Below are 54,612 nucleotides of genomic sequence, written 5' to 3'. Positions count from 1 at the left end.
AAGGCGTTCCACAACATCTGCCGGCACCGCGGCAACAAGCTGGTCTGGAACGACATGCCGCTGGCCGAAACCAGCGGCTTTTGCCGGCAATTCCGGTGCAAGTACCACGCCTGGCGCTACGACCTGGACGGCAACCTGATCCACGTTCCACAGGAAAACGAGTTCTTCAACCTCGACAAGAACCGCTACGGACTGGCCGGCGTGCATTGCGAGGTGTGGGAAGGGTTCATCTTCGTCAACTTCGCCGCCGAGCCCGAGCAGTCACTGCGCGACTTTCTGGGTCCGATGATCTTGGCACTGGAGGGCTATCCGTTCGCATCGATGACCTCACGCTGGAGCTACCGCTCGGAGGTCAAGGCGAACTGGAAGCTGTATTTGGATGCGTTCCAGGAGTTTTATCACGCTCCGGTGTTGCACGCGAACCAGTCGCCGTCCAAGTACTCCAAGGCGGCGGCGGAGGCGGGTTTCGAGGCGCCGCACTACCGGATCGACGGTCCGCACCGGCTGGTCAGCACCTCGGGTGTGCGGGCCTGGGAGCTGGACGCCGACCTGCGCAAGCCGATTGACGAGATCTGTCGCAGTGGGCTTTTCGGCCCGTGGGACAGCCCGGATCTGGGACCGCTGCCGGCCGGTGTCAACCCGGCCAACTGTGACCCGTGGGGGCTGGATTCGTTTCAGCTGTTCCCCAATTTCGTGATCCTGATCTGGGGGCAGGGCTGGTATCTGACCTACCACTACTGGCCGACGTCACACAACAGCCACGTCTTCGAGGGCACCTTGTATTTCCCACCGCCGCGCACCCCGCGTGAGCGGGTCGCCCAGGAGCTTGCGGCGGTCACCTTCAAAGAGTTCGGTCTGCAGGACGCCAACACCCTGGAGGCGACGCAGTCGATGATCGAGTCCGGCGCCGTCGGCGACTTTCTGCTCAACGATCAAGAGGTGCTGATCCGGCATCTGCACCGCGAGACGGCGGCGTGGGTCGACGAGTACCGGCGCAACGCGGTGGGGGTGTCATGACGACTAAATTGCCTCCCGAATTCGCCGATCTGGAGCGGTTTTCCGAGTGGTGTCTGCCGAGTGAACCGCAGCGCTACCACAAGCGGCTCAACAGCACGATGGCACAGATGCAGGAGTTCTACGACGCCGTCACGCCCCGCGCGGAGGATGCCCTGGCCTACTGCGACAAGTTCAGCCTCGACGATCTGCCCGACGACGTGATGAACCTGATGCACCTGCTGTACTCGATGATCATGGTGTCGTTTCCGGTCGAATGCTGGAAGCAGCCTCGCGTCCCGGACTCGGGTGCGTCGACACTGGATTGCGTCAGCGAACCCGTGCCGTGATCGTGCTGCGGGCCGCCCGCTGGGCGGATGTCGACGCGGGGCAGGTGCGTTCCCCGGCGGTGGTCGTCGTTGACGGCGACCGCATCACCGCGGTCAATCCTCGTCAATTGCCGCCGGACTCAGCGACAGAGATCGACCTCGGCGATGTGACGCTGCTGCCTGGGCTGATGGACATGGAACTCAACCTGCTCATCGGCGGACCCGGCGGCCCGGAGGGGCTGCCGTCGCCGATGCACGGTGTGCAGGACGATCCGGCCTACCGCACCCTGCGCGGCGCGGTCAACGCCCGCACCACACTGGACGCCGGGTTCACCACGGTGCGCAACCTCGGGTTGATGGTCAAGACCGGCGGCTATCTGCTGGATGTGGCGCTGCAGCGCGCGATCGAGGCGGGCTGGCACCCCGGTCCCCGGGTGGTGCCGGCCGGGCATGCCGTCACGCCCTACGGCGGACATCTGGATCCGACCGTGTTTCAACGGCTGGCGCCGGGCATCATGCCGCTGTCGGTGGCCGAAGGCATCGCCAACGGCGTACCCGATGTGCGAGCCTGCGTGCGCTACCAGATCCGCCACGGCGCCAAGGTGATCAAGGTGTCGGCCTCCGGCGGTGTGATGTCGCACAGCACCTCGCCGGGCTCGCAGCAGTACTCCGACGAAGAGTTCGCCGCGATCGCCGACGAAGCCCACCGCGCCGGGATCCGGGTCGCCGCTCACGCGATCGGCGACACTGCCATCCGGGCCTGCATCAAGGCCGGAATCGACTGCATCGAACACGGATTTTTGGCCACCGACGAAACCATCCAGATGATGGTCGACCACGGGACCTTCCTGGTGTCGACCACATATCTCACCGAGGCGCTGGCGGTAGACCGCGTCGCACCCGAGCTGCGCAAGAAGGCCGCCGAGGTGTTCCCGCAGGCGAAAGCCATGCTGCCCAAGGCAATCGCCGCCGGCGTGCGGATCGCGTGCGGCACCGATGCGCCGGCGATCCCGCACGGCCAGAACGCCAGGGAACTGTGTGCGCTGGTCGATCGCGGCATGACGCCGATGCAGGCGATTCGGGCGGCCACCGTGACCAGTGCCGAACTCATCGAAGCCGACCATGAGCTCGGCCGGCTGGCGGCCGGCTATCTCGCCGACATCATCGCGGTGCCCGGTGACCCGTCCCGCGACGTCGCCGCCACCTTGAACGTACCGTTCGTGATGAAAGGCGGTCACGTTTACAAACGCGCGTAGGACACTGCATGGAACTCACTGACAACATTCTGTGGCTGCTCAAGCAGGCCTTCCACTTCTCGCTGAAGACCGTCAACGACGCGATCAGCAGCCACAACGTGACCACCGCACAGATCGGTCTGATGCGGCAATTGTCCAATGAGCCAGGCCTTTCCGGCGCCGAGTTGGCCCGTCGGCTGCTGATCAGCCCACAGGGAGTGCAGCTGGCGATCACTGCACTCGAGCGCCGGGGCCTCGTCGAGCGTAAGCAGGATCCGCAACATGGCCGGATCCTGCAGACCTATCTCACCGAACAGGGCCGGGCCGTGGTCTCCGCCGTCCTCGCCGACGCGCTGGCCGCCCATGAGCGGGTGTTCGGCGTCTTGGACCCCGACGAGCAGCAGCTGTTGCATGACCTGTTGGCCCGGGTGGTCGAACAGGGCACCGGCAACAAGCTTTTCACCGATCACCCGGGAGGCATCCAATGACGGCAAGGGTGGCGGTGGTGACCGGCGGGGCGTCTGGCATGGGTGAGGCGACCTGTCATGAGCTCGGCCGCCGGGGCCACAAGGTCGCCGTGCTCGACATCAACGGCACAGCGGCCCAACGGGTTTGCGATGAGCTTCGCGCTGACGGCGTGGCGGCACTCGCGGCTGAGGTGGATGTCACCGACCGGCCGGTGGTCGAAGAGGCGTTCGCCAAGGTCCGCAGCGAACTCGGCCCGGTCGGCATTTTGGTGACCAGCGCCGGTCAGGTGGACTTTTCGCCATTCGGCGAAATAACCGTCGACTCATGGCAGCGGATCATCGACGTCAATCTCACCGGCACATTTCACTGCTGCCAGGTGGCCCTGCCGGACATGGTGGCCGCACGCTGGGGACGCATCGTGATGATCTCGTCGTCCAGCGCGCAACGCGGCTCTCCCGGCATGGCCCACTACGCCGCATCGAAAGGCGCAGTGATCACACTGACGAAATCGCTGGCGCACGAATATGCATCGGCCGGTATCACAGTCAACAACATCCCACCGTCGGGCATCGAAACCCCGATGCAACACCAGTCGCAGGCCGCGGGGCATCTGCCGTCCAGCGAGGCGATGGCACGACGTATCCCTTTGGGTCACCTCGGCACCGGTGCCGATATCGCCGCTGCCGTCGGCTTCTTGTGCTCCGAGGAGGCCGGCTTCATCACCGGGCAGGTGCTCGGCGTCAACGGCGGAGCAGTGATGTGAGAGGAGGTTCGCATGGCGCGATGGCCTAAACCGGAAGAGGGCAGCTGGACCGACCACTATCCCGAGCTTGGCACGGGACCAGTGTCGTTCCGCGACTCCACATCACCGGAGTTCTACGCGGCCGAACGCGAGGCAATCTTCAAACGCGCCTGGCTCAACGTCGGCCGCATCGAAGACGTTCCGCGTGTTGGCAGCTACTTCACCAAGGACATCGCGGCGGCCGGCACTTCGATCATCGTGGTCAAAGGTAAAGACGACACGGTCCGCGCCTTTCACAATATCTGCCGGCACCGCGGAAACAAGCTGGTGTGGAACGACTTTCCGGATCGGGAGACCAAAGGGGTGTGCCGACAGTTCACCTGCAAATATCACGGCTGGCGCTACGACTTGGACGGTGCATTGACGTTCGTGCAGCAGCCCGGCGAGTTCTTCGATCTCGATACCGACTCCTACAGCCTGCGTCCGGTGCACTGCGACATCTGGAACGGCTTCATCTTCGTCAACTTCGACACCGAACCGCGCCAAACCCTCCGGGAGTTTCTCGGGCCGATGATCACCGGGTTGGACGGCTATCCGTTCGACAAGCTCACCGAGCGCTACGAGTGGGTCGCCGACAACAACAGCAACTGGAAGATTTTCGCCGACGCGTTCCAGGAGTATTACCACGTGCCCTCGCTGCATCCCCAGCAGGTCCCGCCCGAGGTGCGCGATCCGGACGCCGGGTTCGAGTGCGCGCACTTCCAGATCGACGGGCCGCATCGCCTGGTGTGCACGGCCGGGACGCGCCGGTGGTTGCTGGCACCTCAGTACATGTATCCGATCGAACGGGCGACGCACAGCGGGCTTGTCGGGCCGTGGCGGACTCCCGATCTGGGTGAGTTGCCGGCCGGGCTCAACCCGGGTGGCATCGAGCCCTGGGGGATCAGCAACTTCCAGGTCTTCCCCAACCTCGAGATCCTCATCTACGGCGGTTGGTACCTGCTGTACCGGTACTGGCCGACCTCACACAACACCCACCGGTTCGAGGCGTATACCTACTTCTCCCCGGCGCGCAGCGTCCGCGAACGCATCGAACACGAGGTCGCCGCGGTGGTGTTGAAGGAATTCGCGCTGCAAGACGCGGGCATGTTGGGCGGCACCCAGGCCGCGCTGGAAACCGGCGTCGTCGACGAGTTCCCGCTGGGCGACCAGGAGATCCTGGTCCGCCATCTGCACAAGGCGGTTGGCGACTGGGTCGCCGAATACCAGCGCGAACACGCACCGCTAGGAGCCGGACATGTCTGAGCCGCTGTTGCCCAGCGCCTTCGCCGAACTCGAGCCCTTCGCGCAAACATGGTGCCTGCCAACCGAAGCCGAGCGCTGGGATCGGCGGATGGCCAGCAGCATGAGCCAGCTGCGCGAGTTTTACGACGCCTTCTTTCCCCGACTGGAAGAGGCCATCGAGTACTGCGACAAGTTCCCGCTGGACGACCTGCCCGACGACGCCCTGCATCTGCTGCACCTCATCTACTCACTGATCATGGTCGCCATGTCGGTGGAGGTCATGCACCAGATAAGACCCACCGACGCGGCCGACGCCGTCATGACGCGAATCAGCGAGCCGGTGCCGTGAGTCTGCTCGCCATCAACAAGCTCACCGCCTCGGTGGGCGCCGAGGTCGACGGTGTCGATCCCGATCTGCTGGCCGCCGACGACACGCTCGGCCAGGCGGTGCTCGATGCGCTGGAAGAACACGGCGTACTCGTCTTTCCCGGGCTACACCTGGATCCCGAAGCGCAGGTGGCCTTTTGCCGTCGACTCGGTGAAGTGGACCACTCTTCCGACGGTCATCATCCGGTGGCGGGTATCTACCCGATCACCCTGGACGTGACCAAGAATGCCTCGGCCGCGTACCTGCGGGCGACCTTCGACTGGCACATCGACGGCTGCACCCCGGTCGGCGACGAGTGCCCGCAGAAGGCCACCGTGCTCTCGGCGGTGCGCGTCGCCGAACGCGGCGGCGAGACCGAATTCGCCAACTCCTATGCCGCCTATGACGCGTTGAGCGACGAGGAAAAGCGGCGCTATGCGACGCTGAAAGTCGTTCACTCGCTGGAAGCTTCGCAGCGGCGCGTCACACCCGATCCCTCTCCCGAACAGGTGGCGAGGTGGCGGGCACGGCGCACCCATGAGCATCCGTTGGTGTGGACCCACACCAACGGCCGCAAGTCGCTGGTGCTCGGTGCGTCGGCCGACCACGTCGTGGGCATGGACCTCGACGAGGGCCGCGCGCTGCTCGCCGAGCTGCTCGACCGCGCCACCACCCCCGACAAGGTCTACCGCCACCACTGGTCCGTCGGCGACACCGTGATCTGGGACAACCGCGGCGTGCTGCATCGCGCTGCGCCCTACGACCTCGACTCGCCGCGAGAAATGCTGCGCACCACTGTACTTGGTGACGAGCCGATCAAGTAGACCGTCAGCCCAGCAGGGACGGCACCATCGCTTCAACGAGATGTGGTCCGGGCTCGGCGAAAGCCGCCTGCAGCGCGTCGGCGAACTCTTCGGCGGTACTCACTCGCCGGGCGGGCACTCCCATTCCCTCGGCGATTTTGACGAAATCCAGTCTCGGAGCGGTCAAGTCAAGCAGCTGCCGGGCTTTGGGCCCTGGCGCGCCCTGGGCGCCGACCCGCTGCAGCTCGATGCGCAGGATGTCATAGGCGCCGTTGTTGTAGATGACGGTGGTGACATCGAGGCTTTCCCGCGCCTGGGTCCACAGCCCCGAGATGGTGTACATCGCCGATCCGTCCGACTCCAGGCAGAGCACCGGTCGATCCGGAGCGGCGACCGCCGCACCCACCGCAGCGGGAATTCCGTAGCCGATCGCCCCGCCGGTCAACGTCAACCAATCGTGTGCCGGCGCGCCGGCGGTGGCGGCCGCCAGCGGCAGACTCGAGGTGTTGGACTCGTCGACGACGATCGCCCGTTGCGGCAGCAGCGCACCGATCACATCGGCCGCGGAGACTGCGGTCAGCGCACCGGTCGGCAGTTGCGGGCGTGACGGCGCGGTAAGTGGCGCAGCGGTATCGGGCGCCGCCAGGTCGGCCAGCGCTGACAGGGCGTCGGCCGCACCGGCGTGACCGGCGAGCACGTGTACCTGGCAGCCGTCGGGAACCAGGTCGCTGGGCTTGCCGGGGTAGGCGAAAAACGAGACCGGCGACGCCGCCCCGGCCAGGATCAGATGTCTGGCGCCTTCCAGCTGCGCGGCGACCGCCTCGGCGAAGTATGCAAGCCGCTCGACGGCGGGCAGGCCGGCGCCGCGCTCCAGCCGGGCCGGGAATGTCTCGCAGAACGTGCGGGCACCGCAGCCGGTTGCGACCCGGGCGGCCGCTGCCAGCCCCTTGGCCCGGGTGGCGTCGCCGCCGACCAGGATCACCGTGGGTTCGCCGGAGCGCAGCAGCTTGGCCGTCAGCTCGACCGCATCCGGGTCGACGGTCGAGGTCGTCGGCTCGGCCGGGGCCGATTGGCCGGGCGGTGCACCGTCGGTCCACGAAATGTCCGCCGGCAGAATCAGTGTGGCGACCTGCCCCCCGCTTCGGCTTGCGGCGATGGCCTCGGCGGCGTCCGCCGCGATATCGCCGTCGGATCGCCGCAACCAGCCCGACACGCTGCCGGCCACCGCCTCGATGTCGGATTCCAGCGGCGCGTCGTACTTCTTGTGATAGGTGGCGTGATCGCCGACGACCACCACCATCGGCACCCGGGCACGCCGCGCGTTGTGCAGGTTGGCCAGTCCGTTGCCCAGCCCCGGGCCGAGGTGCAGCAGCACCGCCGCGGGTCGGTCGGCGATGCGCGCGTAGCCGTCCGCCGCACCGGTGGCGACTCCCTCGAACAGCGCGAGCACGCCACGCATCCCGGGGACGGCGTCCAGTGCCGCCACGAAATGCATCTCGGATGTTCCGGGATTGGCGAAGCACACGTCGACGCCGCCGTCGACCAGGGAGTCGATCAGGGCATGAGCACCATTCATAGGTGCAGTCTTTCAGATGCGTTCCGCGCGAATGGGGGCTGATTGTTGGTCAGCGTCTCAATTTCCGCGCTGGAAGGGCACGACGGGCGGAACGTCAACGCCCTCGGGCATCACCAGCTGGCCGTCGACATTGACGTATCCGGAGCGTTTAGTCGGTAATGGCAGGGCGGGATCCGGGCACGGCTTGTCGGTCCCGTCACCGCAGATGCCGCCGTTGAAATACGAGCGCTTCTGATGGTCTTGCGGCCACGGGTCGGCATGCATGCCGATCCATTGCGCGGGGACCATGTAGAGGAAAAAGAAGCACGCGCTGACCCCGGCGAAGATCGCCAAAAAGCGGATGAACTGCTGCCTCGCGAACCCGCCTCGAACGTGGTTCAGCCCGCGCTCGACGATCGTGCGGCCGCGATCATCGGTGAAGTACCGCAAGCAGCACAGCCCCGTCTGCACTGCGCCCCACATCAGTCCTTCGTAAACGGGCCATTGGTAGTAGGTGCCGGCATTCATTGACACGGACCGGATGGCTCCGGGGTAGGTGTAGAAACCGATCGGCAGCAGAATTAGGCCTTCCATGACGAAGTCGAAAAGGAATGCGATGCCGTAGATAGTGGCGATCAGGCGAAGATTGCTGATGTTGGGCCAGCGCGCCTTGATCTTTCGCATGACCCAACATTCGACGATGGTGATCAGCAGGACTCCGTAGGCGTATCCCGGCACATTTGTCAGCAACGGTTCGGCCACCTGATGACCTGGTGCCTCGGGCGACACCCAATCCGGGATGTGCGATGTCCAAGCGCCCCGGTTGAACAGCCAGGTGTTGTAGGTGCACCAGGTGTTGAAGTAGTTGAGTAGCGGATCTTGGAAGAACATCAGCCCCATCGACAGAACAAGCATGCCGTCCAACGTGATTCGCCGCTCGCGCCGCCAAGGCCTGATGAAGAACCACCAAATGGCGAACGGCAGGCCGACCCAAAGAACGACGGCGTTCGCCACGAGCGGCACTTTCATGTACATCGGCGGTTCACTCGGTCCGCTGGGCACCCTTTCGAAATAGGGTCCGGTGATCCAGCGCATCCACACGTACAGCTGAAGCGCCAATAGGGCGCCGCCTACCGTCGCCCAGATCTTGACCGGACGAACCTGCCCACCCAGGTCGGTGGTTTCACCCGGGGGCTCGGTCACCGACACGGCCTTGTTCCTGCTCGACAGATCGCTCATGACGCGGCAATATACCAATGAGTATCTGCGTAACCAACAGGTTTCTCAGATTCTGTGGAAGACTTGTCGGCATGGTGGAGCGTTGGACGCGCGAGCGACGCCTCGAGCACACCCGTTCACTTCTGCTTGATGCCGCAGAGGACGTGTTCGCCGAAAAGGGCTTTACTACAGCGACTCTCGACGACATCGCTTACGCCGCCGGATATACGAAGGGCGCTATCTACAAGCACTTCGCCACCAAAGAGGACCTTTTCTTGGCGGTGAGTGACCGATATTGGCGCCGTTACTTCGACAATTTCGCCGAGGTGATGTCGAGCGCTAAACAGATCGGGGCGCGAGAGCTCGACGAGATAGCCGAGCGCTGGCGCCAACTGAGCCGGGATCGCGGCGCCGAGCACGCCGCGCTGGGACACGAGTTCACCCTTTACCTACTCCGCAACCCCGACGCCCGGCAGCGGGTGGCCGCCAAGAGATCAGAGGTCGTCGAGGCGCTGAGTAAATTCATCGTCGAGGGCATCGACCGGCTCGGCGGAGCCTTGCTGATCCCCCCATTGACTTTCGCTCAAGTGCTCGTCGCCACCAGTGATTCCGTTGTGCTGGGCAGTCAGCTCGATGACGTCGATCTCTACCGGCCGATGGTGGAGATGTACGTGTCGGCGATCAAACTGCCCTGACGTGGTTGGCGTGCCTGTCGTCGGCCGGCCGGGCCTCGGTCTGCTCCTTGGCCCACCGATAGTCGGGTTTTCCGGCCGGTGAGCGCTTGACCTCGTCGACATACCAAAGCGCCCGGGGCACTTTGTATCCCGCGATCTCACTGCGCACGAACCGGTCGAGCTCGGCAAGCGTAGGACGTGTTCCCGGCCGCGGCTGCACCACGGCGGCCACACACTGGCCGTACCGCTCGTCAGGCACTCCGACAACCAGCGCGTCGAAGACATCGGCGTGCGCCTTGAGCGCGCCCTCGACCTCTTCGGGATAGATCTTTTCCCCGCCGCTGTTGATCGACACCGAACCGCGGCCCAGCATGGTCACCGTGCCGTCGGCTTCGACTTGGGCGTAGTCGCCGGGGATGGCGTAGCGGACACCGTTGATGGTGCGGAAAGTCTCGGCAGTCTTCTTCTCGTCCTTGTAGTAGCCGATCGGGATGTTGCCCTTCTTGGCAATCAGACCGCGCACACCCGAACCGGGCTTGACCTCGTTGCCGTCCTCGTCGAGAACGACGGTGCGATGGTCGATGGTCACTCGCGGGCCCCCGGTGTGCGGAGCGTCCTTGGCAACGATGCTGGTGCCGCCGAAGCCGGTCTCCGACGATCCGATGGAGTCCGTGATGACCCGGTTGGGCAGCAGTTCGAGCAGCTTCTCTTTGATGCTCGGCGAGAACAACGCCGCGGTGCTGGCCAGCAGGAACAGCGACGACAGGTCGTAATCGTTGTTCTTCTGCAGCGCGTCGAGCAGCGGCCGGGCCATCGCATCACCGGTGAAGAACAGCAGGTTCACCTTGTGCTTGTGGACCGTGCGCCACACCTCTTCGGCGTTGAATTCCGGTGCCAGCACGGTGGTTTGACCCGAGAACAGCGACATCCAGGTGGCCGACTGGGTGGCGCCGTGGATCATCGGCGGGATCGGGTAGCGGACCATCGGCGGATTGGCGGCGGCGGCTTTCGCCAAGTCGTACTCGTCCTTGACGAATTCGCCTGTCGCGAAGTCAGTTCCGCCGAACAGCACCCGGTAGATGTCCTCGTGACGCCACATCACACCCTTCGGGAAACCGGTGGTGCCGCCGGTGTAGAGCAGGTAGATGTCGTCGGCGCTGCGTTCACCGAAATCGCGTTCCGGGGACGCCTGTTCCAGCGCGGAGTAGAACTCGACGCCGCCGTAACGTTGGTAGTCGGCATCCGAGCCGTCCTCGACCACCAGGATCGTCTTGACGTCGGGAGTATCGGGCAACACGTTGGCCACACGGTCGGCGTACTGACGTTCGTGCACCAGCGCGACCATGTCGGAGTTGTCGAACAGGTAGCGCAGTTCGCTCTCGACGTAGCGGTAGTTGACGTTGACCAAGATGGCGCCCGCCTTGACGATGCCGAGCATCGCGATGACGATCTCGTTGCGGTTGCGGCAGTACAGGCCGACCTTGTCGTCCTTCTTGACGCCCTGGTCGATCAGGTAGTGCGCAAGGCGGTTGGCCTTGTCTTCCAGTTGCGCGTACGTGAGCTGGTCGTCCCCGCAGATCAGGGCGACGCGGTCCGGCACGGCATCGATGGCATGCTCAGCTAGGTCGGCGATATTCAGGGCCACGGACCCAAATTAGAACGTGTTACATTTCTTGACAAGTTCGGGCCCGACAGTCAGGAAGGCGGACACCGGTGAGCGAATCGGAAAAAGAAGCCGACGCCCTTGTTGAGCAGCGCGGACACACCCTCATCGTCACATTGAACCGTCCGGCCGCCCGCAACGCACTGAGCGGGGAAATGATGCAAATCATGGTCGAGGCCTGGGACCGCGTCGACAACGATCCCGACATCCGGTGCTGCATTCTGACCGGCGCCGGCGGCTACTTCTGCTCGGGCATGGACCTCAAGGCGGCCACCGCCAAGCCGCCGGGTGAGTCGTTCAAGGACGGCAGCTATGACCCGTCGCGCATCGATGCCCTGCTCAAGGGCCGGCGGTTGACCAAGCCGCTGATCGCCGCCGTGGAGGGCCCGGCCATCGCCGGCGGCACCGAGATCCTGCAGGGCACCGACATCCGGGTGGCCGGCCAGAGCGCCAAGTTCGGCATCTCGGAGGCCCGCTGGAGCCTGTACCCGATGGGCGGTTCGGCGGTGCGGCTGGTGCGCCAGATCCCGTACACGGTGGCCTGCGACCTGTTGCTGACCGGCCGGCACATCACCGCGGCCGAGGCCAAAGAGATCGGCCTGATCGGCTACGTCGTTCCCGACGGGCAGGCACTGACCAAAGCGCTGGAGATCGCGGAGGTCATCTCGAACAACGGCCCGCTGGCGGTGCAGGCGATTCTGCGGGCGATCCGCGACACCGAGGGCATGCCCGAGAACGAGGCGTTCAAGGTCGACACCCAGCTCGGCATCAAGGTGTTCCTCTCCGAGGACGCCAAGGAAGGCCCGCTGGCCTTCAAGGAGAAGCGCACACCGGTTTTCCGCGGCCGCTGACGGCCCCGCATCCCGCCGAGCGTGCGGCAGGCCGCACGCTCGAACGCGAGCGTGCGGCTGGTTTCACGCTCGGCCCACCGGAGCCGTGGGCGTGAAGACCACCGGCATCGACTCCAGGCCGCTGACGAAGTTCGCCGGCCGCAACGGCAACGCGCCCTCGGAGGCCAGCCGCAGATCCGGTAGCCGCGCCAAAACCCGCGACGTCATCAGCGAAAGTTCCAGACGCGCCAGCTGGTTGCCCAGACAAAAGTGCGTTCCGAAGCCGAAAGCCAAGTGGCTGTTGGGGTCTCGACGTATGTCGAACTGCTCAGGGTTGTCGAACACCGACTCGTCGAAGTTCGCCGACTCGAACAGCAGCATCATCTTCTCGCCCTGGCGAAGCTTGGTGCCGTGAAATTCGGTGTCGGCGGTCAAGGTGCGGCACATGTTCTTCACCGGCGACGTCCATCGCAGCATCTCCTCGATGGCGCCCGGTAACAGCGACGGGTCGGCCACCAGCTGATCCCACTGGTCGCGATTGCGCAGCAGCTGCTCGGTGCCACCGGACAGCGTGTGACGGGTGGTCTCGTCGCCGCCGATCAGGATCAGCAGCGTCTCGAAGACGATCTCGTCATCCGACATCCGCTGACCCTCGACTTCGGCGTTGACCAGTATCGAAAACAGGTCGTCGGTGGGCTCGGCGCGACGCTTGGTGATGATTCCCATGGTGAACTCGGTGTAGGCGGCGAACGCGTCCATCACCGCCTGGAATTCGGCCGACGTCGGTTCCAGGTGTGAGCTCAGCCCGGTCACCAGGTCGTCGGACCACTTGAGCAGCATCGCGCGGTCTTCGGGCAGCACGCCCAGCATGTCGCCGATCACCGCCATCGGCAGCGGCGCGGCGATGTCCCGGACGAAGTCGCACTCGCCGCGCTCACAGACCGCGTCGATCAGCGTGTCGCACAGTCGCGCGATCGACGGCTCCCGCTCACGGACCCGCTTGCGGGTAAACCCGGCATTGACGAGCTTGCGCCGCACCAGATGCGCGGGATCGTCCATGTCGATCATGTACGGCATGCCGGGCTGATCGGGACGAATCCCGCCGGTGGACGAAAACAGCTCCGGATTACGCTCGGCGTCGATGATGGCCTGGTAAGTCGCCGCGGCGGCCAGACCATTGCGGTCCCGAAACACCGGTTGGTTGGCGCGCATCCAGCGATACGCCGCGCGAGCACGCGGGCCGTCAGCGTAGAAGGTGCCGTCGGTCAAATCGATGTTGACGATCGTCTCGGGGATGGTCGACGTCATGAGATCTCCTGCGCGTCGCCGAATGACATCTGCGCGTTGACCGCAGAACTCGACAGCATCGCCCGCTTGGGCAAGCCGAGCGCCGCCAGCTCCTTGGCATAAGGGTGATCACCGAGTCGCAGCCGCACACCGCCGGGCCGATAGCGCGAACCCGCGGTAGACATCGTGAACGCCGTGTCCAGCGTGTGACCATCACGGTGGGCATACGAGCGCAGCTGCTGCTCGCGGGAGGTCAGCAGCGACGGAACCGGCAGGCCGCGGCGAAACTCCATGTCGACCAGCAGCTGACCGTCGGCGTGCACATCGAAGCCGAAGCGACCCGCCTCTCGAATATTGAACTCAGCCATCACCTTCGGGAAACCCCAAATCGTTCGTCCCGCCTCGAGGGTGAAGGCCTGGTCGACCAGCATGTGATGGACAAAGGCGGACTGCAGGGCGCGAAGACCAGATGCGTTGGAGCCGGGCGGGTTGACCTGCACCACGGTGCTCAGCTCGTGGTAGGTGCCGAGGTCGCAGTCGATGAAGTGGGCAAGTATCAGCGACACCACAGCCCGGCCGGGCAGAACGCGGGCCACCTGCAGGCCGCTGTAGTCGATCATGCGTTGGGCGGCGTCGGCGTCCACCGAGAACATGGCCATGTGCTGGGTCGCTTTGCGAACCTGCACCGGCATGGTCAGCACGGTGCCCGCGATGGTGTACTGCGAGGCTGTCATCCGGTCAATCTAGAACGTGTTCTATCCGTCCGGCAATACCCCGCTACACCCCCGCTAGATCAACCCCGCGAGCTCACGGACCTGCTCTGGGCTGCGCGCGGAGACCACCATCATCGTGACGCCGGCGGCCTCCCAGACCTTGATCTGCTTACGCACGTAGTCGACGTCGCCCACGATCGCGGCGTCGTTGATGACCTCGTCGGGGATGATCTCCGCGGCTTTGTCCTTCTGGTTGCTGCGAAAGAGCTTGGTCACGTCGTCGACCACCTCGGCGTAGCCCATCCGGCGGTAGACGTCGGCGTGGAAGTTGGTGTCCTCGGCGCCCATGCCGCCCATGTAGAGCGCTATGTAGGGCTTCATGGCCGCGAATGCGGCGCTGCGGTCGTCGGTGATCACGATGTTGGCCGTCGCACAGATCTCGAAGTCCTGACGGCTGCGCCGCGCGCCCGGCCGGGCGAACCCCTCATCGAGCCACTCGTTGTAGGTGTCGGCCAGCCGCGGCGTGTAGAAGATCGGCAGCCAGCCGTCACAAATCTCGGCAGCCAACGCGACGTTCTTGGGCCCCTCCGCGCCCAGCAGAATCGGGATGTCAGAGCGCAGCGGGTGGGTGATGGGCTTGAGCGCTTTGCCCAAACCCGTTGTCGCAGCGCCGGTCAGCGGCAGTGGGTAGTGCGGGCCCTCGCTGGTCACCGGCTTCTCGCGGGCCCAGACCTGGCGAACGATGTCGATGTATTCGCGGGTGCGGGCCAACGGCTTGGGAAACGGTTGGCCGTACCAGCCCTCGACGACCTGCGGACCCGATACGCCCAGGCCCAGCATGTGCCGGCCACCGCAGAGATGGTCAAGCGTCAGCGCGGCCATCGCGCAGGCAGTCGGGGTGCGCGCCGAGAGCTGCACAACCGAGGTGCCCAGCCGCACCCGCTGCGTCGACGATCCCCACCAGGCCAGCGGCGTGTAGGCGTCCGATCCCCACGCTTCAGCGGTGAACACCGCGTCGAAGCCGGCCTCCTCGGCCGCGGCCACCAGTTCACCGGCGTTCTCCGGCGGCGCAGCGCCCCAATATCCCAGCTGGAGTCCGAGCTTCATGCGAGCCGCCTTTCTTGCTGGTCCCGACCGTATCTTGAAACCATTCTTAGAACCTGTTCTACTCGATGCTGTGACCACCAGCCAAAGCAGCCCGGTGCAGATCGATACCGATCAGCGACCTCTTTCGGCACCTCTGAAACTGTCGTTCAACTACACCCGTTCAGTCGGACCTATCCTCAGCCAGTTCTTCACCGCCCTGCGTGAGCGACGCATCGTCGGTGTCCGGGGCTCCGATGGCCGGGTTTACGTCCCGCCCGCCGAGTTCGACCCGGTGACCTATGAACGATTGACCGAGATCGTACCGGTGGCAAGTGTCGGGACCGTGCTGTCGTGGAGCTGGCAGCCCGAGCCGCTGGAAGGGCAGCCGCTCGATCGGCCATTTGCCTGGGCGCTGATCAAGCTCGACGGCGCCGACATTCCGCTGCTGCACGCCGTCGACGTCGGATCATCCGACGCGATCAGCACCGGTGCGCGCGTGCACGCCCACTGGGTCGACGAGCCGGCTGGAGCGATCACCGATATCGCCTACTTCGCGCTCGGAGAGCAGGCCGAGCCCGTCGAGGAAACGACCGACGACCGCGACCCGGTGACCATCCAGGAGACGCCGATCAGCGTCGAAATCCAGCACACCGCGTCACTGCCCGAGACCGTGTTCTTGCGGGCTCTCGAGGAGGGCAAGTTGCTCGGCGCCCGCACCGGCAAGGACGGAAAGGTGTATTTCCCGCCCAGGGAAGCGGATCCGGCAACGGGCCTGGAACTCGACAACTTCGTCGAGCTGCCCGACAAGGGGACGGTGACGACGTTCGCAATCATCAACATTCCGTTCGCCGGACAGCGCATCAAACCGCCGTACGTCGCCGCGTACGTCCTCCTCGACGGCGCCGATATCCCGTTCCTGCACCTGATTTCCGAGATCGACGCCTCCGAGGTGCGGATGGGCATGCGGGTGCAGGCGGTGTGGAAGCCCCGCGACCAACGGGGTCTGGGCATCGACAACATCGAATACTTCAAGCCGACCGGCGAACCCGACGCCGATTACGACACCTACAAGCACCACCTGTGAGGAACTCAAGATGACCGAACGCGAGGTAGCTGTCGTCGGATTCGCCCATGCGCCGCATGTGCGCCGCACCGACGGCACCACCAACGGCGTCGAGATGTTGATGCCGTGCTTCCATGCGCTTTACGACGAACTCGGGCTCGAGCAGACCGACATCGGCTTCTGGTGCTCGGGTTCGTCGGATTATCTTGCCGGCAGGGCGTTCTCGTTCATCTCCGCGATCGACTCGATCGGCGCAGTGCCGCCGATCAACGAGTCGCATGTCGAGATGGACGGCGCGTGGGCACTTTACGAGGCCTACATCAAGCTGTTGACCGGTGAGGTCGACACCGCACTTGTCTACGGCTTCGGCAAGTCTTCGGCCGGCACCCTGCGCAGGGTGCTCGCGCTGCAGACCGATCCGTATTCGGTTGCGCCGCTGTGGCCGGACTCGATTTCACTGGCGGGGTTGCAGGCCCGGTTGGGCCTGGACGCCGGCAAGTGGACGGCCGAGCAGATGGCGCAGGTGGCGCTGGACTCGTTCGCCGCCGCCGGGCGCACCGATTCGGAAAAGCCCGCGAAGAGCATCGACGAGCTGCTGGCCCGGCCGTTCTTCGCCGATCCCCTTCGCCGCCACGACATTGCGCCGATCACCGACGGTGCGTCGGCGATCGTGCTGGCCGCCGGCGAGAGGGCCCGCGAGCTGCGGGAGAATCCCGCGTGGATCACCGGGATCGAGCACCGTATCGAGACTCCGGTGTTGGGCGCCCGTGACCTGACCGCGTCTGCGTCGACGCAGGCATCCGCCAAGGCCGCGACGGCCGGCGACACCAGCTCGATCGAGGTGGCCGAGATTCATGCGCCGTTCACCCATCAGCAGCTGATCCTGACCGAGGCTATCGGCCTGCCGTCGTCGACGAAGGTCAACCCGTCGGGCGGCGCACTGGCGGCCAACCCGATGTTCTCGGCCGGGTTGGAGCGCATCGGCTTTGCGGCACAACATATTTTCTCTGGCTCGGCAGGCCGGGTTCTCGCGCACGCGACCAGCGGCCCGGTGTTGCAACAGAATCTCGTCGCCGTGCTGGAAGGAAAATAATCGTGGCGGTGCGCCGGCGACGAAGCAGAGCGAAGCGATGAGGAGGAGTGGCGCCAAATGACTAAACGACTTGCTGCGGTGCTCGGCACCGGCCAGACGAAGTACGTCTCCAAGCGCCACGACGTCTCGATGAACGGCCTGGTCCGCGAGGCGATCGACAAGGCATTGTCCGACTCCGGATCGACCATGGACGACATCGACGCTGTCGTCGTCGGAAAAGCCCCCGACTTCTTCGAGGGCGTGATGATGCCGGAGCTGTTCATGGCCGACGCCGTCGGCGCCACCGGCAAGCCGCTGATCCGGGTGCACACCGCGGGCTCGGTGGGCGGGTCGACCGCCGTGGTGGCAGCGAGCTTGGTGCAGTCGGGCCGCTACCGCCGCGTGCTGGCGATGGCGTGGGAGAAGCAGTCCGAGTCGAATGCCATGTGGGCGTTGAGTATTCCGGTGCCGTTTACCAAGCCTGTGGGTGCGGGTGCCGGTGGCTATTTCGCTCCGCACGTGCGCGCCTACATCCGCCGATCGGGCGCGCCGACACACATCGGTGCCATGGTGGCTGTCAAGGACAGGCGCAACGGCGCCAAGAACCCGTTGGCGCACCTGCATCAACCGGACATCACGCTGGAGAAAGTGATGTCGTCGCAGATGCTGTGGGATCCCATTCGCTTCGACGAGACCTGCCCGTCGTCCGACGGCGCCTGCGCGGTGGTGATCGGCAACGAGGATCTCGCCGACGGGCGGGTCGCCGAAGGTCATCCGGTTGCCTGGATCCACGCCACCGCGCTGCGCACCGAACCGCTGGCCTACGCCGGCCGCGACCAGGTCAACCCGCAGGCCGGCCGTGACGCCGCCAAGGCACTGTGGAAGGCAGCCGGCATCAGCAGCCCGATCGACGAGATCGACGCCGCCGAGATCTACGTGCCGTTCTCATGGTTCGAACCGATGTGGCTGGAGAACCTCGGATTCGCACCCGAGGGTGAGGGCTGGAAACTCACCGAGGCCGGTGAAACCGCGATCGGCGGCCGGATCCCGGTCAACGCCTCTGGTGGTGTGCTGTCGTCGAATCCGATCGGCGCGTCCGGGCTGATCCGCTTCGCCGAAGCGGCCATCCAGGTGATGGGCAAGGCGGGCGACCACCAGGTTCCGGGGGCGCGTAAAGCTTTGGGTCACGCCTACGGCGGCGGCTCCCAGTACTACTCGATGTGGGTGGTCGGCGCCGACAAACCCGGGGCCAAGTGATAGGCCAAGTGATGAAGTACACCTGCAGCATCGCGATGGGCCCGATCGATCAGCTGATCGAGCTGGCCAAGACCGCCGAAGAAGTGGGGTTCGACGCGATCGCGCTGCCCGACTCACTGTTTTATATGGAGAAAGCCGCGGCCGACTATCCCTACACCCCGGACGGGTCGCGGATGTGGGACGAGAACACGCCGTGGGTTGATCCGCTGATCGCCGCCGCCGCGATGGGCGCGGTCACCTCGACACTGCGGTTCTACACCAACGTGATGAAACTCGGCTCCCGCCACCCACTGCTGCTGGCGCGCCAGGTCGGCTCGGTGGCCAACCTGACCAACAACAGGTTCGGCTTCGGTGTCGGAATCGGCTGGGCACCAGAAGAATTCGAGTGGTGTGGGATGCCGTACCGGCGCCGAGGCGCGCGGGTCGACGAGATGATCGAGGTCATCAAACTGGTGCTCGCAGGCGGCATGGTCGAATTCCACGGCGAGTTCTACGATTTCGGCCGACTGCAGATGAGCCCGGCCCCCAGCCAACCCGTACCGATTTACGTCGGCGGCCACACCGACGTCGCATTGCGGCGGGCCGCCCGCATCAGCGACGGCTGGACCAGCGCGATGATGACCGCCGGACAGCTCGCCGAAACCATCGGCAAACTCAGCGCGTTGCGCGCCGAATACGGGCGGGCCGATCAGCCGTTCGAAATCCAGGCGGTGTGCATCGACAAGTTCGGCGTCGACGGCCACCGCGAACTCGCCGAGATCGGGGTGACCGACAACATCGTCATCCCGTGGGTGTTTGACGGGCTGGGCTTCGACGCGCCGCTGGAGGAGAAAAAGGACTCGCTGAAGCGTTTCGCCGACACCTATATCCATTCGGGATGGCAGGACCGCTGAACAAACCATGAACAACTCACCCGCACACTTGGCCGGCAAACGCTCCCGTGAGGCCGTCATCGCCCGCGACAAAGACGCCTGGCTGGCAGTATTCGCCGACGACGCCATCGTCGAAGATCCCATCGGACCGTCGCATTTTGATCCGGAGGGCAAAGGCCACCGCGGCCGCGACGCGATTTCAGCGTTCTGGGACAAAGCGATCGCCCCGACCGACAAAATCGAATTCAACTTCCACGACACCTTCCAGTGCGGCAACGAGGAAGCCAACGTCGGCAACATCGTGATCACCACGGCCGGCTACCAGGTCACCGCCGAAGGGGTGTTCACCTATAAGGCCGACGACGACGGCAAGCTGGCGGCGCTGCGCGCGTATTGGGAAGTCGACCGCGCGAGCGCGACCGCCCGGCCGGTCTAGCTCGGCACCGCGCCGCCCCCGGGGGGCCTGATCGAGCACATTCACCCGCCAGGGGGTTGAACCGCCGCCCCGCTCCTGACGTGATGTAGATGACGCACGTCGTCGAAAGGAGCTCCCATGAGTACTGTCCTTCGGCACCGGGTGGCCATAACTGTCGGCGCTGCGTTGGGCGCCGGATTCATCGGGCTGGCGACCTGCGGCGTGGCCGATGCAGACACCGGTGATGACAACGCGGGCGTGGGCGCGGCCGTCATGAGCGACGCATTGATCAGCGGGCCCGACCTCTCGCCGCTGACGTTGGCCGTTGACGACCCGGACTTTGTCAGCTCCGTCAGGGATTTAGGCCTGTTCACGCTCGTCTCGGCCGGCGACCCCGACGACAATTTTGTCGCGGTGGTCTTCTCGACTCCGCTGTTCATCGACGTGCTGACCTCCGGCGACGACCCGGAAAACAACCTGGCGGACTTCGGAGTGCCCGGGGACATCGGCATCGGGATGGCCGGAGAGACGATCAACACCTTCCAATCGGAGATGTTCCCGTTCCTGAACAGTACGTTCTCGATTCCGTTCGAAGATCCCCTCGCCGACCTGTTCATTCTGCTGATTCAGTTCGGCCTCGTCTGAGGCTGGCTAGATCGGCTCGAGCCCGGTCAGGTAGCGCCGGGCCAGGTCCTGGTAGGCCTGCGGATTGGCGTTCACCCACATCTCGGCGCCGGTCCCGGCGATCGGTCCCTTGATGGTGGCCGGCGCTCCGACCACCAAGACCTCGTCGGGAATCTTGGTCCCGCCGACCACCAGCGCCCCGGCGGCGATCAGACTCCGCGCGCCGATCACGGCACCGTCCAAGACGGTGGCATGGTTGGCGATCAATGCCTCCGCGCCGACGTGAACACCGTGAATGGTGCACATATGCGCCACGGTTGCCCCGGGGCCGATATCGACCGGAATGCCCGGCGGCGCGTGCAACACCGATCCGTCCTGGATGTTGGCGCCCTCGCGCACGATGACCGGAGCGTAGTCACCGCGCAGCACGGCGTTGAACCACACCGACGCCCCCGCTTCGACTGTGACGTCGCCGATCAGAGTGGCGGTAGGGGCGATGAAGGCGGCGGGGTCGACCTTTGGCGATCGGCCCTCGAAAGAGAACAGCGGCATCGTTCAGATATACCCCAAGCCGGGTACGACCCCTCCAGAGCACCGTCGTTGCGCGCTCCCCGGCAAAAACTGTAACGTGTTCTAGTTAGAAGCTCACGGAGTTGGAGGCGTCATGGCTACCGAGACCGCCGGCATTCGGGAGATCGATACCGGCACCCTGCCCGACAGGTATGCCCGCGGCTGGCACTGCCTTGGCCCGGTCAAGAGCTACTTGGACGGGAAACCGCACGGTATCGACGCGTTCGGCACCCATCTCGTGGTATTCGCCGACTCACGCGGCGAGCTGCACGTCCTGGACGGCTATTGCCGGCACATGGGGGGCGACCTGGCCCAGGGCACCATCAAGGGCGACGAGGTCGCTTGCCCGTTCCACGATTGGCGCTGGGGCGGCGACGGCAAGTGCAAACTGGTGCCCTATGCCAAGCGCACCCCGCGACTGGCCCGCACCCGCTCCTGGACCACCGACGTGCGCGGCGGACTGCTGTTCGTGTGGCACGACCACGAGGGCAACCCACCGCAGCCTGAGGTGCGGATCCCGGAGATCCCCGAGGCGGCCAGTGACGAGTGGACCGACTGGAAGTGGAACTCGATTCTGATCGAGGGCAGCAACTGCCGCGACATCATCGACAACGTCACCGACATGGCGCACTTCTTCTACATCCACTTCGGGCTGCCGACGTACTTCAAGAACGTGTTCGAAGGTCACATCGCATCGCAGTACCTGCACAACGTCGGCCGCCCGGACGTCACCGACATGGGCACCTCCTACGGCGAAGCCCACTTGGATTCGGAGGCGTCCTACTTCGGCCCGTCGTTCATGATCAACTGGCTGCACAACACCTACGGCGACTACAAGGCCGAGTCCATCTTGATCAATTGCCACTACCCGGTGACCCAGGACTCGTTCGTGTTGCAGTGGGGCGTCATCGTCGAAAAGCCCAAGGGCTTGGATGAGGAGATGACCGAGAAGCTGGCCAATACCTTCACCGAAGGCGTCAGTAAGGGCTTCCTGCAGGACGTCGAGATCTGGAAGCACAAGACCCGCATCGACAACCCGCTGCTTGTGGAAGAGGACGGCGCGGTCTATCAGATGCGGCGTTGGTATCAGCAGTTCTATGTCGACGTCGCCGACGTCACCCCGGATATGACCGACCGCTTCGAGATCGAGGTGGACACCACCGTCGCCAACGAGAAGTGGCACCGCGAAGTCGAGGAAAACCTCAAGCGGCAAGCCGGCGAGAAGGCGGAGCAGCCGGCGACATGAGCCCACATGAGCAGCCGCCCGACGTCGACCGGCTGGCTCGGTCAATGTTGGCGTTGCTCGGCGACCACGACGATTCACATTCGCCCGCGGCGGATCAAAGCAGCGGATCGTGGTCCAAGGCACCGTCTTTCACGACGGATCCGGACCGCGCCGCGGCGGTTCGCAGGGCCACCGAAGCCGACCGCGAACGCTACCTGACGTCGGGGCTGCAACCGGTGGACTGTCGGTTCTGCCATGTCACCGTCCAGGTCAAGAGCCTGGGGCCGGGCCACACCGCAGTGCAGTGGAACACCGGCGCCTCACAGCGCTGCGCCTATTTCGCCGAGCTCCGAGCGTCCGGTGTCGACAGCGCCCGCGCCAAATCATGCCCGAAATTGACCGACAGCATCAAACATGCCCTCGCCGAAGGGGTTTTGGACCAAGCATCCACCGCCCCGGCACCCGGCGACGGCTGAGTAGCCGTCACAGACCGGCGAAACGTTCCTTGACCTGCTCGGCGGTCAATCCGTAATCGGCCAGCGAATACGTGTGCCTGGGCGCGCGCTCGCCGGATTGGCTTTCGGCGTGGCTCTTTTCCATGGCCTGCCGGGCCTCGTCGGTCAGCGGGATATCGAAGTGACGGTAGATATCGGCCACCGTGCCAAGCGGATCGGCGATGAAGTCGCGATAGTCGACGTCGTAGAACTGGGCCGGGTCGTATTTGGCGCGTGCGGTGTTGAATCTCTCCAGACCGCGCGCCCAGGTTTCCATTGTGTCGGCGCCGATTTGGGCGCCGACGAACGTCGTCGACCATCCCTCGGTGGTGTGCTGAGCCAGCGAACACATCGAGGCCATGATCGTCTCGACCGGCCGATGTGTCTGGATGACGAGTGCGTCGGGGTAGGTCGCCATCAGCGCGTCCAGCGCAAACAGATGGCTGGGATTCTTCAGTACCCACCGTTTGTCGGCGTCGTTGAGTCCGATCAGCTGAAGGTTCTTGCGGTGTCGCCGATATGCCGGCGTCCAGTCCTGCTGCGACAGCCATTTCGAATACGTGGGCAGGTGCGCCAGGGTCTCATAGGACACCGAGTGCAACGACTGCCGCAGCAGCTGCCAGCATTCCTCCAGCTCGTATGCGGCCATGAAATGCAGACCGGTGTAGCCCGGGTTTTCCGCGTGATGCCGGTTGAATTGGGCGTCGAGTTGGCGATACAGCGGATTGGATTCCCAGGTGTCGCGCGGCGGACGCGGCTGCGGGAACTCGGCCAGCCACATGTGCAGACCCTGGTGGGCGGGATCGGCGCCCAGCAGTCGGTGCAAGGCGGTGGTCCCGGTGCGCACCAGCCCGGTGACGAAGATGGGCTGCTCGATAACCACGTCGGCATGTTGCGGGTGTTGCTTCCACGCGGCTTCGGACAGCAGCCTGGCCACCAAGGCGCCGCGCAGAAAGAAGCGGTTCATCTTGCTGCCCAACACGGTGAGTCCGGCTTCTTGCCGGTAAGACTCCAGCAGCACGCTCAGCGCTTCGCGGTAGTTGTCGTCGTCGGCGCCGAAGTCATCGAGCCCGGTCAGCTTGGTGGCCGACGCGTGCAGCTCGTCGACGGTCGCGATGTCCGTGCGTTCGGTCATTACGTGTGGTATTCGCCGCAGTTGACATCGAGCGTCTGGCCGGTGATGCCGCTGGACAGATCACTTGCCATGAAAAGGATTGCCGACGCCACCTCGTCCTCGGTGGGTAGCCGCTTGAGGTCAGAGTTCGCCGCGGTGGCCTGATAGATCTGCTCGGCGGTGGTGCCGTACTTGCCCGCCTGATGGTTGAAGTAGCTCTGCAACGTCTCACCCCAGATATACCCGGGTGCAACGGAATTGACGCGGATACCTTGCTCACCGAGCTCGGTGGCAAGTGACTGCGACATGGCAAGCAGCGCCGACTTGGCCATCTTGTAGGCGCCGTATTTCGCCTGCGAGTGCCGGATCACCATCGAGTTGACGTTGACCACTGCGCCGTGCGATTCGGCCAGCGCGGGCGTAAAGCCCTGGATCAGCCGCAGCGCACCGAGCGCGCTCAGCTCGATAGCGTCGCGGATATGCTGAAATGTCGTGCCGGCCAACGGCTTCATCGATGGCACCCGGAACGCGTTGTTGATCAGCGCATCGACCCTGCCATAGGCCTCCATCGTCGCCTCGACGAGGTTTTTCACCTGATCGTCGTCGGTGATGTCGGTGGGCACGGTCACCGCACGCCCGCCGGCGTCGGCAACCTGTTTGGCGACATTGTCGAGACGTTCGGCGGTGCGTGCCGCCAGCACCAGGTCGGCACCCTCTTGAGTACACCGATGCGCCAGAGTGGTGCCCAGACCCGGCCCCACCCCGCTGATCACCACTACCTTGCCGTCGAGCATCATCGTCATCCCAGCATCCTCGCCGCAATTTGCTGTTGGCGCTGCGCAATTCGCGCACGCCAGCCCTCGTCGGAAATCTTGTTGTGTTCGTAATACGGCAGTACCGAAGGGACTGCGTCGAAGTCGACGAGCTCGACGGTCGGCCCGTCAGCCTCGGTGAGCTCACGCGATACCCGCTGCCAGCGGAACTGCAGAAAGCCGCGCCGATGCCCGAGCGTTTCCACCCAGTTGGTGACGCCCGGGTTCTGGTCAGCCACCACGATGCGAATCTTGTCGTCCGGATCCGCTTGCGCCTGAGTGGCATTCAGCGAAGTTTGGTGATTGATGTAGTCCAGCGAGATGTACCACATGCTGCCCAGCTGAAAGCCGAGATACGGCGCGTCGGTGACCGGTAGCGTGATGACCAGCGCCTGGTCCGGCCGCAGGTCGAAATGTCCCGCCGACGAGTACTGGGTCGACAAACCTCCGGGCGTCAGCCGCGGCGGCACCATCGTGTTGACCGGAATGTTCAGGTAGAACCATTGCGGGAATTGCAGCCAGGTCTTCACCCGGCTGACGAGTTGGCTTGCCGCCACGGCGTAACGCTTTTCGATCGTCGCGCGGGTCAGCGGCGGCGGCGCGGTGCCCGCGGTGTCCAGCCGGGAAATCGTCACCGTGCCGCGTCGCTGTGACCAGTCGCCGTAGACCTCGCGGATCACCAGCTGTCCGGGCCCGGTCGGCCGCACCCGCCATTCGAAGCTGCCGTCCTCGGCGATGTCGAGCTCGCGGTCGTCGAAGGCCACCTGGCTGACCGGCACGTTGTCGTCGGTGTACTCGCCACCGAGCAGCTGGAAACTCAGGTCGGTTGTGGTCCCGCGGGTTCCGCTGACCAGATAGTCGTGGTTGGCGTGTACGCGGCAACCGAAGTACAAGGTGTCGGGGTTGTCCAAGCCCATCTTGGTGAACGGGCCGGTGCCCGACAGCAAAAACGGATGGTCACGCTCGTAGTCGAATGCCAGATGGATGCATGCGGCAACGCAGCCCGCCAGGTACTGCAACCCCTCGAGCAGGTCGGCTTCGGTTTCGATGTGCGGCGCCGAGGTGACGAGTTCCTCGGCTTCGGCGATCGCGGACGCTAGCGGCTCGGAAAAGAGTGGAGAGACCACGCCTCGACGCTAGAACGTGTTCTAATTTTCGTCAATGGGCGAACGTGGGCGCCCGTCTGCCGCCGCGTTCAAAGACGTTTAAAGACGAGACTGACTCACTACGGAACGCACGTGTGGGACAGCTCGATCAGATGCTGGCGTACGTCGGGATGCCGGTTCAGGTAGTCGATGACGCTGCCGTTACCACCCTCGCCCCGTGACTTGGCCTGCAACTGCTGGTGGAGGTCGGGGTGGCGCTGCAGGTACGCGTCGATGGAACTACCGACGTCCTGCTCGCATTGAGCGATCGCCGGGCCGGCTAACGGCAGCGCGATCACCGTCGCGGCGGTCGCGGAGAGTAGCCCGCCGGCAAGCACGCGGCCGAGCCTGCCGATTGTCGTGGATGTGCTCATGCGCGCCAGGCTACTCGCGCTACCTTTGTGTGGCCTGTGCGCCGCTTTCCTGCTCCCGCTTGATCTCCAGCGCGATGTCGATGAGTTGATCTTCCTGGCCGCCGATGAGCTTGCGCTGGCCGGCACGGTGCAACAGCACATGCGCCGGCACTCCGTAGCGCTCGGACTGACGGACCGCGTGCTTGAGGAAGCTGGAGTACACCCCGGAGTACCCCATGATCAGCGCGTTGCGGTCCAGCAGGCATTCCGCGGGCATGGCCGGGGCAACGACGTCCTCGGCCGCGTCGGCGATGTCGAAGAAGTCGATGCCCGTCTTGACGCCGATCTTGTCGAAGACCCCGATGAGGGCTTCCACCGGCGCGTTGCCCGCGCCGGCGCCGAACCGTCGGCAACTGCCGTCGATCTGTTTGGCCCCGGCACGAACCGCCTCCACCGAGTTGGCTACCCCCAGACCGAGGTTCTCGTGGCCGTGGAACCCGACCTGGGCGTCGTCGCCGAGCTCGGCGACCAACGCGGCCACCCGGTCACGCACGCCTTCCAACACCAGGGCGCCGGCGGAGTCGACCACGTAGACACATTGGCAGCCGGCGTCGGCCATGATGCGGGCCTGGGCGGCCAGCTTCTCCGGCGGAATGGTGTGCGCCATCATCAGAAAGCCGACGGTTTCCAGCCCCAGCTCGCGGGCCAACCCGAAGTGCTGAATCGACACGTCGGCCTCGGTGCAGTGGGTGGCGATCCGGCAGATCGAGCCGCCGTTGTTCTGAGCCTCTTTGATGTCTTCTTTGGTGCCCACGCCCGGCAGCATCAAGAACGCGATCTTGGCCTCTTTCGCGGTGTCGGCGGCCAGCTTGATCAGCTCTTGCTCGGGTGTCTTGGAGAAGCCGTAGTTGAAGCTCGACCCGCCCAGGCCGTCGCCGTGGGTCACTTCGATCACCGGCACCCCGGCGGTGTCCAGAGCGGCGACGATCGCGTGCACTTCGTCTTTGGTGAATTGGTGGCGTTTGTGGTGCGACCCGTCCCGCAGCGAGGTGTCCGTGATGCGCACGTCCCACACGGGGTTGAAGAAGATATCGGTAGTCATTTGCGCCGCTCCTCCTCATCGCTGCGCTCTGCATCGTCGAGGGCGCGAGTCATCGCGCGCCTCCCGCGACGCTGAGGGTTTCCTTGGCGATCTCCTCGCCGACCTTGGTGGCCGACGCGGTCATGATGTCGAGATTTCCCGCATACGGCGGCAGGTAATCGCCCGCGCCCTCTACCTCGATGAACGTGGTGACCAACGCCTGGCCGCCGGAGTTCATCGACGGCTCGTCGAACTGCGGCTCGTTGAGCAGCCGATAACCGGGCACGTAGGTCTGCACTTCGGCCACCACGTCGTGGATGGACTTTGCGATCGCATCGCGGTCGGCGTTCTCGGGAATGGCGCAGAAGATGGTGTCGCGCATGATCATCGGCGGTTCAGCCGGGTTCAAGATGATGATCGCTTTGCCGCGATGCGCGCCGCCGATGGTTTCCACACCCTTAGCGGTCGTTTTGGTGAATTCGTCGATGTTGGCGCGGGTGCCCGGGCCGGCCGACACCGACGCCACCGACGCCACAATTTCGGCGTACGGCACCTGCACGACCCTGGAGACCGCATACACGATCGGGATCGTCGCCTGACCGCCGCAGGTGATCATGTTGACGTTCGGGGCGTCGAGGTGTTCGCGCAGATTCGCCGGCGGGATGACCGCAGGCCCGACGGCGGCCGGCGTCAGGTCGATCGCCCGGATGCCGGCGTCGGCGTACCTCGGGGCGGCTTCCCGGTGCACGTAGGCGCTGGTCGCCTCGAAGAGCAGGTCGGGCTTTTCGGGCTGAGCCAGCAGCCAGTCGACTCCCTCGTGGCTGGTCTGAAGGCCGAGTTTGCGCGCCCTCGCCAGGCCCTCGCTTTCCGGGTCGATGCCGACCATCCAGCGCGGCTCGAGCCATTCCGAGCGCAGCAGCTTGTACATCAGGTCGGTGCTGATGTTGCCCGATCCGACGATCGCGACTGAGGCCTTGGACGCCATGACTGCTCCTCGTTATTCGAACGACAACCGGACCGACCCGAGCCCGGCGAACTCGGCGACAAAGTTGTCGCCGGGCCGGGCGTCGATGGCCCGGGTGCACGATCCGGGTAAGACGATGTCCCCTTTTCGCAGCCGCACCCCAAAGCTTTCCACCTTGCGGGCCAGCCATGCCACCGCGGTGACCGGATTGCCCAATACCGCGTCGCTGCGGCCCTTGGCCACCACCTCGCCGTTGCGGGTCAGCACCGCGTCGATGCTCGTGATGTCGATGTCGGTGGGCGCGACCCGTTCTTCACCCAGGACAAACCCCGCCGAGGACGCGTTGTCGGCGATGGTGTCGCACAGCGCGATCTTCCAGTCGGTGATGCGGCTGTCGATCAGCTCGATGGCCGGGGCGAACGCTGCCGTCGCCTTGAGCACGTCGTCTTCGGTGCATTGCGCGCCGGGCAGGTCGTCGGAAAGGACGAAACCCACCTCGACCTCCACCCGCGGATACAGGTAATTGGCCGCCTTCACCGGGGTGTCCTCGAACACTTGCATTTCGTCGAGCAGGTGGCCGTAGTCCGGCTCGTCGACCCCCATCATCTGCTGCATCGCCAACGACGACAGCCCGACCTTGTGGCCGACCACCCGGGCTCCCTCGGCGACCCGTTGCCGGATGTTGATCAGCTGTATCTCGTAGGCGTCGACGACGTCGATCTCCGGGTGCGCAGTGGTCAACGGCGTGATCGGCTGACGGCTCCGCTCGGCCTGTGCCAGGTCGGCGGCCAGCGCGTCACGGGTGGCAACCGGGATCATTGACCGAAGTCCCCTCGTCGTTGTGACCGGGGCGGTAGCGCCCAGCCCCGGCAATTCTATAACGTGTTCTACATGACAGCTCAGGAGTTCGACGTCGTCGTGGTCGGAAGCGGCGCCGCCGGCATGGTTGCTGCCCTGGCCGCCGCTCATCGAGGCCTCTCGACAATAGTCATCGAGAAGGCTGCCCACTACGGCGGATCGACCGCGCGTTCAGGTGGCGGCGTGTGGATTCCCAACAACGAGGTCCTCAAGCAGGCCGGGGTGTCCGATACCCCGGAAGCGGCCCGCACCTACTTGCACGGAATCATCGGCGGCGTCGTCGAGCCGGAACGCATCGACGCCTATTTGCAGCACGGACCCGAAATGCTGTCTTTCGTTCTCAAGCACACGCCGCTGAAGATGTGCTGGGTGCCGGGTTATTCCGACTACTACCCCGAGGCTCCGGGCGGTCGTCCGGGCGGCCGGTCCATCGAGCCCAAGCCGTTCGACGCCCGCAAGCTCGGCCCCGACCTGCCCGGACTGGAGCCGCCGTACGGCAAGGTGCCGCTCAATGTGGTTGTGATGCAGCAGGATTACGTGCGGCTGAACCAACTCAAGCGTCATCCCCGTGGGGTGCTGCGTAGCCTGAAGGTCGGAGCCCGCACGATGTGGGCACAGGCGACCCGCAAGAACCTGGTCGGGATGGGGCGCGCGCTGATCGGACCGTTGCGAATCGGGTTGCGGCAGGCCGGCGTTCCGGTCCGGCTCAACACCGCGCTGACTGACCTCCACGTCGAAGACGGCGCCGTGCGCGGGGTGTATGTCAACGACGGAGAGCTGATCAAGGCCCGGCGCGGGGTGATCCTGGCCTGCGGCGGATTCGAGCACAATGAGCAGATGCGGGTCAAATACCAGCGTGCGCCGATTACCACCGAGTGGACGGTGGGTGCGGCGGCCAATACCGGCGACGGAATTCTCGCGGCTGAAAAGCTCGGTGCCGCACTGGAATTGATGGAGGACGCCTGGTGGGGCCCGACGGTACCGCTGGTGGGCGCGCCGTGGTTCGCCTTGTCGGAGCGCAACTCCCCCGGATCGATCATCGTCAACATGTCCGGCAAGCGGTTCATGAACGAGTCGATGCCCTACGTCGAGGCATGCCATCACATGTACGGCGGCCAATACGGGCAAGGACCCGGCCCGGGCGAGAACATTCCGGCATGGCTGGTTTTCGACCAGCGGTATCGCAACCGCTACATCTTTGCCGGCCTGCAACCGGGAAAACCCATTCCCAGCAAATGGATAGACTCCGGCGTCATCGTCAAAGCCGGCACGCTGGAAGAATTGGCTTCCAAGGCCGGTCTGCCCGTCGACGAGTTTGTCGCGACCGTGCAACGATTCAACGGGTTCGCCCGCTCGGGCGTCGACGAGGACTACCACCGCGGAGAGAGCGCCTACGACCGTTACTACGGTGATCCGACCAACAAGCCCAACCCCAATCTCGGCGAGATCAGCCACCCGCCGTATTACGCGGCCAAATTGGTGCCGGGCGACCTGGGCACCAAGGGCGGTATCCGCACCGATGTGCACGGACGGGCCCTGCGCGACGACGGCAGCATCATCGAAGGTCTTTACGCCGCAGGTAATGTCAGTGCTCCGGTGATGGGACATACGTATCCCGGTCCGGGCGGTACCATCGGCCCGGCGATGACGTTCGGATACTTGGCAGCACTGCATATCGCCGGGGAGGCTTAACAGATGCCGATCGATTTGGATGTCGCACTCGGTGCGGAGTTCGGCACCGTCGAGTTCTCGTGGACAGCAACCAATGTGCAGCTCTACAACCTGGCGCTGGGAGCGGGCGCGGATCCGATTGACCCGCGTGAGCTCAGCTACGTGGTCGACAACAGCCCGCAGGTGCTCCCCACATTCGGCTGTGTCGCCGCCTCGTTCAACGAAATCGAGCCGCCAAAGGTCAGCTGGCCCGGTGTCGAGATCGACCTGGCCAAGATCCTGCACGCGTCCGAGCAGGTGACGGTGCCCGCGCCGCTGCCGCCGTCCGGAAGCGCCCGCGCCACAAGCCGGATCGTCGAGATCTGGGACAAGGGCAAGGCCGCGGTGGTGGTGCTCGAGACGTCGGTGACCGGCACCGACGGCGCGCCGCTGTGGACGCAGCGCCGGTCTATCTTCGCCCGCGGCGAGGGTGGATTCGGCGGTGAGCGCGGCCCGTCGACGTCGGTGGCCGCGCCGGAACGTGCACCGGACGTCGAGTTGGACATCCCCATCCTGCCGCAGCAGGCGCTGCTGTATCGACTGTGCGGGGATCGCAATCCGCTGCACTCGGATCCCGAATTCGCAGCTGCCGCAGGATTTCCCCGACCGATCCTGCATGGCCTGTGCACGTATGGCATGACGTGCAAAGCCATCGTCGACGCACTGCTGGACGCCGACGCCGCCGCGGTCCGCTCCTACGGCGCCCGGTTCGCCGGGGTGGCCTATCCCGGTGAAACACTGCGGGTCGCCGTTTGGAAAGAAGACGGCCGGCTGGTGGCCAGCGTCGTCGCACCTTCCCGGGACAACGCCGTGGTGCTCAGCGGCGTGGAGCTAATCCCCGCGTAGCCCCCACCCCCTCCCTCTCGCCGAGCGTGCGTCTAGCCGCACACTCGCGCCCGAATGTGCGGCTAGGCGCACAATCGCCGAGCACCCAATGCCGCACGAACCCGGCGAAGGATGTCCGCTTCCCGATCGCCGGCCAGCACCCGGATGACGATCCAGCCGCAGCGCTGCAGCCTCTCGTGCCGCCTGACATCCCAGCTGTAGCGGATGCGATCTTGGCGGTGTTGTTCGCCGTCATACTCGACTGCCACCTTCAGCTCGGGCCAGCCCATGTCGAGATAAGCGAACGCATCACCGAAGCCGTCGTAGACCGGGATTTGGGTCTGCGGCCTAGGCAACCCCGCCTGCATCAGGATGACGCGCAGCCAGGACTCCTTGGGTGACTGTGCGCCCGCATCGAACAGATCCGCAGCTCGACGTGCACGCCTGATGCCTCTACGTCCGGCGTATCTGCGAGTGAGCAGCTCGACATTGGCCACCACGATTCCCGTTGCGCGGGCAAGCGCGTCGATACCCGCCACGGCCTTGCTCATCGGGTACCAACACCCGAGGTCCAGCGCCGTCCTTACTGGCGAAGTGGCCGGCACCCCGGCTACCAACTCGATCTCGTCATCGTCGATACGGTCTCGGTGCGTCCGTATTCCCGGCGCACTGCGTCCATTGGTGTGAATCAGATCTACGACCTGTGCGTCATCGACCCACTCGCTGCCATGCAAGGCAGCTGCCGCGAATCCTGCAACCACACCTCGACGGCCGGTCCAAAGCCAGCCCGCCCTCGCAGATAACTCGGCAGTGACCTCGACATCGCGATCTACATAGACGTCGGGAAAGAGTCGCCGGTACCGCGTAGCCAGTTGAGATTTGGTCACGGTGCCCGCCGCGATGGCCTCGCTACCAATAAACGGCTGTCGCACCATCGCAGCATCGCAGGCGGCGCAACCGCCATCACTTCAGCTATGCACAGTCGTCCAGCGTGCGGCTGGCCGCACGCTGGGACACGACGGTGCGGCTGGCCGCACACTCGGCGGGGGCGGGAGGGAAAGTCAGCTCAGGATGAGGCCCGACGTGGGGACGCCGGTGCCCGCGGTGACCAGCACGTGCTCGACGTCGGGCACCTGGTTCACCGAGGTGCCGCGAAGCTGGCGCACTCCTTCGGCGATGCCGTTCATGCCGTGGATGTATGCCTCGCCGAGTTGACCCCCATGAGTATTGATGGGCAACCGTCCGCCGATCTCGATTGCACCGTCGGCGATGAAATCCTTGGCCTCGCCCCAGCCGCAGAACCCCAACTCCTCCAACTGAATCAGGGTGAACGGGGTGAAGTGGTCGTAGAGGATCGCGGTCTGGATATCGGCCGGCCGTAGACCAGACTGCGACCAGAGCTGCTTTCCGACGACCCCCATCTCCGGCAACCCGCCGAGTTCGGGCCGGTAATAGCTGACCATCGTGTACTGGTCGGGGCTGGCGCCCTGGGCCGCCGCGTCGATGACAGCCGGTCGGTGCTTGAGATCCTTCGCCCGCTCAACGGATGTCACCACGATCGCTACCGCGCCGTCGGTCTCCTGGCAGCAGTCCAGCAGCCGCAGCGGCTCGGCGATCCAGCGTGAATTCTGGTGGTCTTCAATGGTGATCGGCTTTTGGTAGAAGTAGGCCTTGGGGTTGTTGGCCGCGTGTTTGCGGTCGGCCACCGAGATGGCGCCGAAGTCGCGACTGGTCGCCCCCGACAGATGCATGTAGCGCTTGGCGATCATCGCGACCTGGGCGGCCGGCGTCGAAAGACCATGCGGATACGAAAACGAATTGTCCACCCCGGTCGAGTCGGCGTTCTCGGTCAGCCGGGTCTGCACCTGCCCGAAGCGCACCCCGGATCGCTCGTTGAATGCCCGATACGCCACCACAACCTCGGCGACCCCGGTGGCCACAGCGATCGCCGCCTGCTGGATGGTCGCGCACGCTGCGCCACCGCCGTAGTGGATCTTGGAGAAGAACTTCAGCTCACCGATGCCGGCGGCGCGGGCGACGGCCACTTCGGTGTTGGAGTCCATCGTGAACGTGGTCAGCCCGTCGACGTCGGAAGGCGTAAGTCCGGCGTCGTCCAAAGCGTCGGCAACCGCCTCGGCGGCCAGCCGCAGTTCACTGCGACCGGAATTCTTGGAGAAGTCGGTCGCACCGATCCCGACGATCGCGGCCTTTTTCGACAACATCACGCGCCTCCGATCGTCAACGTCGAGGTCGCGATGACATGATCCCCAAGGCTGTTGCGGCCCACTACTTTCACCGTCACATGGCCATCCTCGACAGCCGTGACCTCACCGGAGAATGTCACGGTGTCATAGGCATACCACGGCACCCCCAGCCGCAGGCTGATCGACTTGATGACCGCCGACGGACCAGCCCAGTCGGTGACATACCGCTGCACCAGACCGGTGTCGGTGAGGATGTTGACGAAGATGTCCTTGGACCCCTTGGCCTGTGCCTTGTCCCGGTCATGGTGCACATCCTGAAAATCCCTGGTAGCCAAGGCCGTCGAGATGATGAACGTCGGATCGCCGTACAGCTTGAGCTCGGGCAGCTTGGTACCGACTTCGACAACCGGTGCGCTCATGCGTCAGGCTCCCAGGCATACAGCGTCCACGCCGGCCCGCGATCACTGGCGGGAAAGTCGATATAGGTTGCGCGGACCGGCATTCCGATTTCCACACGTGCAGGGTCCACACCACGTAGCTCACCAAGCATCCGCACCCCCTCCTCGAGCTCGACAAGCGCGATCACAAACGGCAGGCTGCGCCCCGGCACCTTCGGTGCATGGTGCACCACGAAGCTGAACACGGTGCCTTTGCCACTGGCCACGACGTAGTCGATCGGCGCCTCTTTGTCCTGCCACACCGCGGGCACCGGTGGGTGCTGCAGGCTGCCGTCGGGGCGCTTCTGGATTCGCAGCTCGTGCGCGTTGACGCCCTCCCAGAAGAACGCGGTGTCCTTCGACCACGATGGGCGCATCATGGTGTCGGGATCGAGGTCCGCCGGCACGGGTGAAGCCTGCGCAGACTCACGTGGTTTGAATTTGAGGATGCGCCAGTTCATCTCGGCGACGTCCTCATCGCCGACCCGCCAGACGATGTGCTGGTTGATGAAGTACCCTTCGCCAAGCGCGGTCTGCTTGGGCCCGACGACGTCACCCATCTCAGAAGTCACGCTGACGTGCTCACCGGGCCGCAGGTAGCGGTGGTAGAACTGCTCGCAGTTGGTGGCGACCACGCCGATATAGCCGGCGTCATCGAACAACTTCATCAGCGGGCCGATCGGATCGTCCTTGGGACGTTGCCCGCCCAGACCGAACATCGTCCATACCTGGATCATGGCCGGGGGAGCCACAATTCCGGGATGCCCTGCCTCGCGGGCCGCGGCCTCGTCGACATAGATCGGGTTGCGGTCGCCGATCGCCTCTACCCAGTTGTTGATCATCGGCTGATTGACCGGATCCCGGGCAACGCGCGGCTTGGGTGCGCCGGCCGCTTTGATTTCTGCGATGGCTTCGGCAAGCTCGCTCATCGAGGCACCCTCGGAACCTTGAGACCCGCCGCCGCGATCATCTCTCGCATCACCTCGTTGACACCACCGCCGAAGGTGATCACCAGATTGCGCTTGGTCTGCAAGTCAAGCCATTCCAGCAGCTCGGCGGTTTCCGGCTCCGCCGGATTCCCGTATTTGCCCACGATTTCTTCGGCAAGCCGACCGACATACTGAACACGCTCGGTACCGAAGACTTTCGTCGCAGCGGCGTCGGCCACGTTGATGTCCTCGCCGGCCGCCGCCACCTGCCAGTTGAGCAGCTCGTTGATCCGCCAAATCGAATGGATCTCGCCCAGGGCGCGCTTCACGTCGTCGTGATCGATCGGGGTGACGCCGTCAGCTCCCGGCTTGGCCGCCCAGGCACGCACCCGGTCGTAGATGCTGGCGAACCGGCCGGCCGGACCGAGCATCACTCGCTCGTTGTTGAGTTGGGTGGTGATCAGCCGCCAGCCGTCGTTCTCCTTGCCGACCAGCATGTCGACGGGCACCCGCACGTCGTTGTAGTACGTGGCATTGGTGTGATGAGCACCGTCGGACAGGATGATCGGCGTCCAGGAGAAGCCGGGATCTTTGGTGTCGACGATCAGAATCGAAATACCTTTGTGCTTCGCGGCTTCCGGGTCGGTCCGGCAAGCCAGCCAGATGTAGTCGGCATCATGCGCGCCGGTCGTAAAGATCTTCTGGCCGTTGACGATATACTCGTCGCCCTGGCGAATCGCGGTGGTGCGCAACGACGCAAGGTCGGTACCCGCCTCCGGCTCGGTGTAGCCGATCGCGAAGTGCACCTCACCGGCCAGGATGGCGGGCAGGAACTTCTTCTTCTGCATCTCGCTGCCGAACACCTGCAGGGTGGGCCCCACCGTCTGTAGCGTCACGGCGGGCAACGGCACGTCGGCCCGGTGTGCTTCGTTGACGAAGATCTGCTGCTCGACGGGACCATAACCCAGACCGCCGAACTCTTTCGGCCATCCGACCCCGAGCTTGCGGTCCCGTCCCATCCGCCGGATCACCGCACGGTACGCCTCGTTGTGGCGGTCCTGCTTCATCGCCTTCGCTTCGTCGGACGAAACCAGATCCGAGAAGTATTGCCGCAGCTCGGCTTGCAGCTGGCGCTGCTCAGGGGTCAGGTCGATGAACATTGTGCTCCCACCAAATCGAGACGATGAGAAGGCCCGCCCAACAGCCGGGTCAGGTCCTTGATCGTGGAGTAATACCGGTGCATCGGGTAGGTGACGTCCATCCCCATCCCGCCATGCAGGTGGTGGCAAATCTGCATCACCGGCGGCGCTTGCGAGGTAATCCAGTAGCCCAGCACATCTGAGTCGTCGTCGGCGTCTCGTCCCTGGGAAAGTCGCCAGACCACCGACGCCGACGCCAAATCGATTGTTCGCGAAGCGATGTAGACCTCAGCAAGCTGGGCCGCCACCGTCTGGAAGGTAGACAGCGGCTTGCCGAACTGGTGTCTGTTGGCCACATAGTCGGCGGTCAGCCGAAGCGCACCGGCGACCAGACCCGCGGCGTAAGCACCGACCGACGCCAGCGCCAGCTGATTCACCCGGTGTGTGCTCGCGCCGTGCAGTACCCCATCGATCTCGGCGTCGGAGAACCTCACCACGTACTCGTCGGATCCGTTGGACGTCGGCACTTTGGTCAGCTCGACGCCGTCGGCCTTGGGCGAGACGACGACCACAGCGCTGTCGGCCGTCACGACCAGCCACTCGGCTTGTTCGGCATACCCGACGCAAAGTTTGGTGCCGGACAGCCGGTTCTTTGCCAGTGTCACCGCGGGCCGCTCGGGAAGCGCCGTCCCGGGCTCGTTCAGCGCGGCGGTGAGCAGTGAACCCTTGCCCAGCCCGGCAAGATAGCGGTCCTGCTGCTCTTCGGACGCCAAGTCCAGCAGCGGCAACGCACCGAAACCGAGGGTGGCCAGCGCGGGGCTGACGAGGCCATGCCGACCGATTTCGGTGAGCGCCGTCGCGATCTCGGCCAAGCCGACTCCGTCGCCGCCGAGCCGTTCGGGCAGCGGGAGCGCCGTCACACCACCCGCTACGAGCGCCTCATAGCTGTTGTCCCGGCCCAACACCGACGTGACGACGTCGGCGACGGCCTGCTGCGCCGGTTCGAGGGTGAAATCCATCAGTGGGCCACCGGGCACTTGCCGGTGTAGTCGACCTGCCAATGCTTGATGCCGTTCAGCCACCCCGACCGCAACCGTTCCGGCTTGGAAAGCGGCTTGAGGTCCGGCATGTGGTCGGCCACGGCGTTGAAGATGAGGCTGATCGTCATCTTGGCCAGGTTTGCGCCGATGCAGTAGTGCGCGCCGGTACCGCCGAAGCCGACGTGCGGGTTGGGGTTTCGCAAGATGTTGAACCTGAACGGGTCCTCGAATACCTCTTCATCGAAGTTGGCCGATCGATAGAACATCACCACCCGCTCACCCTTTTTGATTTTCACGCCGGACAACTCGGTGTCCTCCAGGGCGGTGCGCTGGAACGCGGTGACCGGAGTTGCCCAGCGCACGATCTCGTCGGGCGCGGTCTCCGGACGTTCCTTCTTGAACAGTTCCCATTGGTCGGGGTACTCCGAGAACGCGATCATGCCGTGGGTGATCGAGTTGCGGGTGGTCTCGTTGCCGGCGACGGCGAGCATCACCACGAAGAACCCGAACTCGTCGTCGGAGAGCTTCTCGCCCTCGATGTCGGCCTGGATCAACTTGGTGACGATGTCGTCCCCGGGATTCTTGGCCCGCTCCTCGGCCATCTTCATCGCGTATGCGATCAGCTCGGCCGACGACATCGCCGGGTCGATGTGCGCGTACTCGGGGTCTTCGTTGCCGGTCATCTCGTTGGACCAGCGGAAGATCTTGTCCCGGTCCTCCTGCGGGACGCCCAGCAGCCCGGCGATCGCCTGCAACGGCAGTTCGCATGACACCTGCTCGACGAAGTCGCCGGCACCTGCCGCGGCGGCGGTCTTGGCGATGTTCTGCGCGCGGGCATCCAGTTCGTCGCGCAGCCGTCCGATGGCCCGCGGGGTGAATCCACGCGAGATGATCTTGCGGAGTCGGGTGTGGTGCGGGGCGTCCATGTTGAGCATGACGTTGCGCTGCAAGTCGATCTGCTCGCGTGTCATCGTCTTCGGCCAGACCGGAATGGCGCAGTCCTGCTGGCTGGAGAAGATGTCGCTGCGCAGCGAGATCTCCTTGACGTCCTTGTGCTTGGTGATGGCCCAGTAGCCCTTGTCCCCGAAGCCTCCCGTCCCGCCCGGGACCTCGACCCAGAAGATGGGCGCGGACTTACGCAATTCGGCTAACTCGGCAACCGGCAGCCCTTTAACATTTACGTCCGGGTCGAGGAAATCGAACCCGGGCGGCAGATTCGGACTAGGCACGCTACTTCTCCTTACTGCGAGTCCTTATGCTGGTCCTGCGGCTGGCCGCGTCACTGGAGAGTCCAGGACACTAGCTCTCCTAGTGGACCTCTGCTGCCAGTAAAACATGCCTTCACCGTAGAAAAAAGGTGCCGGGGCATCCTCGCTTGTCAGAGTAATGAAACGTGTTCTAGCCTGACCGCATGGGTAACCCGGTAATAGTTGAAGCCACCCGCAGCCCGATCGGCAAACGTAACGGCTGGTTGTCAGGGCTGCACGCCACCGAACTGCTGGGCGCGGTGCAGAAGGCCCTGGTGGAAAAGGCCGGCATTGATCCCGGCGAAGTGGAGCAGGTCGTCGGCGGCTGCGTAACTCAGTTCGCCGAGCAGTCCAACAACGTCACCCGCACAGCGTGGCTGACCGTGGGCCTGCCCGAGCAGGTCGGCGCCACCACCGTCGACTGCCAGTGTGGCAGCAGCCAGCAGGCCAACCATCTGGTGGCGGGGCTGATCGCCATCGGGGCGATCGACGTCGGCATTGCCTGCGGTATCGAGGCGATGAGCCGCGTCGGGCTGGGCGCCAATGCGGGCCCGGACCGCAATTGGCGAGCGGAGTCGTGGGACATCGATCTGCCGGACCAGTTCACCGCCGCCGAACGGATCGCCAAGCGCCGCGGCATCACCCGCGAGGACATCGACGCCCTCGGATTGGCCTCCCAGCTGCATGCCAAGCGGGCCTGGGACGAGGGCCGCTTCGACCGCGAGATCTCGCCGATCGAAGCGCCGGTGCTCGACGAGCAGAAGCAACCGACCAGCGAGCGGCACATGGTGAGCCGCGACCAGGGCCTGCGGGACACCACCCTGGAGGGCCTTGCCGGGTTGAAGCCGGTGATCGAGGGCGGCATCCACACCGCGGGCACGTCGTCGCAGATCTCCGACGGCGCGGCCGCGGTGCTCTGGATGGACGAGGACAAGGCCAAAGCGCTGGGTTTGCGACCGCGGGCGCGGATCGTCAGCCAGGCGCTGGTCGGCGCCGAGCCGTACTACCACCTGGACGGCCCCGTGCAGGCGACGACCAGGGTGCTGGAGAGGGCCGGTATGAAGCTCGGTGACATCGACCTGGTCGAGATCAACGAGGCGTTCGCGTCGGTGGTGCTGTCCTGGGCGCGGGTGCACAACGCCGATATGGACCGGGTCAACGTCAACGGCGGTGCGATCGCGCTCGGGCATCCGGTGGGCTGCACCGGCAGCCGGCTGATCACCACCGCATTGCACGAGTTGGAACGCAGCGACCAGAGCACCGCGCTGATCACCATGTGCGCCGGCGGGGCACTGTCGACGGGCACCATCATCGAGCGGATCTAGCGCCCGGCGACGATGCAGAGCGCGCAGCGCGATGAGGAGGAGCCGGGCAATCAGATGCGCCCGGCGACGATGCAGAGCGCGCAGCGCGATGAGGAGGAGCCGGGCAATCAGATGCGCCCGGCGACGATGCAGAGCGCGCAGCGCGATGAGGAGGAGCCGGGCAATCAGATGAGCGTCTCCGACGACGACCGCATCGCGGCCGCGCAGTCCTACATCGACGCGCTGGTCAGTCACGACGCAACCGCGGTACCGCTGGCGCCGCACTGCGTCCGCATCGAAGCGGGGCTCAAGACCGGGCTTTCCGGAAAGCACCTGCGGCGCAGCCTCAATCGCGGACCGCAGTATCGGGTCATCGAGTCGATCACGAAACCGGAGTTCAGCGTCGACGGCGATCAGGTGCGGGCCCGCTTCGACGTGATCACCAAGCCGAAATTGGCGGGGCGGCGGGTGTGCGCGCACGTCGACGAGACGTTCCTGATCCCCGACGGGACCATCCACCACATTCGGGCTCGCTTGCGCCCGTTCATTCGGAGCTAGGCCGGGCAATCACGTTAGGACCAGCGTCATGCCGAAATCACCCCCGCGGTTTCTGAATTCCCCGTTGACCGACGTCTTCATCAAGTGGATGTCTCGGCTCAACACGTTCATGTACCGCCGCAGCGGCGGTGAGGGCCTGGGTGGCACGTTCCAGAACATCCCCGTCGCGTTGCTGACCACGACCGGTCGCAAGTCGGGGAAACCGCGCGTCAGCCCGCTGTATTTCCTGCGCGACGGGGACCGGGTGATCGTGGCCGCGTCGAAGGGCGGCGCCGCGAAAAACCCGATGTGGTACCTCAATCTGAAGGCCAATCCCAAGGTTTCGGTCCAGATCAAAAAAGAGGTGCTCGAACTCACCGCGCGCGACGCCACCGACGAGGAGCGCGCAAAGTACTGGCCGCAGCTGGTCAAGATGTATCCGTCCTACGACGACTACCAGTCGTGGACCGACCGGACCATTCCCGTCGTCGTCTGCGAACCGGCGTAATCGTCCGGCGAATCTCCACCATCCTCACCGCCGGATGCGGTACCTTAATTTTTCCTGAGACGCCGCTGGGGATTGGGGAAGTTATGTCCGGTCGACGGCGACACCGGTCGCGGTACCTGGCTCTCGCACTGCTGTCCACGGGCCTGCTGTTCGCCGGTCCGGCGATCGCTTGGGCCGAAGAGTCGATCACCATCGAGTTCGTTCGGCACGGCGAATCGGTCGACAACGCCAACGGCATCGTCGGCACGATGCCGCCCGGCGCTGAGCTCACTCCGACCGGCGAAGACCAGGCGCAGGCGATCGCCAACGTGCTCGCGCCGGAGGGCCCGTATGCCGGGCTCTACGCGTCGGAGCTGATCAGGACGCAGGAAACCGCAGCCCCGCTGTCCGAGGCGCTGAGCAATATGGAAGTCCAGATACTGCCGGGGCTCAACGAGATCAACGCGGGTATCTACGAAGGCCAACCCGTGTTCAGCCCCGACAGCATGCTTTATTTGCTGACGCCAGTGCTGTGGGTAATGGGAGCAGGCTTCATGCCGATGCCGGGCTCGTCAGACGCCAACGGCTTTGCCTTCGACGACCGATTCGACGCGGCCGTCCAAATCATCTACGACAACAGCATTTCCGGCGATGCCGACAATCCCACCAGCGTGGCGTTCTCCAGCGAGGGGGCGATCACCACCTGGACGCTGATGAACGTCAAAAACCCCGACTTCACGCTGATTCTGTCCGAGCTGCTCGAGAAGGGCGAATTGCTGCCCAACACAGGCGAAGTCGTGGTTCAGGGCAATCCCGAGGACGGCTGGACGCTGATCAGTTACGACGGCGTGGATGTCCCGCAGACCCCAGACTTGATAACGGCACTGTTGGTTGACGTGCGAGACCTCATCGCGGTACCGCAATTGGCCGGCCTGAACGTCTACGATGCGTTTCTGACCGGCGACCCAACGACAATCACCGACGCGATGCAGGCCGGCTTCACCGACATCAGCACGGCATTGGCTCAATTCCCGATCGCGGTGTATGAGGACATCGTCAACGCGTTCAGCGACAGCTTCCCGGCGGCAGCCACTGATATGAGCGCCCTGTTGGCATTCTGAGCTTCAAGGCACATGTCCCGCCGGTTTCGCTGCCTTGCCGCCGCGCTGTCGTCGGCCCTGCTTTTCATCGCTCCCGCGGTCGCCTGGGCTGACGATCCGATCACGCTGGACTTCGTGCGCCACGGTGAATCCGGTGAGATGGATGTGATCAACAACGAGATCCCCGGACCGGGCCTTACTCCGACCGGGGTGGAACAGGCGGATGCCGTCGCCGATGCACTCGGCCAGGATGGCATCGACCAGATTTTCGCGTCGACGATGATCAGGTCGCAGGAGACCGCACAGCCGTTGGCGGAAACCCTCGACATGTGGCCGCTGCCGTCCGACCATATCCTTGCGGGGCTCAACGAAATCGATGCCGGGATCTACGCAGGCATACCGGTCTACGTCGGAGACCTCCCACTGGGCGGCGCCCTGTATCTGCTGGCCCCGGCGCTGTGGACACTCGGGCTATACTTCGTACCGCAGTTGGGCTCCTCGGACTTCAACGGCATGGCGTTTCAGGATCGGGTAAACGACGCCATTCAGACGATTTACGACGAGAGCGTCCCGACCGGCGAGACCGGGGTCACCAATGCGGTGTTCTCCCACGAAGGAACGATCGCGATCTGGGCGCTGATGAACGTCAGGAACCCCGATTTCGGCCTCGTCCTCAACGAACTGTTCACCAAGGGTGAGTTGCTGCCCTACACGGGCATTGTCGAAGTAACGGGCAATCCCGACGACGGCTGGACGCTGGTCAGCTGGGACGGTCAACCCGTCGCACAGGACATGGGATTGCTGACCAATCTGTTCGTCGATCTGCGTGATTTCATCACGGCACCGCAGCTGGCTGCGTACAGCATCGAACAGGCCGTCCTCACCGGTGATCCAACAGCGGTCTTCACGGCGATTCAGTCTGGGATCAGTGAAATCGCTGCGGCAACAGAGCAATTCCCCGTCGCCGTGTTTGACGACATCACTGCTTCGCTCTAGGCGCCGTACACCGGGACCGGCGGGCGGGCCTTGGCCAGCAGGTCGGCGACCACCGGCCCGAGTTCGGCCGGATCCCATTTCGCGCCCTTGTCGACTTGCGGACCGTGCGCCCAGCCCTCGGCAACCCGGATCATACCGCCCTCGACTTCGAACACCTTGCCGCTGACGTCTTTTGATTCGCTGCTGCCCAACCACACCACGAGCGGCGAGATGTTCTCCGGCGCCATGGCGTCGAACCCTTCGTCGGGCTTGGCCATCTTCTCGGCGAAGACGGTCTCGGTCATGCGGGTCCGCGCCGATGGCGCGATGGCGTTGACGGTGACGCCGTACCGACCCATTTCGGCGGCGCCGACGAGTGTCAGCGCCGCGATGCCCGCCTTGGCGGCGCTGTAATTCCCCTGTCCGACGCTGCCTTGCAGACCCGCACCGGAACTGGTGTTGATGATCCGCGCATCAACGGTTTTCCCCTCTTTTGCCAGCCCTCGCCAATACGACGCGGCGTGGCGCATGGTGGCGAAGTGTCCTTTGAGATGCACCGCGATGACCGCGTCGAACTCGTCCTCGCTGGTGTTGGCCATCATCCGGTCTCGCACGATGCCGGCGTTGTTGACCAGGACGTCCAGACCACCGAACTTCTCGACCGCGGTTTGGATGAGGCCGGCGGCTTGGTTCCAGTCGGCGATGTTGGAGCCGTCGGCGACGGCTTCGCCACCGGCAGCGGTGATCTCGTCGACCACCTGTTGGGCCGCGCTGCCGCCGCTTGCCGGCGACCCGTCCAGGCCCACCCCGATGTCGTTGACCACCACCCGAGCGCCCTCGGCAGCGAAGGCCAGTGCATGCTCGCGGCCGATTCCTCCGCCGGCTCCGGTGACGATCACGACACGGCCGTCGACTATTCCCATGCTCTCTGTGTCTCCTCTACTTGATCGCGCTGGCGTTCGTCGTGGCCAGATAGTGCGGCGGCTCGCCGCCGCCGTGTACCTCTAACGAGGCACCGCTGATGTAGGCCGCCGCGTCCGAGGCCAAAAAGGCTGCGGCCCAACCGACATCCGTCGGCTTGGCCAGCCGGCCCAGCGGTACGTTCTTCGAGATGGCGGCGATCGACTCGGCATCACCGTAGAACAGCTCGGCCTGTTCGGTCTCGACCATGCCGACGACGCAGGCGTTCACCCGCACCTTGGGGCCCCATTCCACCGCCAGCGTCTGGGTCAGGCTTTCCAGGCCGGCCTTGGCCGCCCCGTATGCGCCGGTGCCCGGCGATGGCCGGCGGCCGCTGAGACTGCAGATGTTGACGATCGAGCCGCCGCCCGGCTGGTCTTGCATCTTCTCGTTCGCGTACTGCGAAACCAGCAGCGCACCGATGAGGTTGAGCTCGATGATCTTGCGGTTGAACTTCGGGCTCGCCTCCGCGGTGGGCACGTACGGTGATCCGCCGGCGTTGTTGACGACGACGTCGAGGCGGCCATGCCGCTCGACGATGGTGTCGATCAGCGCCTGGACCGCGTCCTCGTCGCGGACGTCGCAGGAATGGAACTCGTAGGGCGAACCCTCGACGGCTCGACGTGCGCAGGTGATCACCGTGGCGTCCTGCTCGGCGAATACCGCGCTGATTCCGGCGCCGACCCCCCGAACGCCGCCGGTAACCAGCACGACCCGCCCGGTCAGGCCCAGATTGATCGCAGGGTCTGCTTTGGCGCGAGTCACTGTGCTAGCGTACCAAGCAAGTGCTTGCTTAGGTAACCGGACTTGTTTTCATCCCACAAGGGAGAGCCGACTTGACCATCACCTCGACCGCCATCGAACCGGGCATCGTCGCTGTTACCGTCGACTTTCCCCCGGTCAACGCCATCCCGTCGGGAGGCTGGTTCGAACTCGCCGACGCGGTGACCGCCGCCGGCGACAACCCGGACACCCACGTGGTGATCCTGCGCGCCGAGGGCCGTGGGTTCAACGCCGGCGTGGACATCAAGGAGATGCAGCGCACCGAGGGTTTCACCGCGCTGATCGACGCCAACCGCGGTTGCTTCGCCGCATTCCGCGCGGTCTATGAGTGCGCGGTTCCGGTGGTCGCCGCCGTCAACGGGTTCTGCGTCGGCGGCGGGATCGGGCTGGTGGGCAACTCCGACGTCATCGTCGCTTCCGACGACGCGACATTCGGGCTGCCGGAGGTGGAACGCGGCGCGCTGGGAGCGGCCACCCACCTGTCCCGGCTGGTCCCGCAGCACATGATGCGACGGCTGTTCTTCACCGCGGCCACCGTCGATGCCGCCACACTGCAGCACTTCGGCTCGGTTCATGAGGTGGTGCCGCGCGACGAGTTGGACGAGGCCGCCTTACGGGTGGCTCGCGATATCGCGGCCAAGGACACTCGGGTGATCCGGGCCGCCAAAGAGGCGCTCAACTTCATCGACGTACAACGGGTCAACTCGAGTTACCGCATGGAGCAAGGCTTTACCTTCGAACTCAATCTCGCAGGAGTGTCCGACGAGCACCGCGACGCGTTCGCCGGGACCGCCAAGTCGGAGAAGAAGAAATGAGCGACAGGCGCACCACGTTGGACCACGCGGTCGCGCAGTTGCGAAGCGGCATGACCATCGGCATCGGCGGCTGGGGATCGCGACGTAAGCCGATGGCCTTCGTGCGCGCCATTTTGCGTTCGGACATCACGGATTTGACCGTGGTCACCTACGGCGGGCCGGACCTGGGGTTGCTGTGTTCAGCGGGCAAGGTCAAGCGCGTCTACTACGGTTTCGTGTCGCTGGATTCACCACCGTTCTACGACCCCTGGTTCGCCAAAGCACGCACCAGCGGCGCGATCGAGGCCCGAGAAATGGACGAGGGCATGCTGCGCTGCGGGCTGCAAGCGGCCGCCCAGCGGCTGCCGTTCTTGCCGACCCGCGCCGGGCTGGGCAGTTCGGTACCGGACTTCTTCGAAGGCGAGCTGGCCACGCTGACGTCGCCGTATCCGGATGCGGATGGCCGGCACGAGACGCTGATCGCCATGCCCGCGCTGCATCTGGACGCGGCGCTCGTGCACATGAATCTCGGGGACCAGCAAGGCAATGCCGCCTACACCGGAATCGATCCATACTTCGATGATCTGTATCTGATGGCCGCCGACAAGCGTTTGATGTCGGTCGAGCGCGTTGTCTCGACCGAGGAGCTGGTCAAGACGGTGCCGCCGCAGGCCCTGCTGGTCAATCGGATGATGGTCGACGCTGTGGTGGAGGCCCCCGGTGGCGCCCACTTCACCACTGCGGCACCCGATTACGGGCGCGACGAAAAATTCCAGCGGCACTATGCCGAAGCCGCCTCCACCGAGGAGGGCTGGCAGCAGTTCGTACAGACCTTCCTGTCGGGCGGCGAAGACGAATACCAGGCAGCGGTACGCGCTTTCGGACAGGAGACATCCAAGTGAGCAGCCGAGCCGACGTGTGCGCCGTCGCCTGCGCCGAATTGTTCCGAGATGCGGGCCAGATCCTGGTCAGCCCGATGACGAACATGGCTTCGGTTGGTGCCCGGCTGGCCCGATTGACGTTTTCGCCGGACATCTTGCTGACCGACGGCGAGGCGCAGTTGTTGGCAGACACCCCGGCGCTGGGCGCCACCGGAGCCATCGAGGGCTGGATGCCGTTTGACCGAGTCTTCCAGACGCTGGCCTGGGGGCGACGGCACGTGGTGATGGGCGCAAACCAGGTCGATAAGTTTGGCAACCAGAACATCTCGGCTTTCGGGCCGCTGCAGAAACCCACGCGGCAGATGTTCGGCGTTCGCGGCGCGCCCGGCAACGCCATCAACCACGCGACCAGCTACTGGGTCGGCAATCATTCCAAACGAGTGTTCTGCGAGAAGGTCGACGTGGTCTGCGGCATCGGAACCGACAAGGTCGACGCGGACAACCCGGCATTCCGGTTCGCCAGGGTCTACCGAGTGGTGTCCAATCTCGGCGTGTTCGACTTCGGCGGCCCGAACGGCACGATGCGCGCGTTGTCGCTGCATCCCGGGGTGTCGCCCGACGACGTCCGCGAAGCCACCTCGTTCGAGGTGCACGGCGTTGATGAAGCCGAAGAGACGCGCCAGCCGACTGACGACGAGCTGCGCCTGATCCACGAGGTCATCGATCCAAAAGCCCTGCGTGACCGAGAGATCCGCTCATGATTAATCCACCTCCTCCTCATCGCTCTGCTCTGCATCGTCGGCGGCGGCTATGAAGATACGCACGCCGCTCACCGAGATGATCGGCATCGAGCACCCGGTCGTGCAGACCGGGATGGGCTGGGTGGCCGGCGCCCGGCTGGTTTCGGCCACCGCCAACGCCGGCGGGCTGGGGATCCTGGCGTCGGCGACGATGACTCTCGACGAGTTGGCCACCGCGATTGCGAAGGTGAAGGCGGCCACCGACAAGCCATTCGGGGTCAACATCCGCGCCGACGCCGAGGACGCCGACGATCGGGTCGAGTTGATGATCCGCGAGGGGGTCAAGGTGGCCTCGTTCGCGTTAGCGCCCCGCCAAGACCTGATCACGCGGCTGAAAGATGCAGGGGCGGTGGTCATTCCGTCGATCGGTGCGGCCAAGCATGCCCGCAAGGTGGCGTCCTGGGGAGCCGACGCGGTGATCGTGCAGGGCGGCGAAGGCGGTGGACACACCGGGCCGGTGGCGACCACGCTGCTGCTGCCCTCGGTGCTCGACGCCGTGGACATCCCGGTGATAGCGGCCGGCGGCTTCTTCGACGGCCGCGGCCTGGCCGCCGCGCTGTGCTACGGCGCGGCCGGAGTGGCGATGGGCACCCGGTTCTTGCTCACGTCGGACTCCACGGTGCCTGACGAGGTCAAGCGCCGCTATCTGGAGTCGGCTCTCGACGGCACCGTGGTGACCACTCGCGTCGACGGTATGCCGCATCGGGTGCTGCGCACCGGGCTCGTCGAGAAGCTGGAGAGCGGTTCGCGGGCAATGGGTTTCATCGCCGCGGCACGCAATGCCGCCAAGTTCAAGAAGATGTCGCAGATGACCTGGCGGTCGATGATCCGCGATGGTCTGGCTATGCGGCACGGCAAGGACCTCACCTGGTCGCAGGTGATCATGGCGGCCAATACCCCAATGCTGCTGAAAGCAGGCCTCGTCGAAGGCAACACCGACGCCGGTGTGCTGGCCTCCGGCCAGGTGGCCGGGATCGTCGAAGATCTGCCGTCATGCGCCGAACTGATCCAGACGATCGTCGCCGACGCGATCAAGCAGCTGCAATCCGCGGCGGCCCTCGTGCAATGACCCCTCGCCCGCAGTCAGGACTCCACGACCATCAGTGTGTGCCCGGTCGGATCGCGGAACCAGAACATCGGTGGAACCGGCTCGCCCATTCGCGACACCTGAGCGTCGACGTCGACGCCGAGCTCCTTCATCGCCGCGTGCGTGGCGTCAATATCGCTGGTGGTCAGCGTGATACCGGTGTTGGCCGGCTGCACCGGTCCGCCGTCCGGTGGGGGTGGAGCAAGCGCGATGCCGGTGGTGCCATCGGGCGGGTAAACCTCGATCCACCGGTAACCGCCGCCGAACGGCTGGTCGGTTCGCTTGTCGAACCCGAGTGACTCGTAGAACTCGACTGCCTTGTCCTGCTCGGGTGTCGGTACGCACACCAGGCTGATCGTTTGCAGGCCCGTCGTCGTGGTGGTCATCTTGTCCTTCCTTGCTGGTCAATTCCTGCGTCGGCGCCGTATGCCCGGGCGATGTCCTGCGAGCTCGCCCAGCCGCTGTAAGTGGGGCGCTGCGGCCAGCCGTCCGGCGAATCCTGCCAATCCTCCTGGCGCCCGTACGGAAGGATGTCGATCAACGCGAACGAGTGGCTCAGCTGTTCGGTGCCCCGGCCGTTGGTATGCCAGGTGCGGAATACCCGATCCCCGTCGCGCAGAAAGACATTCACCGCGAACCCGCCGCCCGCTGGAGCGCCGACGTCGTCCCCGAACGAGCTATTGGCGGTGGAGTACCAGGTCATCCGATTGCCCACCCGCCGCTTGTAGGCCAGCGCTTCGTCGATGGGTCCCTGCGTGACGATGACGAACCGTGCGTTGTAGTTGTCCAGGAACTCCAGGCGGGTGAACTGCGATGTGAAGCCCGTGCAGCCCGAGCACTGCCACTGTTCACCCGGGGACCACATGTGGTTGTACACGATGAGCTGCCGTTTGCCTTCGAACACGTCGGCCAGCCGCACCGGGCCGTTCTCCCCCTCCAGCACGTAGTCCGGCATCTCGACCATCGGCAGACGTCGTCGTTGCGCGGCGATCGCGTCGAGCTCGCGGGTCGCCGCCTTTTCCCGAACGCGCAGCGCGTCCAATTCTCGCTGCCACGTTTCCTGGTCGACGACGGGCGGTAATCCTATGGTGTGCACTGCGATTTCCTTTCGTGGTCAATGCCGTGGGCCGGCGAGCCCGGCCAAGTGGGCCAACGAGTTCTTCAGATGATCGCGGTCGAACGGCGGGAATTGGATGTGTTCACGTAGCGTGGCGGGCACCGCCGACCAGTCGTAGGTCAACATGACTTGTGTCGCGTGCGCATTCAAAGGTGTCAGGTCGTAGCGCCAGAACCAGCCGCCGAATTCGATATCCCCATTGTCGGCGAGCTCTTGTCCCGGTTTCCATGCGATGGCGTTCGGCGGATCGAAAACGACGACCTGATTGGCCATCTCGTAGCTGCCTGCCGGGTGGTTGTCGTGATACATCGACATTCGGAAGATCTGTCCCACATCGCTCAGTTGCTGTCCGTCGAGCGATTCGCGGACCCAGCCGGTGCCGTCGATGGCGGCGTGCGTCGTCGGGTCGGCGAGGATGTGAAACACCGCGGCGGCGGCCGCGTCGATGGTGGCGACCTCGCTCACTGTGTCCATCATGGCGACTCCCTAATTGTCGCGATCGAAATGTTTACGCTGTCCACATTTGATAATGTTCACACCGTACACTTCGGCCTGCAGGAGGGTCAAGGGTTGGCCGACTTGAAGACCGCTTACCACCACGGGGACCTGTGCGCGGCATTGATCGACGCCGGTCTCGACCTCACTCGGGCCGGTGGGCCGGAGGCACTGACCGTGCGGGAGGCGACTCGGCGCGTTGGGGTTTCCCCTAATGCCGCATACCGTCACTTCGCCGACCGCGAAGCATTGCTGTCGGCGGTTGCAACAGCCATTCAGCACCGGATGGCCGCGCGGATGAACGCCTCGACGCGCCGAAGCGGTTCGGCGCAGCCGTGCGCCAGCGACCGCCTGCGCGCCGTCGGGCTTGGCTACATCAAATTCGCGCTGGACGAGCCTGGCTGGTTCAGCACCGCCTTTTTCGGAGCTGATCTCACCGATGGCCCGATCGAAACATCTGTTGCGCCACCGTATCTCGCCTTAGTCGAGGCGCTCGATGCCATGGTGACCGAGGGCGTGTTGCCCGCCGAGCGGCGCGCGGGCGCCGAATGGCCCTGCTGGTCCGCGGTGCACGGGTTCGCCGAGCTCGCCCTGCACGGCCCGTTAAGGCGTTCGAGTCGCCGTGAGATCGACGCGCTGGCCGGGCGCACCGTCGATGCCATCATCGCTGGCCTGTCACGCTGACCGTTCGGCCTCTTCTTGCCGCGAGCGGGCGCAGTTGTACAAGTTTTACGGCGTGTCGGTGTACAAACACGCCCGCTCGCGGCAGTGGCAGGCGCGGCAGTGGCAGGCGGCTACAGCCGCTCGATGATCGTGACGTTGGCGGTGCCGCCGCCCTCGCACATCGTCTGCAGGCCGTACCGGCCACCGGTGCGCTCGAGCTCGTTGAGCATGGTCGCGAACAGCTTGGCCCCGGTGGCGCCCAGCGGGTGGCCGAGCGCGATCGCCCCGCCGTTGGGGTTGACCTTCTCCGGGTCCGCCTTGATCTCCTTGAGCCAGGCCAACACGACCGGCGCGAACGCCTCGTTGATCTCGACAACATCGATGTCGTCGATGGACAGCCCGGTCTTCTCCAGCGCATAGCGGGTCGCCGGAATGGGGCCGGTCAGCATGAACACCGGGTCGGCGCCGCGGGCGCTGATGTGGTGGATTCGGGCGCGCGGCGTGAGCTTGTGGTCCTTGACCGCCTGCTCGGATGCCAGCAGCACCGCGCTAGCGCCGTCGGAAATCTGGCTGGCCACCGCCGCGGTCAGCCGGCTGCCCTCGGAAAGCGGTGGCAGCGCGGCCATCTTCTCCAGCGATGTTTCCCGCGGGCCTTCGTCGATTCGAAATCCGTTGACCGCCACGATTTCATTGTCGAAGTGCCCGCCGCGAATCGCGGCCAGCGCACGCTGGTGGCTGGTCAGCGCGAACTGCTCCATTTCCTCGCGGGACAGGTTCCACCGTTCGGCGATCAACTCCGCGCCACGGAACTGTGAGATCTCCTGATCCCCGTAGCGGTGTAGCCAGTGCTTCGACTCGCCCGTCGGCGAGGTGAAGCCGAACTCTTTGCCCACCACCATCGCCGACGCGATCGGAATCTGGCTCATGTTCTGCATCCCGCCGGCCAGGATCACATCGGCGGTCCCTGACATGATCGCCTGGGCGCCAAAGGAAATCGCCTGCTGACTGGATCCGCACTGCCGGTCGACGGTCACACCCGGAACCTCCTCGGGGTACCCCGCCGCCAGCCACGCATTGCGGCCGATGTTGCCGGCCTGACCACCCAGCGCGTCCACGCAGCCCACCACGACGTCGTCCACCGCGGCGGGATCGACGTCAACGCGGTCGAACAGACCGTGAAATGCCGCCACCCCCAAGTCGATTGGATGCACATCGGCAAGAGATCCGTTGCGCTTGCCAACCGCGGTCCGCACCGCGTCGATGACGTACGCCTGAGAAACTGCGGCCATGTCAGACTCCTTCTTTGGTGATTCCGCCAAGGACGATGGCGAGATATTGCCGGCCCACCTGGTCGGCGGTGAGCGGTCCGCCGGGTTGATACCAACGCACCGACACCCAGGTGGTATCGCGAATGAAACGGTAAACCAGGTCGACGTCGAGGTCGGGCCGGAAGTAGCCGTCCTCGATGCCCTGATTGAGCACATCGAGCCACATTTTGCGCTGCTGCTTGTTCAGGTCGTCGATGTAGGAGAACCGCGGTTGCGACTTCAACCGCTTGGCCTCGTCCTGGTAGATGACGACTTGTGCATGGCGGTGCTCGATCGCCTCGAACGACGCCATGAACAGCCCCTTGAACCGCTCCAGCGGATTCGGTTCGGTGTCAACGATTTCCTGATAACGGGCGAAGAGCCAATCGAGGAAGCCGCGTAGCACCTCGTCGACGATCTCCTCCTTGGAGGAGAAGTGGTGGTACAGACTGCCCGACAGGATGCCGGCGCCGTCGGCGATGTCGCGTACCGTCGTAGCGCGCAGGCCACGTTCGGCCATCATCGTCGCGGCCAGCTGCAGAAGTTCTTCGCGCCGGTTCATGGATGTTGGCTCGATACCGAAATAACTTCTCCAGTCAAATAACTGGAGTAATCACTGGCCAGAAAAGCGATGGTGGCCGCCACCTCCCACGGCTCGGCGGCGCGTCCGAACGCCTCGTCGGCCGACAAACGGTCGAGCAACTCGGACGACGAAGTCTTGTCCAAGAACTTATGCCGGGCGATGCTGGGCGACACCGCGTTGATCCGCACACCATATTCGACGGCCTCGATGGCGCTACACCGGGTCAGCGCCATCACCCCGGCTTTGGCGGCGGCATAATGTGCCTGCGAATGTTGAGCACGCCAGCCCAATACGCTGGCGTTGTTGACGATCACGCCGCCGTGATCGGCTTCCCGGAAGTAGCGCAGCGCCGCCCGGGTCGCGCGGAGCACCGACGTCAGCGTGACGTCGAGTACGCGGTCCCACTCTTCGTCGGTCATATCGACCACCGGGGTTTGCCCGCCCAGGCCGGCGTTGTTGACCAGCACGTCGATGCGACCCATCCGGGCGGTGGCCGACGCGATCAACGCATCGACCTGCGCGCTGGACGTGACATCGCACAGCACGTGCTCGACGCGCCCGAGACCCAGCTTCGACAGTTCCTGCGCGGTCTGCCCCAGCCGTCGTTCGTGGTGGTCGGAGATGACGACATCGGCGCCCTCGAGCAGAGCACGTCGCGCGGTGGCCGACCCGATGCCGGTGCCCGCGGCCGCGGTGACGATCACGACCTTCCCGGTCAAAAGACCGTGTCCGTCAATCTCTTTCGGCGCGACCGCTAACGTCATCCTTTGACCTCTCGAGGTAGGCCGAGCACCCGCTCGGCGATGATGTTGCGCTGGATCTCGTTGGAACCGCCGTAGATGGTGTCCGCCCGGGTGAACAAGTACAGTCGCTGCCACTCGTCGAAGTCACCGCCGTCCAACACCATCCCGGCCTTGCCCTGCACCTCCATTGCGATCTCACCGAGCTCGCGATGCCAGTTGGCCCACAGCAGCTTTGACACATTGTCTTGCCCGGGCTGCTCGACATCCATGGTCGCCAGGGCGTACGAACGCATCGCCCGCAGACCGGCCCAAGCCCGGGTCAGGCGTTCCCGGATCAGCGGATCGTCGGCGGCGCCGGTCCGTTTGGCGAGCTGCACAACGCCATCGAGCTCACGGGCGTAAACGATCTGTTGACCGAGTGTGGAAACCCCGCGCTCGAAGGTCAGTGTTCCCATCGCGACCCGCCAGCCGTCGCCCGGTGCGCCGACCACCAGATCGGCGTCGGTACGGGCGTCGTCGAAGAACACCTCGTTGAATTCCGACTCGCCGGTCAACTGCACGATCGGGCGGACCTGCACACCGGGCTGGTCCAGCGGCACCAGCAGATAGGACAAGCCCGCGTGGCGCTTGGAGCCTTTCTCGGTGCGCGCCACCACGAAACACCACTGCGCCCAGTGCGCCAACGACGTCCACACCTTCTGGCCGTTGATCACCCACTGGTCACCGTCGAGCACCGCCGTGGTGGACACGTTCGCCAGATCGCTGCCGGCTCCGGGCTCGGAATAGCCCTGGCACCACAGCTCGGTGACGTCGCGGATCTTGGGCAGGAACCGCTGTTGTTGTTCGGGTGTGCCGAAGGCGATCAGCGTCGGCCCGAGCAGTTCCTCGCCGAAGTGGTTGACCTTCGCGGGCGCGTTGGCAATCGCGTACTCCTCGTAGAACGCCACCCGGTGAGCGACCGACAGTCCGCGACCGCCGTGTTCGACCGGCCAACCCAGGCACGTCAGACCTGCCGCCGCCAAGTGCCGGTTCCAGGCAAGCCGCTCCTCGAACGCCTCGTGCTCGCGGCCGGGTCCGCCGAGACCCTTGAGCGCCGCGAATTCGCCGACCAGGTTCTCGGCCAGCCAGTCGCGCACCTCGGCCCGGAACTCCTCGACCTCCTGCATCCCTGTAGGCTAACCTACCAAGCACTTGCTTTGTAGGCCGGCGACGATGTGAGCGCGCAGCGTCCAGGTGTGACGGCCCATCAAGCATTGAGGAGCACGCACCGATGTCGACCGATCCGCGGACCATTCCTGC

At 64.9% G+C, this 54,612-nt stretch carries 61 protein-coding genes (2 of these 61 only partly in view); 31 read left to right on the top strand and 30 right to left on the bottom strand.

All coding sequences use genetic code 11. The features are described from left to right. The 8 genes in view from MSP7336_RS08130 to MSP7336_RS08095 are tightly spaced (at most 12 nt apart) and all read left to right on the top strand, a layout consistent with a single transcriptional unit that may run on beyond the window. Positions 1-1,017, top strand: the 3' portion of a protein-coding gene (locus MSP7336_RS08130; RefSeq protein WP_113963460.1) for an aromatic ring-hydroxylating oxygenase subunit alpha. 252 nt of this gene lie to the left of the window's left edge; 1,017 of the gene's 1,269 nt are visible here — the last part of the coding sequence; its start codon lies beyond the left edge, outside the window; its stop codon occupies positions 1,015-1,017. Further along, complete coding sequence (locus MSP7336_RS08125; protein WP_113963459.1) at positions 1,014-1,343, top strand: hypothetical protein; 330 nt, start codon at positions 1,014-1,016, stop codon at positions 1,341-1,343. The genes MSP7336_RS08130 and MSP7336_RS08125 overlap by 4 nt, the downstream gene beginning before the upstream one ends. Further along, positions 1,340-2,578 (top strand): metal-dependent hydrolase family protein, encoded by a 1,239-nt coding sequence (locus tag MSP7336_RS08120; protein WP_069394830.1) that lies wholly within the window; start codon positions 1,340-1,342, stop codon positions 2,576-2,578. Before MSP7336_RS08125 ends, MSP7336_RS08120 begins: the two co-directional genes overlap by 4 nt. Positions 2,579-2,586: 8 nt before the next feature. Further along, positions 2,587-3,045 carry a MarR family winged helix-turn-helix transcriptional regulator gene (locus tag MSP7336_RS08115; protein WP_069394829.1) on the top strand — a complete coding sequence of 153 codons (459 nt, stop codon included), beginning with the start codon at positions 2,587-2,589 and terminating at the stop codon, positions 3,043-3,045. Next, positions 3,042-3,788, top strand: coding sequence for an SDR family NAD(P)-dependent oxidoreductase (locus MSP7336_RS08110; RefSeq protein ID WP_113963458.1), 747 nt, complete (start codon positions 3,042-3,044; stop codon positions 3,786-3,788). Before MSP7336_RS08115 ends, MSP7336_RS08110 begins: the two co-directional genes overlap by 4 nt. 12 nt (positions 3,789-3,800) lie before the next feature. After that, positions 3,801-5,072 carry an aromatic ring-hydroxylating oxygenase subunit alpha gene (locus MSP7336_RS08105; protein WP_113963457.1) on the top strand — a complete coding sequence of 424 codons (1,272 nt, stop codon included), beginning with the start codon at positions 3,801-3,803 and terminating at the stop codon, positions 5,070-5,072. Next, complete coding sequence (locus tag MSP7336_RS08100; protein ID WP_069394826.1) at positions 5,065-5,400, top strand: hypothetical protein; 336 nt, start codon at positions 5,065-5,067, stop codon at positions 5,398-5,400. Before MSP7336_RS08105 ends, MSP7336_RS08100 begins: the two co-directional genes overlap by 8 nt. Continuing rightward, the gene (locus MSP7336_RS08095; protein WP_113963456.1) at positions 5,397-6,242 is read left to right on the top strand and encodes a TauD/TfdA dioxygenase family protein; all 846 of its coding nucleotides are present in this window, start codon (positions 5,397-5,399) and stop codon (positions 6,240-6,242) included. Before MSP7336_RS08100 ends, MSP7336_RS08095 begins: the two co-directional genes overlap by 4 nt. A 4-nt stretch (positions 6,243-6,246) precedes the next feature. Here the strand turns inward: MSP7336_RS08095 and MSP7336_RS08090 are convergent, their stop codons facing one another. Together MSP7336_RS08090 and MSP7336_RS08085 are read right to left on the bottom strand one after the other, a co-directional pair. Then, positions 6,247-7,797: an acetolactate synthase large subunit gene (locus MSP7336_RS08090; protein WP_113963455.1), complete on the bottom strand. Its 1,551-nt coding sequence runs from the start codon at positions 7,795-7,797 to the stop codon at positions 6,247-6,249. Positions 7,798-7,854: 57 nt separating this feature from the next. Then, positions 7,855-9,015 carry a spirocyclase AveC family protein gene (locus MSP7336_RS08085; protein WP_113963454.1) on the bottom strand — a complete coding sequence of 387 codons (1,161 nt, stop codon included), beginning with the start codon at positions 9,013-9,015 and terminating at the stop codon, positions 7,855-7,857. A gap of 71 nt (positions 9,016-9,086) precedes the next feature. On the opposite strand from MSP7336_RS08085, the gene MSP7336_RS08080 reads away from it, so the two are divergent. Next, positions 9,087-9,689, top strand: a complete 603-nt coding sequence (locus MSP7336_RS08080; protein WP_069394822.1) for a TetR/AcrR family transcriptional regulator — start codon at positions 9,087-9,089, stop codon at positions 9,687-9,689. Here the strand turns inward: MSP7336_RS08080 and MSP7336_RS08075 are convergent. Beyond that, positions 9,676-11,313 (bottom strand): acyl-CoA synthetase, encoded by a 1,638-nt coding sequence (locus MSP7336_RS08075; RefSeq protein ID WP_069394821.1) that lies wholly within the window; start codon positions 11,311-11,313, stop codon positions 9,676-9,678. The two genes, MSP7336_RS08080 and MSP7336_RS08075, sit on opposite strands and share 14 nt — an antisense overlap. Positions 11,314-11,381: 68 nt before the next feature. On the opposite strand from MSP7336_RS08075, the gene MSP7336_RS08070 reads away from it, so the two are divergent. Continuing rightward, entirely contained in the window at positions 11,382-12,182 is an 801-nt protein-coding gene (locus MSP7336_RS08070; protein WP_113963453.1) for a crotonase/enoyl-CoA hydratase family protein, read from the top strand. Between the two features lie 63 nt (positions 12,183-12,245). Here the strand turns inward: MSP7336_RS08070 and MSP7336_RS08065 are convergent, their stop codons facing one another. Genes MSP7336_RS08065 through MSP7336_RS08055 form a run of 3 tightly spaced genes read right to left on the bottom strand, consistent with a single transcriptional unit; the run spans position 12,246 to position 15,268 of the window. Further along, positions 12,246-13,469 carry a cytochrome P450 gene (locus tag MSP7336_RS08065; protein ID WP_069394819.1) on the bottom strand — a complete coding sequence of 408 codons (1,224 nt, stop codon included), beginning with the start codon at positions 13,467-13,469 and terminating at the stop codon, positions 12,246-12,248. Then, a complete protein-coding gene (locus MSP7336_RS08060; protein ID WP_113963452.1) occupies positions 13,466-14,182 on the bottom strand; it encodes an acetoacetate decarboxylase family protein in 717 nt (238 codons plus the stop codon). Before MSP7336_RS08060 ends, MSP7336_RS08065 begins: the two co-directional genes overlap by 4 nt. 54 nt (positions 14,183-14,236) lie before the next feature. After that, entirely contained in the window at positions 14,237-15,268 is a 1,032-nt protein-coding gene (locus MSP7336_RS08055; protein ID WP_069394817.1) for an LLM class F420-dependent oxidoreductase, read from the bottom strand. 70 nt (positions 15,269-15,338) lie between these two features. Between MSP7336_RS08055 and MSP7336_RS08050 the strand changes: the two genes are divergently transcribed. The 6 genes from MSP7336_RS08050 to MSP7336_RS08025 all read left to right on the top strand — a co-directional run bounded on the left by MSP7336_RS08050 (position 15,339) and on the right by MSP7336_RS08025 (position 20,571). After that, positions 15,339-16,331, top strand: a complete 993-nt coding sequence (locus MSP7336_RS08050; protein WP_084226322.1) for a Zn-ribbon domain-containing OB-fold protein — start codon at positions 15,339-15,341, stop codon at positions 16,329-16,331. 10 nt (positions 16,332-16,341) lie between these two features. Then, positions 16,342-17,403, top strand: coding sequence for a thiolase domain-containing protein (locus MSP7336_RS08045; RefSeq protein WP_069394816.1), 1,062 nt, complete (start codon positions 16,342-16,344; stop codon positions 17,401-17,403). Positions 17,404-17,460: 57 nt separating this feature from the next. Further along, a complete protein-coding gene (locus MSP7336_RS08040; RefSeq protein WP_069394815.1) occupies positions 17,461-18,639 on the top strand; it encodes a thiolase domain-containing protein in 1,179 nt (392 codons plus the stop codon). Between the two features lie 11 nt (positions 18,640-18,650). Next, positions 18,651-19,532 (top strand): TIGR03619 family F420-dependent LLM class oxidoreductase, encoded by an 882-nt coding sequence (locus MSP7336_RS08035; RefSeq protein ID WP_069394814.1) that lies wholly within the window; start codon positions 18,651-18,653, stop codon positions 19,530-19,532. 7 nt (positions 19,533-19,539) lie between these two features. Then, positions 19,540-19,947 carry a nuclear transport factor 2 family protein gene (locus MSP7336_RS08030; protein ID WP_069394813.1) on the top strand — a complete coding sequence of 136 codons (408 nt, stop codon included), beginning with the start codon at positions 19,540-19,542 and terminating at the stop codon, positions 19,945-19,947. 117 nt (positions 19,948-20,064) lie between these two features. Continuing rightward, positions 20,065-20,571: a hypothetical protein gene (locus MSP7336_RS08025; RefSeq protein ID WP_139819696.1), complete on the top strand. Its 507-nt coding sequence runs from the start codon at positions 20,065-20,067 to the stop codon at positions 20,569-20,571. Between the two features lie 6 nt (positions 20,572-20,577). On the opposite strand, the gene MSP7336_RS08020 is transcribed toward MSP7336_RS08025, so the two are convergent. Beyond that, complete coding sequence (locus MSP7336_RS08020) at positions 20,578-21,102, bottom strand: gamma carbonic anhydrase family protein (protein ID WP_069394811.1); 525 nt, start codon at positions 21,100-21,102, stop codon at positions 20,578-20,580. Positions 21,103-21,214: 112 nt separating this feature from the next. Here MSP7336_RS08020 and MSP7336_RS08015 point away from each other — a divergent pair, with 112 nt between their 5' ends. Together MSP7336_RS08015 and MSP7336_RS08010 are read left to right on the top strand one after the other, a co-directional pair. After that, positions 21,215-22,366: a 3-ketosteroid-9-alpha-monooxygenase, oxygenase component gene (locus MSP7336_RS08015; RefSeq protein ID WP_069394810.1), complete on the top strand. Its 1,152-nt coding sequence runs from the start codon at positions 21,215-21,217 to the stop codon at positions 22,364-22,366. Beyond that, complete coding sequence (locus MSP7336_RS08010; RefSeq protein WP_113963451.1) at positions 22,363-22,821, top strand: hypothetical protein; 459 nt, start codon at positions 22,363-22,365, stop codon at positions 22,819-22,821. The genes MSP7336_RS08015 and MSP7336_RS08010 overlap by 4 nt, the downstream gene beginning before the upstream one ends. A 7-nt stretch (positions 22,822-22,828) precedes the next feature. Here the strand turns inward: MSP7336_RS08010 and MSP7336_RS08005 are convergent, their stop codons facing one another. The 7 genes from MSP7336_RS08005 to MSP7336_RS07975 form a co-directional block, all read right to left on the bottom strand. After that, positions 22,829-23,974: a sulfotransferase family protein gene (locus tag MSP7336_RS08005; RefSeq protein ID WP_069394808.1), complete on the bottom strand. Its 1,146-nt coding sequence runs from the start codon at positions 23,972-23,974 to the stop codon at positions 22,829-22,831. After that, positions 23,974-24,756 carry an SDR family oxidoreductase gene (locus MSP7336_RS08000; RefSeq protein WP_069394807.1) on the bottom strand — a complete coding sequence of 261 codons (783 nt, stop codon included), beginning with the start codon at positions 24,754-24,756 and terminating at the stop codon, positions 23,974-23,976. Before MSP7336_RS08000 ends, MSP7336_RS08005 begins: the two co-directional genes overlap by 1 nt. Further along, on the bottom strand, positions 24,753-25,892 hold the full coding sequence (locus MSP7336_RS07995) for a hypothetical protein (protein WP_069394806.1): 1,140 nt from the start codon (positions 25,890-25,892) through the stop codon (positions 24,753-24,755). The genes MSP7336_RS08000 and MSP7336_RS07995 overlap by 4 nt, the downstream gene beginning before the upstream one ends. Before the next feature lie 98 nt (positions 25,893-25,990). Further along, complete coding sequence (locus MSP7336_RS07990) at positions 25,991-26,284, bottom strand: hypothetical protein (RefSeq protein ID WP_069394805.1); 294 nt, start codon at positions 26,282-26,284, stop codon at positions 25,991-25,993. Between the two features lie 19 nt (positions 26,285-26,303). Next, on the bottom strand, positions 26,304-27,365 hold the full coding sequence (gene dmpG, locus MSP7336_RS07985; RefSeq protein WP_113963450.1) for a 4-hydroxy-2-oxovalerate aldolase: 1,062 nt from the start codon (positions 27,363-27,365) through the stop codon (positions 26,304-26,306). 49 nt (positions 27,366-27,414) lie between these two features. Further along, positions 27,415-28,329 carry an acetaldehyde dehydrogenase (acetylating) gene (locus MSP7336_RS07980; RefSeq protein ID WP_113963449.1) on the bottom strand — a complete coding sequence of 305 codons (915 nt, stop codon included), beginning with the start codon at positions 28,327-28,329 and terminating at the stop codon, positions 27,415-27,417. Positions 28,330-28,341: 12 nt separating this feature from the next. Beyond that, entirely contained in the window at positions 28,342-29,127 is a 786-nt protein-coding gene (locus MSP7336_RS07975; protein WP_113963448.1) for a 2-keto-4-pentenoate hydratase, read from the bottom strand. Positions 29,128-29,199: 72 nt separating this feature from the next. Between MSP7336_RS07975 and kstD the strand changes: the two genes are divergently transcribed. Continuing rightward, the gene (kstD, locus tag MSP7336_RS07970; RefSeq protein ID WP_069394935.1) at positions 29,200-30,858 is read left to right on the top strand and encodes a 3-oxosteroid 1-dehydrogenase; all 1,659 of its coding nucleotides are present in this window, start codon (positions 29,200-29,202) and stop codon (positions 30,856-30,858) included. 3 nt (positions 30,859-30,861) lie between these two features. Beyond that, entirely contained in the window at positions 30,862-31,722 is an 861-nt protein-coding gene (locus tag MSP7336_RS07965) for a MaoC/PaaZ C-terminal domain-containing protein (RefSeq protein ID WP_069394801.1), read from the top strand. A 62-nt stretch (positions 31,723-31,784) separates the two neighbouring features. On the opposite strand, the gene MSP7336_RS07960 is transcribed toward MSP7336_RS07965, so the two are convergent. From MSP7336_RS07960 to MSP7336_RS07930, 7 genes are all read right to left on the bottom strand, one after another. Then, positions 31,785-32,633, bottom strand: coding sequence for an endonuclease domain-containing protein (locus tag MSP7336_RS07960; protein WP_113964831.1), 849 nt, complete (start codon positions 32,631-32,633; stop codon positions 31,785-31,787). A 129-nt stretch (positions 32,634-32,762) separates the two neighbouring features. Next, entirely contained in the window at positions 32,763-33,923 is a 1,161-nt protein-coding gene (locus MSP7336_RS07955) for a lipid-transfer protein (protein ID WP_113963447.1), read from the bottom strand. Further along, complete coding sequence (locus MSP7336_RS07950; protein ID WP_113963446.1) at positions 33,923-34,324, bottom strand: MaoC family dehydratase; 402 nt, start codon at positions 34,322-34,324, stop codon at positions 33,923-33,925. The genes MSP7336_RS07955 and MSP7336_RS07950 overlap by 1 nt, the downstream gene beginning before the upstream one ends. Continuing rightward, positions 34,321-35,271 carry a bifunctional MaoC family dehydratase N-terminal/OB-fold nucleic acid binding domain-containing protein gene (locus MSP7336_RS07945; protein WP_113963445.1) on the bottom strand — a complete coding sequence of 317 codons (951 nt, stop codon included), beginning with the start codon at positions 35,269-35,271 and terminating at the stop codon, positions 34,321-34,323. Before MSP7336_RS07945 ends, MSP7336_RS07950 begins: the two co-directional genes overlap by 4 nt. Further along, positions 35,268-36,431: an acyl-CoA dehydrogenase FadE29 gene (gene fadE29 / locus MSP7336_RS07940; protein WP_069394797.1), complete on the bottom strand. Its 1,164-nt coding sequence runs from the start codon at positions 36,429-36,431 to the stop codon at positions 35,268-35,270. Before fadE29 ends, MSP7336_RS07945 begins: the two co-directional genes overlap by 4 nt. Then, the gene (locus MSP7336_RS07935) at positions 36,416-37,429 is read right to left on the bottom strand and encodes an acyl-CoA dehydrogenase family protein (RefSeq protein WP_113963444.1); all 1,014 of its coding nucleotides are present in this window, start codon (positions 37,427-37,429) and stop codon (positions 36,416-36,418) included. Before MSP7336_RS07935 ends, fadE29 begins: the two co-directional genes overlap by 16 nt. Continuing rightward, positions 37,429-38,679, bottom strand: a complete 1,251-nt coding sequence (locus MSP7336_RS07930; RefSeq protein WP_069394795.1) for a cytochrome P450 — start codon at positions 38,677-38,679, stop codon at positions 37,429-37,431. Before MSP7336_RS07930 ends, MSP7336_RS07935 begins: the two co-directional genes overlap by 1 nt. Before the next feature lie 182 nt (positions 38,680-38,861). Here MSP7336_RS07930 and MSP7336_RS07925 point away from each other — a divergent pair, with 182 nt between their 5' ends. The 5 genes from MSP7336_RS07925 (at position 38,862) to MSP7336_RS07905 (ending at position 43,121) form a co-directional block, all read left to right on the top strand. Continuing rightward, positions 38,862-40,022: a steroid 3-ketoacyl-CoA thiolase gene (locus MSP7336_RS07925; RefSeq protein WP_113963443.1), complete on the top strand. Its 1,161-nt coding sequence runs from the start codon at positions 38,862-38,864 to the stop codon at positions 40,020-40,022. 168 nt (positions 40,023-40,190) lie between these two features. Further along, positions 40,191-40,559 carry a DUF8021 domain-containing protein gene (locus MSP7336_RS07920; protein WP_069394933.1) on the top strand — a complete coding sequence of 123 codons (369 nt, stop codon included), beginning with the start codon at positions 40,191-40,193 and terminating at the stop codon, positions 40,557-40,559. Between the two features lie 28 nt (positions 40,560-40,587). Continuing rightward, the gene (locus MSP7336_RS07915; protein ID WP_069394793.1) at positions 40,588-41,046 is read left to right on the top strand and encodes a nitroreductase family deazaflavin-dependent oxidoreductase; all 459 of its coding nucleotides are present in this window, start codon (positions 40,588-40,590) and stop codon (positions 41,044-41,046) included. Positions 41,047-41,129: 83 nt separating this feature from the next. Next, entirely contained in the window at positions 41,130-42,146 is a 1,017-nt protein-coding gene (locus tag MSP7336_RS07910; RefSeq protein WP_069394792.1) for a histidine phosphatase family protein, read from the top strand. A 12-nt stretch (positions 42,147-42,158) separates the two neighbouring features. After that, on the top strand, positions 42,159-43,121 hold the full coding sequence (locus MSP7336_RS07905; protein ID WP_113963442.1) for a histidine phosphatase family protein: 963 nt from the start codon (positions 42,159-42,161) through the stop codon (positions 43,119-43,121). Here MSP7336_RS07905 and MSP7336_RS07900 read toward each other — a convergent pair. Both MSP7336_RS07900 and MSP7336_RS07895 read right to left on the bottom strand, forming a co-directional pair. After that, complete coding sequence (locus MSP7336_RS07900; RefSeq protein ID WP_113963441.1) at positions 43,118-44,023, bottom strand: SDR family oxidoreductase; 906 nt, start codon at positions 44,021-44,023, stop codon at positions 43,118-43,120. The genes MSP7336_RS07905 and MSP7336_RS07900 overlap by 4 nt on opposite strands. Before the next feature lie 16 nt (positions 44,024-44,039). After that, entirely contained in the window at positions 44,040-44,825 is a 786-nt protein-coding gene (locus tag MSP7336_RS07895; RefSeq protein WP_181786645.1) for an SDR family oxidoreductase, read from the bottom strand. A gap of 71 nt (positions 44,826-44,896) precedes the next feature. Between MSP7336_RS07895 and echA20 the strand changes: the two genes are divergently transcribed. From echA20 to ipdC, 4 genes are read left to right on the top strand one after another with little or no spacing between them, the layout of a single operon-like run. Then, a complete protein-coding gene (echA20, locus tag MSP7336_RS07890) occupies positions 44,897-45,658 on the top strand; it encodes a (7aS)-7a-methyl-1,5-dioxo-2,3,5,6,7,7a-hexahydro-1H-indene-carboxyl-CoA hydrolase (RefSeq protein ID WP_113963440.1) in 762 nt (253 codons plus the stop codon). Continuing rightward, the gene (gene ipdA, locus MSP7336_RS07885; protein WP_113963439.1) at positions 45,655-46,539 is read left to right on the top strand and encodes a cholesterol ring-cleaving hydrolase subunit IpdA; all 885 of its coding nucleotides are present in this window, start codon (positions 45,655-45,657) and stop codon (positions 46,537-46,539) included. Before echA20 ends, ipdA begins: the two co-directional genes overlap by 4 nt. Then, on the top strand, positions 46,536-47,279 hold the full coding sequence (gene ipdB, locus MSP7336_RS07880) for a cholesterol ring-cleaving hydrolase subunit IpdB (RefSeq protein WP_113963438.1): 744 nt from the start codon (positions 46,536-46,538) through the stop codon (positions 47,277-47,279). Before ipdA ends, ipdB begins: the two co-directional genes overlap by 4 nt. 49 nt (positions 47,280-47,328) lie before the next feature. Then, positions 47,329-48,387 carry a (3aS,4S,5R,7aS)-5-hydroxy-7a-methyl-1-oxo-octahydro-1H-indene-4-carboxyl-CoA dehydrogenase gene (gene ipdC, locus MSP7336_RS07875; protein ID WP_069394786.1) on the top strand — a complete coding sequence of 353 codons (1,059 nt, stop codon included), beginning with the start codon at positions 47,329-47,331 and terminating at the stop codon, positions 48,385-48,387. 14 nt (positions 48,388-48,401) lie between these two features. Here the strand turns inward: ipdC and MSP7336_RS07870 are convergent, their stop codons facing one another. The 3 genes from MSP7336_RS07870 to MSP7336_RS07860 are packed head-to-tail and all read right to left on the bottom strand — an operon-like array spanning position 48,402 to position 49,999. Beyond that, positions 48,402-48,791 (bottom strand): VOC family protein, encoded by a 390-nt coding sequence (locus MSP7336_RS07870; RefSeq protein WP_069394785.1) that lies wholly within the window; start codon positions 48,789-48,791, stop codon positions 48,402-48,404. Beyond that, complete coding sequence (locus tag MSP7336_RS07865; protein WP_069394784.1) at positions 48,788-49,501, bottom strand: DUF899 domain-containing protein; 714 nt, start codon at positions 49,499-49,501, stop codon at positions 48,788-48,790. The genes MSP7336_RS07870 and MSP7336_RS07865 overlap by 4 nt, the downstream gene beginning before the upstream one ends. 18 nt (positions 49,502-49,519) lie before the next feature. Then, a complete protein-coding gene (locus MSP7336_RS07860; RefSeq protein ID WP_113963437.1) occupies positions 49,520-49,999 on the bottom strand; it encodes an SRPBCC family protein in 480 nt (159 codons plus the stop codon). A 93-nt stretch (positions 50,000-50,092) separates the two neighbouring features. On the opposite strand from MSP7336_RS07860, the gene MSP7336_RS07855 reads away from it, so the two are divergent. Continuing rightward, positions 50,093-50,701, top strand: a complete 609-nt coding sequence (locus MSP7336_RS07855) for a TetR/AcrR family transcriptional regulator (RefSeq protein WP_069394930.1) — start codon at positions 50,093-50,095, stop codon at positions 50,699-50,701. A gap of 110 nt (positions 50,702-50,811) precedes the next feature. On the opposite strand, the gene fadA6 is transcribed toward MSP7336_RS07855, so the two are convergent. Genes fadA6 through ipdE1 form a run of 4 tightly spaced genes read right to left on the bottom strand, consistent with a single transcriptional unit; the run spans position 50,812 to position 54,479 of the window. Then, positions 50,812-51,969 (bottom strand): steroid 3-ketoacyl-CoA thiolase FadA6, encoded by a 1,158-nt coding sequence (gene fadA6, locus MSP7336_RS07850; protein WP_113963436.1) that lies wholly within the window; start codon positions 51,967-51,969, stop codon positions 50,812-50,814. Position 51,970: 1 nt separating this feature from the next. Further along, positions 51,971-52,549, bottom strand: a complete 579-nt coding sequence (gene kstR2 / locus MSP7336_RS07845) for a TetR family transcriptional regulator KstR2 (RefSeq protein WP_069394782.1) — start codon at positions 52,547-52,549, stop codon at positions 51,971-51,973. Beyond that, positions 52,546-53,334 carry a (5R,7aS)-5-hydroxy-7a-methyl-1-oxo-2,3,5,6,7,7a-hexahydro-1H-indene-carboxyl-CoA reductase gene (gene ipdF, locus MSP7336_RS07840; protein ID WP_069394781.1) on the bottom strand — a complete coding sequence of 263 codons (789 nt, stop codon included), beginning with the start codon at positions 53,332-53,334 and terminating at the stop codon, positions 52,546-52,548. The genes kstR2 and ipdF overlap by 4 nt, the downstream gene beginning before the upstream one ends. Continuing rightward, positions 53,331-54,479, bottom strand: a complete 1,149-nt coding sequence (gene ipdE1, locus MSP7336_RS07835; RefSeq protein WP_069394780.1) for an acyl-CoA dehydrogenase IpdE1 — start codon at positions 54,477-54,479, stop codon at positions 53,331-53,333. Before ipdE1 ends, ipdF begins: the two co-directional genes overlap by 4 nt. Positions 54,480-54,583: 104 nt before the next feature. On the opposite strand from ipdE1, the gene fadD3 reads away from it, so the two are divergent. Beyond that, positions 54,584-54,612 carry the start of a 3-((3aS,4S,7aS)-7a-methyl-1,5-dioxo-octahydro-1H-inden-4-yl)propanoate--CoA ligase FadD3 gene (gene fadD3 / locus MSP7336_RS07830; RefSeq protein ID WP_069394779.1) on the top strand. It continues 1,492 nt past the right edge of the window, so the window shows 29 of its 1,521 coding nt (coding positions 1-29); it begins with the start codon at positions 54,584-54,586; its stop codon lies beyond the right edge, outside the window.

Origin of the sequence: Mycobacterium shimoidei, from assembly GCF_900417275.1 — a bacterium.
GTDB lineage: Bacteria > Actinomycetota > Actinomycetes > Mycobacteriales > Mycobacteriaceae > Mycobacterium > Mycobacterium shimoidei.
Note: the sequence above shows the minus strand (reverse complement) of the source record. Positions and strands in the feature narration are given on the sequence as shown.

Excerpts from the sequence above, each read along its gene's own strand:
- MSP7336_RS07935 (WP_113963444.1), bottom strand. The coding sequence starts at position 37,429 with ATGGATTTCACCCTCGAACCGGCGCAGCAGGCCGTCGCCGACGTCGTC.
- MSP7336_RS08040 (WP_069394815.1), top strand. The coding sequence starts at position 17,461 with ATGACTAAACGACTTGCTGCGGTGCTCGGCACCGGCCAGACGAAGTAC.
- MSP7336_RS08055 (WP_069394817.1), bottom strand. The coding sequence starts at position 15,268 with ATGAAGCTCGGACTCCAGCTGGGATATTGGGGCGCTGCGCCGCCGGAG.
- MSP7336_RS08020 (WP_069394811.1), bottom strand. The coding sequence starts at position 21,102 with ATGCCGCTGTTCTCTTTCGAGGGCCGATCGCCAAAGGTCGACCCCGCC.
- MSP7336_RS08110 (WP_113963458.1), top strand. The coding sequence starts at position 3,042 with ATGACGGCAAGGGTGGCGGTGGTGACCGGCGGGGCGTCTGGCATGGGT.
- MSP7336_RS07905 (WP_113963442.1), top strand. The coding sequence starts at position 42,159 with ATGTCCCGCCGGTTTCGCTGCCTTGCCGCCGCGCTGTCGTCGGCCCTG.
- MSP7336_RS07945 (WP_113963445.1), bottom strand. The coding sequence starts at position 35,271 with ATGAGCGAGCTTGCCGAAGCCATCGCAGAAATCAAAGCGGCCGGCGCA.
- MSP7336_RS07915 (WP_069394793.1), top strand. The coding sequence starts at position 40,588 with ATGCCGAAATCACCCCCGCGGTTTCTGAATTCCCCGTTGACCGACGTC.
- MSP7336_RS07870 (WP_069394785.1), bottom strand. The coding sequence starts at position 48,791 with ATGACCACCACGACGACGGGCCTGCAAACGATCAGCCTGGTGTGCGTA.
- MSP7336_RS07955 (WP_113963447.1), bottom strand. The coding sequence starts at position 33,923 with ATGTTGTCGAAAAAGGCCGCGATCGTCGGGATCGGTGCGACCGACTTC.
- fadE29 (WP_069394797.1), bottom strand. The coding sequence starts at position 36,431 with ATGTTCATCGACCTGACCCCTGAGCAGCGCCAGCTGCAAGCCGAGCTG.
- MSP7336_RS08060 (WP_113963452.1), bottom strand. The coding sequence starts at position 14,182 with ATGACAGCCTCGCAGTACACCATCGCGGGCACCGTGCTGACCATGCCG.
- MSP7336_RS07965 (WP_069394801.1), top strand. The coding sequence starts at position 30,862 with ATGCCGATCGATTTGGATGTCGCACTCGGTGCGGAGTTCGGCACCGTC.
- ipdF (WP_069394781.1), bottom strand. The coding sequence starts at position 53,334 with ATGACGTTAGCGGTCGCGCCGAAAGAGATTGACGGACACGGTCTTTTG.
- MSP7336_RS07980 (WP_113963449.1), bottom strand. The coding sequence starts at position 28,329 with ATGGCGTCCAAGGCCTCAGTCGCGATCGTCGGATCGGGCAACATCAGC.
- kstR2 (WP_069394782.1), bottom strand. The coding sequence starts at position 52,549 with ATGAACCGGCGCGAAGAACTTCTGCAGCTGGCCGCGACGATGATGGCC.
- kstD (WP_069394935.1), top strand. The coding sequence starts at position 29,200 with ATGACAGCTCAGGAGTTCGACGTCGTCGTGGTCGGAAGCGGCGCCGCC.
- MSP7336_RS08100 (WP_069394826.1), top strand. The coding sequence starts at position 5,065 with ATGTCTGAGCCGCTGTTGCCCAGCGCCTTCGCCGAACTCGAGCCCTTC.
- MSP7336_RS08085 (WP_113963454.1), bottom strand. The coding sequence starts at position 9,015 with ATGAGCGATCTGTCGAGCAGGAACAAGGCCGTGTCGGTGACCGAGCCC.
- MSP7336_RS08065 (WP_069394819.1), bottom strand. The coding sequence starts at position 13,469 with ATGACGTCGACCATCCCCGAGACGATCGTCAACATCGATTTGACCGAC.
- ipdA (WP_113963439.1), top strand. The coding sequence starts at position 45,655 with ATGAGCGACAGGCGCACCACGTTGGACCACGCGGTCGCGCAGTTGCGA.
- MSP7336_RS07925 (WP_113963443.1), top strand. The coding sequence starts at position 38,862 with ATGGGTAACCCGGTAATAGTTGAAGCCACCCGCAGCCCGATCGGCAAA.
- fadA6 (WP_113963436.1), bottom strand. The coding sequence starts at position 51,969 with ATGGCCGCAGTTTCTCAGGCGTACGTCATCGACGCGGTGCGGACCGCG.
- MSP7336_RS07910 (WP_069394792.1), top strand. The coding sequence starts at position 41,130 with ATGTCCGGTCGACGGCGACACCGGTCGCGGTACCTGGCTCTCGCACTG.
- MSP7336_RS08015 (WP_069394810.1), top strand. The coding sequence starts at position 21,215 with ATGGCTACCGAGACCGCCGGCATTCGGGAGATCGATACCGGCACCCTG.
- MSP7336_RS08030 (WP_069394813.1), top strand. The coding sequence starts at position 19,540 with ATGAACAACTCACCCGCACACTTGGCCGGCAAACGCTCCCGTGAGGCC.
- MSP7336_RS08025 (WP_139819696.1), top strand. The coding sequence starts at position 20,065 with ATGAGTACTGTCCTTCGGCACCGGGTGGCCATAACTGTCGGCGCTGCG.
- MSP7336_RS08045 (WP_069394816.1), top strand. The coding sequence starts at position 16,342 with ATGACCGAACGCGAGGTAGCTGTCGTCGGATTCGCCCATGCGCCGCAT.
- ipdC (WP_069394786.1), top strand. The coding sequence starts at position 47,329 with ATGAAGATACGCACGCCGCTCACCGAGATGATCGGCATCGAGCACCCG.
- ipdE1 (WP_069394780.1), bottom strand. The coding sequence starts at position 54,479 with ATGCAGGAGGTCGAGGAGTTCCGGGCCGAGGTGCGCGACTGGCTGGCC.
- MSP7336_RS08010 (WP_113963451.1), top strand. The coding sequence starts at position 22,363 with ATGAGCCCACATGAGCAGCCGCCCGACGTCGACCGGCTGGCTCGGTCA.
- MSP7336_RS08090 (WP_113963455.1), bottom strand. The coding sequence starts at position 7,797 with ATGAATGGTGCTCATGCCCTGATCGACTCCCTGGTCGACGGCGGCGTC.
- MSP7336_RS08005 (WP_069394808.1), bottom strand. The coding sequence starts at position 23,974 with ATGACCGAACGCACGGACATCGCGACCGTCGACGAGCTGCACGCGTCG.
- MSP7336_RS08115 (WP_069394829.1), top strand. The coding sequence starts at position 2,587 with ATGGAACTCACTGACAACATTCTGTGGCTGCTCAAGCAGGCCTTCCAC.
- MSP7336_RS08105 (WP_113963457.1), top strand. The coding sequence starts at position 3,801 with ATGGCGCGATGGCCTAAACCGGAAGAGGGCAGCTGGACCGACCACTAT.
- MSP7336_RS07900 (WP_113963441.1), bottom strand. The coding sequence starts at position 44,023 with ATGGGAATAGTCGACGGCCGTGTCGTGATCGTCACCGGAGCCGGCGGA.
- MSP7336_RS07860 (WP_113963437.1), bottom strand. The coding sequence starts at position 49,999 with ATGATGGACACAGTGAGCGAGGTCGCCACCATCGACGCGGCCGCCGCC.
- MSP7336_RS08035 (WP_069394814.1), top strand. The coding sequence starts at position 18,651 with ATGAAGTACACCTGCAGCATCGCGATGGGCCCGATCGATCAGCTGATC.
- MSP7336_RS08125 (WP_113963459.1), top strand. The coding sequence starts at position 1,014 with ATGACGACTAAATTGCCTCCCGAATTCGCCGATCTGGAGCGGTTTTCC.
- dmpG (WP_113963450.1), bottom strand. The coding sequence starts at position 27,365 with ATGACTACCGATATCTTCTTCAACCCCGTGTGGGACGTGCGCATCACG.
- MSP7336_RS08000 (WP_069394807.1), bottom strand. The coding sequence starts at position 24,756 with ATGACGATGATGCTCGACGGCAAGGTAGTGGTGATCAGCGGGGTGGGG.
- MSP7336_RS07990 (WP_069394805.1), bottom strand. The coding sequence starts at position 26,284 with ATGAGCACATCCACGACAATCGGCAGGCTCGGCCGCGTGCTTGCCGGC.
- MSP7336_RS07975 (WP_113963448.1), bottom strand. The coding sequence starts at position 29,127 with ATGATCCCGGTTGCCACCCGTGACGCGCTGGCCGCCGACCTGGCACAG.
- MSP7336_RS07950 (WP_113963446.1), bottom strand. The coding sequence starts at position 34,324 with ATGAGCGCACCGGTTGTCGAAGTCGGTACCAAGCTGCCCGAGCTCAAG.
- MSP7336_RS07920 (WP_069394933.1), top strand. The coding sequence starts at position 40,191 with ATGAGCGTCTCCGACGACGACCGCATCGCGGCCGCGCAGTCCTACATC.
- MSP7336_RS08080 (WP_069394822.1), top strand. The coding sequence starts at position 9,087 with ATGGTGGAGCGTTGGACGCGCGAGCGACGCCTCGAGCACACCCGTTCA.